This is a genomic window from Parasphingorhabdus pacifica (assembly GCF_054779195.1).
Map to the genome: position 1 here is coordinate 285,791 of NZ_BAAGYS010000007.1, position 57,671 is coordinate 343,461.

Annotated in this window: 48 protein-coding genes (2 of these 48 running past the window's edge); 22 read left to right on the forward strand and 26 right to left on the reverse strand. The window is 68.3% G+C overall.

Annotated features, from left to right (window positions below):
• The 7 genes from ACYVAN_RS10750 to ACYVAN_RS10780 form a co-directional block, all read right to left on the reverse strand.
• Nucleotide 1, reverse strand: a 1-nt sliver of a protein-coding gene (locus tag ACYVAN_RS10750; protein ID WP_460958325.1) for an AfsR/SARP family transcriptional regulator. 779 nt of this gene lie to the left of the window's left edge; a 1-nt sliver of its 780-nt coding sequence is all that appears in the window; the start codon is cut by the window's left edge — 1 of its three bases falls inside, at nucleotide 1; its stop codon lies beyond the left edge, outside the window.
• 164 nt (nucleotides 2-165) lie between these two features.
• On the reverse strand, nucleotides 166-1,536 hold the full coding sequence (locus tag ACYVAN_RS10755; RefSeq protein ID WP_460958327.1) for a hypothetical protein: 1,371 nt from the start codon (nucleotides 1,534-1,536) through the stop codon (nucleotides 166-168).
• Between the two features lie 68 nt (nucleotides 1,537-1,604).
• Nucleotides 1,605-1,781 carry a hypothetical protein gene (locus tag ACYVAN_RS10760; RefSeq protein ID WP_460958329.1) on the reverse strand — a complete coding sequence of 59 codons (177 nt, stop codon included), beginning with the start codon at nucleotides 1,779-1,781 and terminating at the stop codon, nucleotides 1,605-1,607.
• 87 nt (nucleotides 1,782-1,868) lie between these two features.
• Nucleotides 1,869-2,057: a hypothetical protein gene (locus ACYVAN_RS10765; protein WP_460958331.1), complete on the reverse strand. Its 189-nt coding sequence runs from the start codon at nucleotides 2,055-2,057 to the stop codon at nucleotides 1,869-1,871.
• A 374-nt stretch (nucleotides 2,058-2,431) separates the two neighbouring features.
• Nucleotides 2,432-3,112, reverse strand: coding sequence for a response regulator (locus tag ACYVAN_RS10770; protein WP_460958333.1), 681 nt, complete (start codon nucleotides 3,110-3,112; stop codon nucleotides 2,432-2,434).
• Nucleotides 3,109-4,311, reverse strand: coding sequence for a MacS family sensor histidine kinase (macS, locus tag ACYVAN_RS10775; RefSeq protein ID WP_460958335.1), 1,203 nt, complete (start codon nucleotides 4,309-4,311; stop codon nucleotides 3,109-3,111). Before macS ends, ACYVAN_RS10770 begins: the two co-directional genes overlap by 4 nt.
• Nucleotides 4,312-4,439: 128 nt before the next feature.
• Nucleotides 4,440-5,681 (reverse strand): AI-2E family transporter, encoded by a 1,242-nt coding sequence (locus ACYVAN_RS10780; RefSeq protein WP_460958337.1) that lies wholly within the window; start codon nucleotides 5,679-5,681, stop codon nucleotides 4,440-4,442.
• 239 nt (nucleotides 5,682-5,920) lie between these two features.
• On the opposite strand from ACYVAN_RS10780, the gene ACYVAN_RS10785 reads away from it, so the two are divergent.
• Together ACYVAN_RS10785 and ACYVAN_RS10790 are read left to right on the forward strand one after the other, a co-directional pair.
• Complete coding sequence (locus tag ACYVAN_RS10785) at nucleotides 5,921-6,856, forward strand: hypothetical protein (RefSeq protein WP_460958339.1); 936 nt, start codon at nucleotides 5,921-5,923, stop codon at nucleotides 6,854-6,856.
• Between the two features lie 170 nt (nucleotides 6,857-7,026).
• Nucleotides 7,027-8,565, forward strand: coding sequence for a hypothetical protein (locus ACYVAN_RS10790; protein WP_460958341.1), 1,539 nt, complete (start codon nucleotides 7,027-7,029; stop codon nucleotides 8,563-8,565).
• Between the two features lie 213 nt (nucleotides 8,566-8,778).
• Here the strand turns inward: ACYVAN_RS10790 and ACYVAN_RS10795 are convergent, their stop codons facing one another.
• Nucleotides 8,779-10,089, reverse strand: a complete 1,311-nt coding sequence (locus ACYVAN_RS10795; RefSeq protein ID WP_460958343.1) for a glycosyltransferase 87 family protein — start codon at nucleotides 10,087-10,089, stop codon at nucleotides 8,779-8,781.
• Nucleotides 10,090-10,388: 299 nt separating this feature from the next.
• On the opposite strand from ACYVAN_RS10795, the gene ACYVAN_RS10800 reads away from it, so the two are divergent.
• Nucleotides 10,389-11,246, forward strand: a complete 858-nt coding sequence (locus tag ACYVAN_RS10800; RefSeq protein ID WP_460958346.1) for a GGDEF domain-containing protein — start codon at nucleotides 10,389-10,391, stop codon at nucleotides 11,244-11,246.
• 57 nt (nucleotides 11,247-11,303) lie between these two features.
• On the opposite strand, the gene ACYVAN_RS10805 is transcribed toward ACYVAN_RS10800, so the two are convergent.
• Nucleotides 11,304-12,404 carry an inositol-3-phosphate synthase gene (locus ACYVAN_RS10805; protein WP_460958348.1) on the reverse strand — a complete coding sequence of 367 codons (1,101 nt, stop codon included), beginning with the start codon at nucleotides 12,402-12,404 and terminating at the stop codon, nucleotides 11,304-11,306.
• 19 nt (nucleotides 12,405-12,423) lie between these two features.
• Nucleotides 12,424-13,002 carry a PadR family transcriptional regulator gene (locus ACYVAN_RS10810; protein ID WP_460958350.1) on the reverse strand — a complete coding sequence of 193 codons (579 nt, stop codon included), beginning with the start codon at nucleotides 13,000-13,002 and terminating at the stop codon, nucleotides 12,424-12,426.
• Between the two features lie 190 nt (nucleotides 13,003-13,192).
• On the opposite strand from ACYVAN_RS10810, the gene ACYVAN_RS10815 reads away from it, so the two are divergent.
• Nucleotides 13,193-13,597, forward strand: a complete 405-nt coding sequence (locus ACYVAN_RS10815; protein ID WP_460958352.1) for a DUF5318 domain-containing protein — start codon at nucleotides 13,193-13,195, stop codon at nucleotides 13,595-13,597.
• Between the two features lie 591 nt (nucleotides 13,598-14,188).
• Here the strand turns inward: ACYVAN_RS10815 and ACYVAN_RS10820 are convergent.
• On the reverse strand, nucleotides 14,189-14,563 hold the full coding sequence (locus ACYVAN_RS10820) for a hypothetical protein (RefSeq protein WP_460958354.1): 375 nt from the start codon (nucleotides 14,561-14,563) through the stop codon (nucleotides 14,189-14,191).
• On the opposite strand from ACYVAN_RS10820, the gene ACYVAN_RS10825 reads away from it, so the two are divergent.
• The 3 genes from ACYVAN_RS10825 (at nucleotide 14,525) to ACYVAN_RS10835 (ending at nucleotide 19,569) form a co-directional block, all read left to right on the forward strand.
• Nucleotides 14,525-17,200: a transglycosylase domain-containing protein gene (locus tag ACYVAN_RS10825; RefSeq protein ID WP_460958356.1), complete on the forward strand. Its 2,676-nt coding sequence runs from the start codon at nucleotides 14,525-14,527 to the stop codon at nucleotides 17,198-17,200. The genes ACYVAN_RS10820 and ACYVAN_RS10825 overlap by 39 nt on opposite strands.
• A gap of 268 nt (nucleotides 17,201-17,468) precedes the next feature.
• Nucleotides 17,469-19,121, forward strand: a complete 1,653-nt coding sequence (locus tag ACYVAN_RS10830) for a glycosyltransferase family 87 protein (RefSeq protein WP_460958358.1) — start codon at nucleotides 17,469-17,471, stop codon at nucleotides 19,119-19,121.
• A 40-nt stretch (nucleotides 19,122-19,161) separates the two neighbouring features.
• Nucleotides 19,162-19,569 carry a hypothetical protein gene (locus ACYVAN_RS10835; protein ID WP_460958360.1) on the forward strand — a complete coding sequence of 136 codons (408 nt, stop codon included), beginning with the start codon at nucleotides 19,162-19,164 and terminating at the stop codon, nucleotides 19,567-19,569.
• A 28-nt stretch (nucleotides 19,570-19,597) separates the two neighbouring features.
• Here the strand turns inward: ACYVAN_RS10835 and ACYVAN_RS10840 are convergent, their stop codons facing one another.
• Both ACYVAN_RS10840 and ACYVAN_RS10845 read right to left on the reverse strand, forming a co-directional pair.
• Nucleotides 19,598-20,896, reverse strand: coding sequence for a glycosyltransferase family 87 protein (locus ACYVAN_RS10840; protein ID WP_460958362.1), 1,299 nt, complete (start codon nucleotides 20,894-20,896; stop codon nucleotides 19,598-19,600).
• 261 nt (nucleotides 20,897-21,157) lie between these two features.
• Nucleotides 21,158-21,934 (reverse strand): deoxyribonuclease IV, encoded by a 777-nt coding sequence (locus ACYVAN_RS10845; protein WP_460958364.1) that lies wholly within the window; start codon nucleotides 21,932-21,934, stop codon nucleotides 21,158-21,160.
• Between the two features lie 312 nt (nucleotides 21,935-22,246).
• Here ACYVAN_RS10845 and ACYVAN_RS10850 point away from each other — a divergent pair, with 312 nt between their 5' ends.
• The 9 genes from ACYVAN_RS10850 to ACYVAN_RS10890 all read left to right on the forward strand — a co-directional run bounded on the left by ACYVAN_RS10850 (nucleotide 22,247) and on the right by ACYVAN_RS10890 (nucleotide 34,136).
• Complete coding sequence (locus ACYVAN_RS10850) at nucleotides 22,247-23,248, forward strand: hypothetical protein (protein WP_460958366.1); 1,002 nt, start codon at nucleotides 22,247-22,249, stop codon at nucleotides 23,246-23,248.
• 201 nt (nucleotides 23,249-23,449) lie between these two features.
• Complete coding sequence (gene rpsF, locus ACYVAN_RS10855) at nucleotides 23,450-23,815, forward strand: 30S ribosomal protein S6 (RefSeq protein ID WP_460958368.1); 366 nt, start codon at nucleotides 23,450-23,452, stop codon at nucleotides 23,813-23,815.
• A 79-nt stretch (nucleotides 23,816-23,894) separates the two neighbouring features.
• Entirely contained in the window at nucleotides 23,895-24,377 is a 483-nt protein-coding gene (locus ACYVAN_RS10860) for a single-stranded DNA-binding protein (protein WP_460958370.1), read from the forward strand.
• 45 nt (nucleotides 24,378-24,422) lie between these two features.
• Nucleotides 24,423-24,662, forward strand: a complete 240-nt coding sequence (gene rpsR, locus ACYVAN_RS10865) for a 30S ribosomal protein S18 (RefSeq protein ID WP_009948341.1) — start codon at nucleotides 24,423-24,425, stop codon at nucleotides 24,660-24,662.
• A 19-nt stretch (nucleotides 24,663-24,681) separates the two neighbouring features.
• The gene (gene rplI, locus ACYVAN_RS10870; RefSeq protein WP_460958373.1) at nucleotides 24,682-25,134 is read left to right on the forward strand and encodes a 50S ribosomal protein L9; all 453 of its coding nucleotides are present in this window, start codon (nucleotides 24,682-24,684) and stop codon (nucleotides 25,132-25,134) included.
• Nucleotides 25,135-25,683: 549 nt separating this feature from the next.
• Nucleotides 25,684-28,974, forward strand: coding sequence for a replicative DNA helicase (gene dnaB, locus ACYVAN_RS10875; RefSeq protein ID WP_460958375.1), 3,291 nt, complete (start codon nucleotides 25,684-25,686; stop codon nucleotides 28,972-28,974).
• 109 nt (nucleotides 28,975-29,083) lie between these two features.
• On the forward strand, nucleotides 29,084-29,215 hold the full coding sequence (locus ACYVAN_RS10880; RefSeq protein WP_460958376.1) for a hypothetical protein: 132 nt from the start codon (nucleotides 29,084-29,086) through the stop codon (nucleotides 29,213-29,215).
• Between the two features lie 507 nt (nucleotides 29,216-29,722).
• Entirely contained in the window at nucleotides 29,723-31,651 is a 1,929-nt protein-coding gene (locus ACYVAN_RS10885; RefSeq protein WP_460958378.1) for a hypothetical protein, read from the forward strand.
• Between the two features lie 178 nt (nucleotides 31,652-31,829).
• Nucleotides 31,830-34,136 (forward strand): ATP-binding protein, encoded by a 2,307-nt coding sequence (locus ACYVAN_RS10890; protein ID WP_460958380.1) that lies wholly within the window; start codon nucleotides 31,830-31,832, stop codon nucleotides 34,134-34,136.
• A 29-nt stretch (nucleotides 34,137-34,165) separates the two neighbouring features.
• Here ACYVAN_RS10890 and ACYVAN_RS10895 read toward each other — a convergent pair whose 3' ends face one another.
• A complete protein-coding gene (locus ACYVAN_RS10895) occupies nucleotides 34,166-34,543 on the reverse strand; it encodes a hypothetical protein (RefSeq protein ID WP_460958382.1) in 378 nt (125 codons plus the stop codon).
• A 599-nt stretch (nucleotides 34,544-35,142) separates the two neighbouring features.
• Between ACYVAN_RS10895 and ACYVAN_RS10900 the strand changes: the two genes are divergently transcribed.
• On the forward strand, nucleotides 35,143-37,035 hold the full coding sequence (locus ACYVAN_RS10900; RefSeq protein WP_460958384.1) for a hypothetical protein: 1,893 nt from the start codon (nucleotides 35,143-35,145) through the stop codon (nucleotides 37,033-37,035).
• A gap of 52 nt (nucleotides 37,036-37,087) precedes the next feature.
• Here ACYVAN_RS10900 and ACYVAN_RS10905 read toward each other — a convergent pair whose 3' ends face one another.
• On the reverse strand, nucleotides 37,088-37,756 hold the full coding sequence (locus ACYVAN_RS10905) for an HAD family hydrolase (RefSeq protein WP_460958386.1): 669 nt from the start codon (nucleotides 37,754-37,756) through the stop codon (nucleotides 37,088-37,090).
• A gap of 258 nt (nucleotides 37,757-38,014) precedes the next feature.
• On the opposite strand from ACYVAN_RS10905, the gene ACYVAN_RS10910 reads away from it, so the two are divergent.
• A complete protein-coding gene (locus ACYVAN_RS10910; protein ID WP_460958388.1) occupies nucleotides 38,015-39,232 on the forward strand; it encodes an MFS transporter in 1,218 nt (405 codons plus the stop codon).
• A 116-nt stretch (nucleotides 39,233-39,348) separates the two neighbouring features.
• Here ACYVAN_RS10910 and ACYVAN_RS10915 read toward each other — a convergent pair whose 3' ends face one another.
• Nucleotides 39,349-39,786 carry a hypothetical protein gene (locus tag ACYVAN_RS10915; RefSeq protein ID WP_460958390.1) on the reverse strand — a complete coding sequence of 146 codons (438 nt, stop codon included), beginning with the start codon at nucleotides 39,784-39,786 and terminating at the stop codon, nucleotides 39,349-39,351.
• Between the two features lie 506 nt (nucleotides 39,787-40,292).
• The gene (locus ACYVAN_RS10920) at nucleotides 40,293-41,213 is read right to left on the reverse strand and encodes an OB-fold nucleic acid binding domain-containing protein (RefSeq protein ID WP_460958392.1); all 921 of its coding nucleotides are present in this window, start codon (nucleotides 41,211-41,213) and stop codon (nucleotides 40,293-40,295) included.
• Between the two features lie 292 nt (nucleotides 41,214-41,505).
• Between ACYVAN_RS10920 and ACYVAN_RS10925 the strand changes: the two genes are divergently transcribed.
• Entirely contained in the window at nucleotides 41,506-43,512 is a 2,007-nt protein-coding gene (locus ACYVAN_RS10925) for a PhoX family protein (protein WP_460958394.1), read from the forward strand.
• 184 nt (nucleotides 43,513-43,696) lie between these two features.
• Entirely contained in the window at nucleotides 43,697-45,751 is a 2,055-nt protein-coding gene (locus ACYVAN_RS10930) for a PhoX family protein (RefSeq protein WP_460958396.1), read from the forward strand.
• Between the two features lie 158 nt (nucleotides 45,752-45,909).
• Here ACYVAN_RS10930 and ACYVAN_RS10935 read toward each other — a convergent pair whose 3' ends face one another.
• Nucleotides 45,910-47,223 (reverse strand): MFS transporter, encoded by a 1,314-nt coding sequence (locus ACYVAN_RS10935; RefSeq protein WP_460958398.1) that lies wholly within the window; start codon nucleotides 47,221-47,223, stop codon nucleotides 45,910-45,912.
• Nucleotides 47,224-47,321: 98 nt separating this feature from the next.
• On the opposite strand from ACYVAN_RS10935, the gene ACYVAN_RS10940 reads away from it, so the two are divergent.
• Nucleotides 47,322-48,005, forward strand: coding sequence for an SDR family oxidoreductase (locus ACYVAN_RS10940; protein ID WP_460958400.1), 684 nt, complete (start codon nucleotides 47,322-47,324; stop codon nucleotides 48,003-48,005).
• Between the two features lie 69 nt (nucleotides 48,006-48,074).
• On the opposite strand, the gene ACYVAN_RS10945 is transcribed toward ACYVAN_RS10940, so the two are convergent.
• From ACYVAN_RS10945 to ACYVAN_RS10970, 6 genes are all read right to left on the reverse strand, one after another.
• On the reverse strand, nucleotides 48,075-49,406 hold the full coding sequence (locus ACYVAN_RS10945; protein ID WP_460958402.1) for an amidohydrolase family protein: 1,332 nt from the start codon (nucleotides 49,404-49,406) through the stop codon (nucleotides 48,075-48,077).
• Entirely contained in the window at nucleotides 49,343-50,506 is a 1,164-nt protein-coding gene (locus tag ACYVAN_RS10950) for an RNA-guided endonuclease InsQ/TnpB family protein (protein WP_460958404.1), read from the reverse strand. Before ACYVAN_RS10950 ends, ACYVAN_RS10945 begins: the two co-directional genes overlap by 64 nt.
• Nucleotides 50,507-50,762: 256 nt before the next feature.
• Nucleotides 50,763-51,407: a response regulator gene (locus ACYVAN_RS10955; protein WP_460958406.1), complete on the reverse strand. Its 645-nt coding sequence runs from the start codon at nucleotides 51,405-51,407 to the stop codon at nucleotides 50,763-50,765.
• A gap of 8 nt (nucleotides 51,408-51,415) precedes the next feature.
• Complete coding sequence (locus ACYVAN_RS10960) at nucleotides 51,416-53,218, reverse strand: sensor histidine kinase (RefSeq protein ID WP_460958408.1); 1,803 nt, start codon at nucleotides 53,216-53,218, stop codon at nucleotides 51,416-51,418.
• Between the two features lie 674 nt (nucleotides 53,219-53,892).
• The gene (gene trmB, locus ACYVAN_RS10965) at nucleotides 53,893-54,612 is read right to left on the reverse strand and encodes a tRNA (guanosine(46)-N7)-methyltransferase TrmB (protein WP_460958410.1); all 720 of its coding nucleotides are present in this window, start codon (nucleotides 54,610-54,612) and stop codon (nucleotides 53,893-53,895) included.
• 119 nt (nucleotides 54,613-54,731) lie between these two features.
• Nucleotides 54,732-55,232: a hypothetical protein gene (locus ACYVAN_RS10970; RefSeq protein ID WP_460958412.1), complete on the reverse strand. Its 501-nt coding sequence runs from the start codon at nucleotides 55,230-55,232 to the stop codon at nucleotides 54,732-54,734.
• 312 nt (nucleotides 55,233-55,544) lie between these two features.
• On the opposite strand from ACYVAN_RS10970, the gene ACYVAN_RS10975 reads away from it, so the two are divergent.
• Complete coding sequence (locus tag ACYVAN_RS10975) at nucleotides 55,545-55,997, forward strand: universal stress protein (protein ID WP_460958414.1); 453 nt, start codon at nucleotides 55,545-55,547, stop codon at nucleotides 55,995-55,997.
• Between the two features lie 510 nt (nucleotides 55,998-56,507).
• On the opposite strand, the gene ACYVAN_RS10980 is transcribed toward ACYVAN_RS10975, so the two are convergent.
• Together ACYVAN_RS10980 and ACYVAN_RS10985 are read right to left on the reverse strand one after the other, a co-directional pair.
• Nucleotides 56,508-57,251 (reverse strand): hypothetical protein, encoded by a 744-nt coding sequence (locus ACYVAN_RS10980; protein WP_460958416.1) that lies wholly within the window; start codon nucleotides 57,249-57,251, stop codon nucleotides 56,508-56,510.
• Nucleotides 57,251-57,671 carry the end of an ABC transporter ATP-binding protein gene (locus tag ACYVAN_RS10985; RefSeq protein WP_460958418.1) on the reverse strand. The gene runs 521 nt beyond the window's last position, so the window shows 421 of its 942 coding nt (coding positions 522-942); its start codon lies off the right edge, out of view; it ends in the stop codon at nucleotides 57,251-57,253. The genes ACYVAN_RS10980 and ACYVAN_RS10985 overlap by 1 nt, the downstream gene beginning before the upstream one ends.

A 57,671-nucleotide genomic window follows, 5' to 3' on the forward strand; every position in this document is an offset into this window, starting at 1 on the left:
TCTCTTTCCCCCTAGTTGCCTGCCACCTCGGAGCTCGTCCGGCGGCCGTTCCGCTGCCCCCATACACAGCGGACGCCGACGCACCCCCGCAACCGTGCCCATCGGGTTCGTAACGAGAGGTCGTTACATCGATACGCAGGGTTATTGATCCGGTCGAGTCCCACGTCAGGGTTGGGTCCGGTTGCCCGGCGGACGCGGTGACCACCTGCCGACCGCCTGCCGGTGCCGCGGTGGCGACGGCCGGTTCCGGCGGCGTCGCGACCGAACGGCCAGCGTGATCTTCTTGACCGTCCGGCCCACGAACACCACACCACCGGCCCACGGGATGAGCAGCACGAACAGCGCCACGATCGCCAGCGCCGCCGCGCCGGTGTGCCCCTGGTCGAAGCCCGCGACACCCGCCGCCCAGTACTGCTGCCACCGCTCGATGGCGGTGCCGAGGTACCTCGGCAGGCGCATCAGGAGATTGGTCACGACCAGCAACAGCACCGGCACCACGATCATCACCCAGGCCGTGACGATGATGCGCACGCGCGGGCGCAGCGCCGCCGTCACCGAACTCGACAACTTGTGCCGACCGGTCAGGCGACGCAGGAGCGGGGCCACGTGGGCGAAGAGGTTCGGCACCCCCACGAGGTCGCCGAGGATGTAGTAGCCGTCTAGTCGGATCAGCGGCAGCATCTGCTGCAGCATGTTCAGGTGGCTGAGCGCGAGGAAAACCAGGAGTGACGGGTTCCCGGTCCACGCGTACAGAGCGGAGAACGCCAGGATGAAGATTGCGTTGAAGTAGATCCCGCCCAGATCCGTGCGCAACCGGCCTCTCCGGTCCAGGCGGTAGGCGTCGGTGACGTTCGTGTAGAAGCACGGGTAGATCAGCAGGATGCCGACACCGATCGCACCCGGCCGTCCCCCACCGTAGTGGCAGCCTGCCGCGTGCCCGGTCTCGTGGAACAACGTCGAGACCACGAGCAGGCCCATCACGGTCAGCACGTGTGCCGGTGAACCCACCGACTGGTGGATCGCCGCGTCGAGCGCCCCCGAGGACACCAGCCACGTGTCGACGGCCACCAGCGTGCACAGCACCACGGCGATCACGATGGGGTGAAACAGTGGCGACAGGAACCTGGCCACGGGTTGCACGTACCGCGCCGGGGCGAGGACCCCGCGCATGACCAGCGCGAGCAACGGATCCGATTTGGGGGCCTTGTCGACGGTCTCCGCGGTGGAGGCGATGCCCAGGCCCTGCAGCTTCTCGTCCACCAGGTAGACGACTCCGGCAGGAGAGATCTGCTTGCCGAGCCGCTCACTGGCCACGACGGCGACCTGCCCGACGTCCCGCTCACCGTCGACGGCTTCGGCGACCGCGTAGAGGACCTGCGAGACGAGCACCATCTGCCCGTCCTCCCGCGCGATCACGTAGCGCGGTTCGGAATACCCACCACCCTCGTACTCGCCGCACAACGAGATGCCGTCGGCGAGTCGCGGAACCAGGTGCTCGTTCGACGAATCCACCTCGGCCTCGGTCACTTCGGACATGGATCCCTCCTAGGACTAGCCGGGAGCGAAGATTCGCCCCCGGCTAGTTGGCACGACTGGTCCCTACGTCACTTCTGGGAAGCGTCCAGGCTCTGGTCGAGCTCCGCGTCCGCGTCGCCTTCGCCGAGGTCGATCGCGATCGCCACGCCGACCTGAACCGGCGTTTGGACGTTGACCCCACCGAGGGCCTCACGTGCGGGCAGCAGCTCTGCCGACTGGCCTGCCAATTCGTCCAGTTCGAGCATGTTGGTCTCCTCGAAGTCCGTTGTTGGTATCCCGGCTGCCCAACGCAAGCAGCTACGCTGAGCAGCCGGGAGCTACTGAGCAGGAGGTCAGTTCTCCTGCGTGACCTCGAGGTCCTGCTCCGCGGTGGCCTCGGCGTCACCGTCGAAGGCGAGTGCGAGGGCAGTGTTCTCGGCGTACACGGCCTGCACGTTGCCGCCCCAGCCGCCCAGGGCCTCGCGGGCCGGCAGCAGCTCGGCGGACAGTTCCTGCTCGGAGATCTCGTACGTAAAGTCCACGATCTTTCTCCTTCGTTGCGTTGGAAATTTCACCGGCGGCTGTGTGCCGCTGATGAGTAGTGAGCCAGAGCGCCGTCACCGGCTCGTCACGCCGGCGTCACCAGGGCAACCGATTTCTCGGATCGTGCCGGACGGAGGACATGTTCGGAGATCGAAACACGTTGGGTTATAGGCGCTCTGAACTGGGAAGAAAGTGTTCTCTTCGGTCGTTTCCGGCGCCACGGAAACTTTTGCTCGCCGAGTCAGGTGAATTGGGGGAGATCTTTCGGAACGATCTTGTCCGGTGCTTTCGAATCGCGTGAAAACGGGCCCCGCGCCGAATGCGCGAGGCCCTATGGGCCAATTCTCGGAACTGTTTTCACTTCATGGCGGCCTCAGCCCGCTTCCGGATCGTCCTCCGCGTCGGCGTCCAGACCGTGCTCGATGGCGTACCGCGCCAGCTCTACGCGGTTGTGCAGCTGCAGCTTGCCCAACGTCGACTGCACGTGGTTCTCCACGGTGCGGTGCGAGATGACCAGCTTCTTGGCGATCTGGCGAGCCGTCATGCCCTTGGCCACCAACCGCAGCACCTCGGTCTCGCGGTCGGTCAGCTGTGGAGCCTGCGTCATCGACCCCGGCTCCACCGCCATCCGCCGGTACTCCCCGAGCACCAGCCCCGCCAACCCGGGAGTGAAGACCGCATCGCCCACCGCCGTGCGGCCGACCGCGTCCACCAGCTCCTCCACCGAAGCCGACTTCACCAGATAACCGGACGCACCCGCCTTGACGGCCTCCAGAACATCGCTGTGCTCACCGCTGGCGGACAGGACCAGCACCTTCGTGCCCGGCACCTCCTGGGTGATCTGCCGGGACGCCTCCACCCCGGAGGTGTCCCCGAGGTTCAGATCCATCAGCACCACGTCCGGTCGCACGGTCCTGGCGATCCGCAGCGCCGAATCGGCGTCCGCACTGGTCGCGCGGACCTCGAAACCGCGCTCGTTCAAGTCCCTGGCCACGCCGTCCCGCCACATGGGGTGGTCGTCCACCACCATCACGGAGACCTTCGGCTCGGTCATCGCTCACTCCCTCCGCGGCGCTCGGTCGATTTCGCAGTGTCGGCCCGGGGAACCCGGACCTCCCACTCGGTGCCCTCGCCCGGTTCCGTGTCCAGCGAGATCGAGCCACCGAGGCCGGCGATCCGCCCCTTGATCGACTTGGCGACGCCCATGCGCCCCTCGGACTCGGCCGCGCGCAACCGCCCGGCCGGAATTCCGGGGCCGTCGTCCCGGACGCTGAGCACGATCTCGTCGCCGAGGTCCTCCAACAGCACCCACGCGTTGGCATCCGGGCCCGCGTGCCGCTCGACGTTGGCCAACGCCTCCCGAACCACCGAGTACAGATCGGCACCCAGCGGCTCCGCCACCGACACCGGCGTCGGCGGGACGGAAACCTCCACCCGCGCGGTGCGCAGCACCTGCAACTTGGCCGACAGGTCCACCGCGGAGTCCGCGCCCTCTCCTGCGGGCTCCGAAGGCGCAGTCGAGACCAGCGCGCGCAGCGCGATCTCCTGCTCACCGGCCAGCCGAGCCAGTTCGGTGGCATCGCCGCCCAACTCGTTCCCGCGGCGCCGCACGCGCGCGAGAACCTGCAGGACGCTGTCGTGGATGGAACGGGCGAGTCGCTCCCGCTCCGCCGTGGCGGCCTCCGCGCGCAACGCGCGGGCCAGCCGTTCGGTCGACCTCCGTGCGGTGTCCGAAGCCAGTCCCACCAGGAGTCCGGCGCCGAGCAGCAGCACGGTGTCCATCCACATGGAATAAGTGGCGTACCAGCGGATCAGGAAGTTGCACGCGGCCGCCGCGACACCGGCGAGCCCACCGCCGAACATCCCCCACTGCGCGGCGCCGGAAAGGACCGCGGACGCGTGGTAGACGGTCACCACCGACGGGGCGTGGATCTCCGTCATCTGGTGCTCGGTCAGGATGAACTCGCTGCTGAGGAACAGCGAGCAGACCACCACCTGGTCCATCAGCACCAGCCGGTTCGTGCGGCCGTCCCTCCTGCGGAAGCGCAGGACCGTGAACACCGTCCAGCCGGCCATGACCAGGATCACGACCGTGGCCAGCACGGGATTCGCGTAGTCGGGCAACTGGTCGAAGTACCAGATCAGCGCGTACAGGAACGCGACGACGCGGAAAGCGCTGTGCGCACGCCAAATCGGTGAACGCCCGTCGGTCACCATGGGTACCTTCGAGGGCTCGGTCTGATCACTCGTCACGGTGCTGCTCCTCTCCGGCGCACATCCTGCCGTAGATCACCCACCGAAAAGACCGCCAGGCTGGGCACCCGCGATAGGCGCCCGGCAGCGAGCGGTGCCGGGCGCCTATCGCCGACCGTGCGCGTGCGCTAGGGGTTCGAGTTGCCGACATCGCCCCCGGACTCGGAGGTTTCGGACTCCGAGTCCGCGCGTGAGCCGGTTTTGTCCGAAGAGGACGGCTCGGAGTTCGCGTCGGGATTGTGCGGTTTGGGCGGTTCGGCCTCGCGAGGTCGATGGGCATCAACCTCGCCGGCGTCGGTCTCGCCGGAGAGCAGCGACCGGACGGCGGAATTGATCACCGCCACCAGCGGAACCGCCAGCAGCGCCCCGATGATCCCGGCGACGACCACACCGGCACTGATCGCCAGTACCACGGCCAGCGGATGCAGCTGTACCGCTCGGCCCAGCAGGAGGGGCTGCAGCACGTTGCCCTCCAGCTGCTGAACGGCCAGCACGATGCCGATCACGATGACCGCCGCGACCACCCCGTTGGTCACCAGCGCCACCAGAACGGCGACCAGACCAGATGCCACCGCACCCACGATCGGGACGAAACCACCGAGGAACACCAGGGCGGCCAGTGGGACGGCCAGCGGGACCCCCACCAACGCGAGACCCACTCCGATACCCAGTGCGTCGACGACGGCCACCAGTGCGGTCGCCCGCACGTAGCCGACCAGCGAAGCGAACCCGCGGGAACCGGCCGCGTCGATCTGGGCACGTGCACCGGTGGGCGCGATCCGGACCACGAACAGCCAGACGCGGCGTCCGTCGTGCAGGAAGAAGACCAGTGTGAACAGTGCCAGGATCAGACCGGTCAGCACATTGCCGAACGTGGAGGCGGTCGACAGCGCCCCGCTGGTCAGCATGCCCTGGTTCTCCTGGATCCACTGCCGGGCCTGGTCGAGGTAGCTGAGCAGCTGCTCCTGTCCGACGTGCAGCGGACCTCGTTCCAGCCAGAGCCGGATCTCGTTCAAGCTCAGCGCCACCTGCCGCTGCAGCTCGGGGAACCCGGTGATGAAGTTGTTGATCACAAAGGTCAGCACGCCGCCCACGAGGCCGAGCCCGCCGATCATCACCACGGCGGTGGCCAGCGCGCGTGGGACGCCCCAGCGCGTGACCTGGTGCACCGCGGGGGCGAGCAGCGCCGACAGCAGGAGGGCGATCGCCACCGGGATCGTCACCAAGCTCAGTCTGGCGAGCGCTGTGCCCAGCACGTACAAAGCGCCGAGGACGATCAGGATTCGCCAGCTGACAGCGGCGGACACGCGCAGCGGTCGCGGGATCGCGGTGGCCGCGTCGTCCCGGTTCGAGGTATCGAGATCGTTCACATCGCCACCGTAGCGCTCTCGGACGACCACGCGGGGCGACCGTGGCGTGAATCGGAGGAAGCTCACGCCACAGCTCGGAATCGGGTTCGTGTGTAACCCGATGTAGCGATGTTGATACGCAGAGGGTGTGCTCGCGGCTTCGGGTTTGACAAAGTCCCCGTCGGCGAAGCGCCGCACGACCGTCCGGTTCGAGCGCGGCAGAGCTTCGCAGGAGAACCCGAGGAGGAGTGGACCCCGCGATGTCCGAACTCGATCAGCAACCGGAGGGTCGGCGCCAGCGGCGCTTCCTCGGCCGCGTTCTGATCGTCGTGGGTGCCACGGTGGCCGGAACGACCGGACTGTGGCCCGTTTCGGACACTGCGATGGCGGGCACCTCCGCGGAAGCGCCGCGACCTCCGCTCGTCGAGAGCACCTCCGTTGTCGGCGGTGACCTGGTACCCGATCTTGCCGCCGAGCGGTTACCGGCGCCCGGTGAGCTCCGCGGAGTGCCGGACGCGGCCCACTCGGAAGAACCCGCGCCCCGGTTCGTCGACGCGGGACCGCTCGGCGGATACCCGGCATCGGAAACCGCCCGTCCGGGCCGGCTGCTGCCCACCCCGGGGTCCGCGCCGATGTTCGCCGATGTGGGAGTAGCGGTCCACGAACACGCGCCGGAATCCGGTGCGGCAGCCGCTATCGCTGGAAGCGAGCGCATCCGGCAACCACGACCCGCCGTGCGAAGTGGAGCGGGCGGACGTGGAACCGCACCACGACACGTGTTGACCACCGCGCCGGTGTCCCCCGGCGCGATCCCGGGTGTCGTCGACCCGCCCCACGTCGACGACACCCCCATCGTTCAGCCCGGCCCGGCGGCAAACACGGCCCCACACGGCCCCGCCCTCCCCTCCGCCGGTGACCGGGCTCTCTCCACCGCGGATGAGAACGCGGAGAACCCGGGCGCGCGAAGGGAACCGGCTCGGAACGCTCCGAGCCGTCCCGGACATCCGTTCGTTCTGGCCGATGCCGGACTCAACGGGTGCGCGTGCTCGATCGACTGGGCGGGACACGGTGCCGTGGCGCACCCGCGCAAGGCCGGACCGGGTAGCCGGGACGGCACCACCCCGGTCGGCCACACCAGCAGCCCAGCCGCGGTCGTCGCGGTCTCCGATGCCCAACCGGGGACCACGCCCGACTGATGCCGCCCGGTGAGAACGCCGAACCAGCACCGGTCCGCACCCGATTCGCGATTCGCCGGTCGAGACCGAGCACAGCACCTGCCGAACCGGTGGACACGCCGGTGCTCGCCGCGTTGAACGCGTTGCCTTTTCCTCCACCGCACAGGGAAACATCCGACAAGGAGAGATCCATGCAAACTTGGGCGAAGCGCGGTGTGCACGCCGCGCTGGTCACCGGGGGCATGCTGGCCGTCGGTTCAGGGGTGGCCTCAGCATCCGGGACCTGCCCGGACGATCCGGCCCCGCCACGGGGAGGATCAGTGCTGCCGCCCGCATTCGACAGTGCGAGCGACGGCACGCCGCGGCACAGCGGTCAGTGCTTCGCGGGGGAGCTCTTCCCGGAGGGCCGGTACGAAACGGGGCGGCACGCTCGGCACGCCGCCGACCAGACAACCGTGTTCGCGGGCACCATCGACCCTGTGCGGGACGTGCTGCCCGTCATCGAGAACGAGACGACGCGGGAAATGCCCGCCATCGTCGATGACGCGGCGTTCGACGCCGCGACGGTCGCCGGGCACACGACGGTTCCCCAGGACGCGACGGTGCCGCTGCCTGCGGTGAACCCCGCCGCCGAACGAACCGCTCCGGTGCTGGAACTGGCCGGTTGGGTGGCGGAGCCGTCCACCGCGATCGAACACCCGGCCCTCGCCCAACCGAGGGGCAGGCACGCGCAACGGCTGCCCGGCACGCCCTCCGACGGATTCCAGCGCTCGCTGAGCTGGGAGGGCGGCATCGGTGACGTGGTGTCCGGCAACCGGGAGAAGGACGAATTCCCCGAAGCCGCGGTTCAGCACGGGCACCAGGGTCACGGCCCGGCTCGATCACCGGGAGAAGTGTTCCTGCCGACGGTCGATTCCGAGCTGGCGCCCCCGTTGGTGACGCCCAGCGCGGATCCGGCCGAAACGGACGCTCTCGTCGCGGCCGACGGCATCATGGACCTCTGGAAGGGCGCACTCGGCCACGGTCCCGGGACCGGCGAGCACGATCTGGGCAGCGCGCTGCTGGACATGGACACCGACCTCACCGCCGGTGAGTTGGCCGGTCCGGAGCACTCGATGCACCGCGTTCCTTGGCCGCTGCTGGACGAGTCGCTGTCGGTGGTACCCCGTGCCCTCGTGCCGAAGCAGGACGCCGTCCCGCTTCGGGTCCCGGGCGAAGCGCTGGCGAAGGCGTCCGAGATTCCGCCGCTGAACGACCTGGTCCTGCATGGTGTGGCGGGGAAACAGCACGCCCGAGCGGACAACCCGGATGTGCACGCGGACCTCCCGCTCCTCGGTCATCTGGAGGCGGAGGACGGCGGTGAGGTGTCGGCACCGGCGATCAGCCGGATCATCGAGGCATTGAGCGGATCGCTCCCGGAGCAGCGCGCGGACGATGAGGCCACCCTGGTCATCCCGAAGGTCCCCACCTTCACCGAGGCCCCGTTGCGGAGTCTCGTCGAGGTGATCTTCCTCGACGACCTGACCGCCGCGCTCCCGGAGCGGCGCCAAGTGACCGAGAACCCGTTCCGGGCCGCGGACGGCCCACGCGCGAACATACCGGGAGAGATGGCGTTGCCGTTGCTCGACGGGCTGCCCGAGATCGACGCGTTCCACGGCGAGACGCTGTCCAGTCCGCTGGACGAGTTGCTGCAGGACCCGGAGGACACGGTGGTGTTCGAGCGGGTCTGATCCACGTGGCGGTCGTGCACGTGAGTCCACGAGGGAATGTGGAACACCGGGCGGGGCGGTGATGTGGACGGATCGGGGCGGGAAGTCCGCGGACTTCCCGCCCCGATCGCGGTTCCGGCGCTGCCCGCCCGGCGCCGGGACTCGACAGACGCGACGGAGCAGGCAGCTCCAGCGGTGCGATGTGCTCCAGCGGTGGGACTCGGCGGGCGTGATTCAGCCGGGAGAAGCGATCTTCGCCATCTCGACGGTCCGCTCCTCGTTCGCCGGTACTTTCGACCGGGGCGAGCGCCAGAAGAGCACGGCCCAGTAGACCAGCAATGCGAGTCCGAAGTAGACGTAGGCATTGCCGATGAAGTGCTCGAACACGTTCCACCGCAGCTCGCGGCCGTTGCCCTGCGGAACCGTCCAGTGCGGTCCCATGGTGAAGATGCCTGCCGCGAGCGTGCTGATCATCAGCACCGGCCAGTCCTGCCGCGAGACGGCGTACCCGATGAGCAGCACCAGTGCCGGAATGGCCCACACCCAGTGGTGCGACCACGAGATCGGCGACATGAGCAGGCCGAGAACGCCGTTGAGCGTCACCGCCATCGGCAGATCGCGCAGCCGGATGGCGTGCGACATCCCCATCACCGCAACGGCGAGCAGCACCAGCGTGAGCACCGCCGAAATCAACGTCACGCTCGGCACGCCCAGTTTGGTCAGCATGGAACGCAGGGACTGGTTGCCCGCGTACACGGAGGCGTCACCGGTGAAACCTGGGCCGAACGACACGCCGCTGGTGGACATGACCTTGCTCAGCCAGAACGTCCTGGCATCGTCGAACGCCAGGACGAGGCCGAGCAGGGCGGTGAGGACGAACGTTCCGAGCGCGGTGAGGATCGGCCGATAGTCCTTGCGCAGCAGGAAGAACAGCAGGAACACCGCAGGCGTGAGCTTGATCCCGGCTGCGAGGCCGATCAGCAGGCCTCGAGGGTAGGGCAGTTTCTTGCCGCCGCTGGTGCGCCACAGGCAGTCGACGGCGACCATCGCCATGAGCACCAGGTTGATCTGCGCGTACGTGATGGTCTCGATCACCGGTTCGGAGATGGTCGCCACGGGCATCGCCGCGGCGGTGATCAGCAGGACCCGGTCGCGGTGGGCGGCCAGGAAAGTCGACGCGCTCAGAACGACGTACAGCGTGGCGAGCAGCGCGAGGTGGCTCAGGACCATGATCATCGCGACCGCCCCGACCTTCGGCACCAGGGCGAGCGGAGCGAACAGGATCGCGGCGAACGGCGGGTAGATGAACGGCAGGCGCAGCCCGGATTCGGTGGCGGGCAGGTTCTCGTAGACGTCGTTGCCGTTGAGCAACGCCTGCGCACCCAGGCGGTACACCTCGCCGTCGATGTGGTCGTGCGGGCTGATGGTCGAGACCAGGACGACCGCGATCAGTTCGGCCACCACGATCACGCTCAGCAGCCCGCGCTGCTGCCGCATCCGTTCGCGCATGGGGCGTCGGGTGGGTATCGGGTCGGCTGCCGTCACCGCTCACCATCCAGTTCGACCTGTGGACACCGGTGTTCCCGGCGACTCGAACCAGCGTAGAACCCCGACTCCCGGGGGCCCGACCTGGTGCGGCGAGTCGCTGCGAATCACACGTGAAGACCACTGGTCGAGCGAGTGGAAAACCTCTTCGCGCGGTGTGTCGCGCAAGCTGCTGACGCTGAGTTATTCGCGGTGCGTAAATACCACCATTACGGGTGGTAGTGATCCCCTTGAATTCTGCCCCTGGAGAAAGGGAGGCTCGACTGGACTGCTCCGTTTGGTGGGGAGGAGGGGGCCGAATGAGTGTCCTCGATATGGCCACACCGTCCCAGTTGCCACCGATCTGGGACGAACTCATCACCGGACTGACCGTAGGAGTTCTGCTCACCGACCAGCACGGCCAGGTCCTCGCCACCAACGACGTAGCGGCGGACCTCATGCAGCTGGACAAAGCGGACCTGCTCACCGGCAACCGGCCCAGCGAATGGGGACTCCGGGACGATACCGGATCCCCGATGCCCGACTGGTCCGACCTCGCCGGTCAAGTGCTGCGCGCGGGAACCCCGCTGTCCACGCCGATGGTCGTCGCCAGCGGAAACCGGCAAAGCAGCCGAATCTGGGCCGACTACCACGCCGTTCAGGTCCAGGGGCGCAGCCGCGTGCTGGTGCTCCTGCAGTCCGTCGACACCGATGTTCCGCACAGCCGGGGATTGCTCGACCCGTTGACCGGGCTGCCCGGCCGAGCCCTGCTGCTGGACCGGCTCGAACAGGCGCTCGTGCGCTCCCGGGTCCGGGGCAACCTGACCACGCTCGTACTCGTCGACATCCAGCGCCTCGCCTCCTTCAACGAGGAGCACGGTTTCGACGGCGGTGACGAATTGCTGACCATGCTCGCGGGCAGGCTCCGCGAGGGAATCAGCGACGATCACACCGTCGCCCGCTACGGCGGGGACGAGTTCGCGATCGTCGCTGAACACCCCAACGGTTCCGGAGAACAGATCGCCGAGCAGGCTCGACTGGTCGCCAGCTGGCCGATGCGGATCGGGCGCAAGCGCATCCGGCCCGGCCTGCGGGTCTCCTGGGTGACCACCGACGGTCAAGCATCGGTGCACTCCGTGCTGACCAGAGCCGAGCACCAGCTCGAAAGCACCGGGTGATGGTTCCCGCGCGTCAACCGCGCCGGAACCACCACCTCCGGTCGATCAGCGATTCGTTCAGCGGTCGACCTTGCCGTCGATGAAGTCCTCGACCGCCTGGTAAGCATCCGAATCGGAGTGCTGCTCGGGCGGTGATTTCATGAAGTAGGAGGACGCGGACAGGATCGGGCCGCCGATGCCCCGGTCCTTGGCGATCTTGGCCGCCCGCAAGGCGTCGATGATGATCCCCGCCGAGTTCGGCGAGTCCCACACCTCCAGCTTGTACTCCAGGTTCAGCGGCACGTCACCGAACGCGCGGCCCTCCAGCCGGATGTACGCCCACTTCCGGTCGTCGAGCCACGGCACATAGTCGGAGGGGCCGATGTGCACGTTGCGCTTGTCCAGATCGCGCTCCACCTGCGAGGTCACCGACTGGGTCTTCGAAGTCTTCTTCGACTCCAGCCGGTCCAGTTCCTTCATGTTGAGGAAGTCCATGTTGCCGCCGACGTTGAGCTGCATCGTGCGGTCCAGGTGCACCCCGCGGTCCTCGAACAGCTTGGTCAGCACGCGATGCGTGATCGTGGCGCCGACCTGCGATTTGATGTCGTCACCGACGATCGGAACCCCGGCCTCGCTGAACTTCCGCGCCCACTCCGGGTCGGAGGCGATGAACACGGGCAAGGCGTTGACGAACGCGACGCCGGCGTCGATCGCCGCCTGCGCGTAGAACTTGTCGGCCTCCTCGGACCCCACCGGCAGGTAGGACACGAGCACGTCGACCTCTGCCGCCCGCAGTGCCTGTGCGACATCCACCGGCTGCTCGTCGGACTCCTCGATCGTTTCCCGGTAGAACAGACCGAGTCCGTCGTAGCTGTGGCCGCGCTGCACCGTGACGCCCAGCGGCGGGACATCGGCGATCTTGGTCGTGTTGTTCTCGCTCGCGACGATGGCCTCGGACAGGTCGCGACCGACCTTCTTGGCATCGACGTCGAACGCGGCGGCGAACTGCACGTCCCGGACGTGGTAATCGCCGAACTGGACGTGCATCAGGCCGGGAACGCGGGAGTCCGGAGCAGCATCGGCGTAGTAGTGAACGCCCTGCACCAGCGATGCCGCGCAGTTCCCGACGCCGACGATCGCTACCCGAACCGCGTCTCCACCGCGACGGTCTGCGCTCATGGCAGAGCCTCCTTCTTGGTCATCTGTCGTGTCCTTGCGATTGCTGCGAGCCGGTTCGGTGTCCGCCGGTGGCGGCCTGCTCGGCTCGTTCGTGCTCGATGATGGAGTTGAGCCAGCGAACCTCTTGCTCGCTGTGGTCCAGACCCAACTTGTGCAGTTCGAGGGTGTAGCGGTCTAGCTGCCGTTCGGAGAGCACCGCTCGGAGGCCGTCCCGGCGCTCTTCGACACGTCGCCTGCGCCCTTCGAGAATGCGCAGCCGGGTTTCGACCGGAGTTCGTGAGAAGAACGCCACATGTACGCCGAAGGCGTCGTCCGCGCACGCTCCGGGACCGCTGTCGTCCACCAGCGTGGCGAACCGCTGCTCACCTGCGGTGGTGATCCGGTAGACCCGACGGGACCGCCTTCCCCAGCTCCGTTCCCCGGAGTCCTCCTCGATCTCGTCGATCAACCCGGCCCGCCGCATCCGGCGCAATGTCGGATACAGCGTGCCGCAGGAGAACGTGCGAAAGGCGCCGAGCGTGCCGTGAAGCCGTTTTCGCAGCTCGTAGCCGTGCATAGGGGCGTCCTGCAGAAAGCCGAGCACGGCGAGTTCGAGCATGCGCACCTCCTCGGTCGGCCGGCGAACTCGCACTCATGTGGTCCGGCTAGGGATTATATCGCCCCGATATATCGAGCACCGAGTTCGAGGTGCCTGCTGTGTGTGTTCATGACATCGCTGGTCGCGGCTTTATTCCAGCCTGCCCTGAACGGCGCATGGAGCATCCGCAAACGGCACGTACCCTGTTGGCGTGCGGACCCAACGGCAAGTGGTGGATTACGCGTTGCAGCGCCGGTTGCTGCTCGCGAAGGTCCACTCGGGCCGAGTCGGGGTGACGGAGGTCTGCGATGCCGACCCGTACCTGCTGCGGGCGGCGAAATTCCATGGTGTGCCCAGCGACGCGACCTGTCCCGTGTGCCGGAAGGAACAGTTGACCGAAGTCGCCTGGATCTTCGGGGACGACCTCAAGCACGCATCCGGGTCCGCGCGCTCTCCCGAAGAGCTCGAGCGAATGGCCGCCATTTTCAGAGAGTTCACAGTCCACGTCGTTGAGGTGTGCCGCACATGTAGCTGGAACCACTTGGTGCAGTCGTACGTGTTGGGGACGGGCGATTTGAGGAGACGCCGCCCCGGACGCAAGACTGCGGCGGAGTGACTCCCGGGCCGAGATAACGGTCCGATCAGCCGCACGGGATGCTGTTACCCCCCGACGTGAACGCATCGCATGGCGTCCGATGACGCCCGTCCTGGAGGCCAACTCGTGAACGACGAGCGTGACGACCGAGCTCGCGGCCGCCATAACCGGCAGCCGTCGGACGAAGGTCGAGATCCCGGTCGACCCGACGACCGAGATGCGCCACCGCAGAACCAGCCTCCCCCGGGCCGGGGTGGACCTCCCCCGCGCCCTCCACAGGGAGGAGGGCCACCTCCGCCGCCCCCGGCAGGGCCGCAGGGCGGGCCGCCGCCACCTCCTCAAGGTCCGCAAGGTCCGCAGGGTGGCCCGCCACCTCCGCCCCAGCAAGGCGGTCAGGGCGGACCGCCGCGGCCCCAGCAGCCTCCGCAGCAGCCGCCCCAGCAGCCTCCGCAAGGACCTCCGCCCGGTCAGCCGCCGCCAGGTGGCGGTCCGGCGCGCCCGCCCGCGCAGCCGCCGGGGCCTCCGGCGAGTCCGCCCACGGGACAACCGCAGTGGCCTGCTGCCGGTCCGCCCGACGAAGGCGCCGCGGGCGGTCCCGAGCAGGGGTCGCGATCAGCCGGCTCGTCGCCGTGGCCGGAGTCGGAACCCGAGCAGACCGGCGCGTGGTCCCCATCGTTCGACGACGACGATTCGGCCGGGCAGCCCGGCGGCGGTGGAGGCCGCCCGCTGGATCTGCCCACCACGTACAACCGGCCGCCTTCGAACTCGTCGGGCCAGCCGGGGCCGTCGGGCCAGCCAGGGCCGCAGGGCCAGCAGGGCCCGCAGAGCCAGCAGGGCCCGCCCGGACCGCAGGGGCAGCCCGGCCAGCCCGATCAGCCGGGTCAGCAGTCGACTCGCCAGGTCCAGCAGCCCCCGCCGGCTCCGCCGGGTTCGCAGTCGACCCGTCAGGTGCAGCAGCCGCCGCCCCCGCCGGGACGGCCGCCGCAACGGCCACCGCAAGGCCCCTCGCCCGGTGAACAGCCCACCGAGCACCTTCCGCAGGCTCGGGATGACAACCGGGGTGCGTCGGACCAGCGCGGTGCCGGCGCGGCGGGTGCCGCGGGCGCGGCTGGTGCGGCTGGTGCCTTCGCCGCCGGCGCTGCCGGTGCGGGCGCTGCCGGTGCCGCTGGCGCTGCGGGCGCTGCGGGCGCGGGTGCAGGCGGGACCGGGTCCGCAGGAAGCGGTGACGACCCGGACCGCGAACCGGGTCTGCTCACGCACGAGGCGTCACACGCGGGATACGACTACTACGCCTCCAACGACTACGCCTCCGCCGACTACGACTCGTACGACGACTACGACTACGACGATTACGACTCGTACGACGATGACGACAACAACGGCTACAGCGACCCCCGCGGTTACCGCGAGGGGCCGTTGGACGACGACCCGGACGATGAGATGAGCGCTGCCCGAGCACGCAAGCGCAACCTGTGGCGACGTGTTCGCCGCAGCTGCTACGCCGCTACCGCGGCCGGCTTCCTCGCCGTGCTCGCGCTCTGCACCTACGGGTACTTCACCTGGCAGGTCCCCAACCCGGACGAGATCGCGGCCGAGACGAACCAGACGGTCACGATGAACTTCTCGGACGGCTCGGAGTTCTCCCGCATCACGCCCAAGGGCGGGGCGAAGACGATGATCCGCGACCTGCACGCCGAGGTCGCGCAGCCGATGATCGACGCCAGCATCGCCGCCGAGGACGAGAGCTTCTACAGTAACCCCGGCTTCTCAATCCGAGGCATCCTCAACGCGGTGTACAACCAGCTCACCGGTGGTGTCGGCGGTGGTTCGACGATCACCCAGCAGTACGTGAAGCTGGCTCTGGAGAAGGACGCGCCCACTTACACCCGGAAGATCCAGGAAGTGGTAATCGCCTTCAAGGTGACCAACCAGCAGCCCAAGGACGAGATCCTGCGGGCCTACATGAACACCGCCTACTACGGACGCGGTGCCCACGGCATCCACGCGGCGGCCGAGGCCTACTTCGGGAAGCTCCCCAAGGATCTCACCCCGAGCGAGTCGGCCCTGCTGGCCGGTGTCGTCCAGCTGCCCTCGGGCAACGACCCCCGGGAGAATCCGGAACGGGCGCAGGACCGGTGGGACTACGTCTCCCGCCGCATGTACGAGACGCAGGCCGTGTCGAAGGCCGACTACGACGCCATGGAGATGCCGCACACCCGCGACCGGTTCGCCTGGCGGGGTGACGGCCTCACACCCGCGGTCTACGACATCCGCAGGCAGGCCCTGCACGAGCTCGAAAACGCGGGCTACGACCAGAGCAGGCTCGCCCGGGGCGGGTACACCATCACGCTGAACATCGACTCCAAGGCGCAGGCTGCGGCCGAGAAGGCCGTCAACGACGTCACCCAATCACAGCCGGAGAACCTGCGTTCCTCGCTGACCGCGGTCGAACCCGAAACCGGCAAGGTGCGGGCCTACTACGGCGGCAGCACCGAGGTCGGCGGGCTCGACTACGCCGCCCAGCCCCAGCCACCGGGCTCGTCGTTCAAACCGTTCGTCGTGATGGCCGGTCTGCGCGAAGGCGTCGGCATCGGAGAGGTCTACGACGGTTCCACCCCCCAGACCATCATGGGGACCGAGTTCGCCAACGCACGTGGCGTGGAGTGCAAGATCCCTACCCACTGCGGTGTTCGCGAGGCGATGACCGAGTCGGTCAACACGGTCTTCGTGAACATGCTGGCGAAGATCGGTGCGAGCAAGGTCGCCGAGACCGCGCACGCAGCCGGTATCCCGAAGGAGTACGGACAGCCGACGCTGCAGAGCGATGACGGCGCCGTGCACGCCGGTATCGCGCTGGGGATGTATCCGGTGAAGCCGATCGACATCTCCACTTCGTACGCCTCGTTCGTCAACGGCGGCATGGCCCTCGACTCCAAGTTCGTCGAGAAGATCCACAACAACGAGGGCACGGTCGATCTCAGTGCCACGGTGGACAAGCCCGCCTTCTCGGAGGACGAGAGCGAGAGCAACAACCTCGCGGCGAACCTGATCGAAACGCTCACCGATGTCGCGGATGCCGCGAAGCTGAGCCTGGACGGTGACCGCCCGGTCGCGTCGAAGACCGGTACGCATCAGCTCGGCGACACCGGGCACAACGCGAACGCGTGGATGGTGGGGGCGACTCCGCAGATCTCCGCCGCCGTGGCCATCCAAGCCCTCGCTCCGGACGGAGGTCCCGCCCCGCTGCAGACCAGCGCAGGCGCGGACGTCTACGGCAGCGGGCTGCCCGGGGACGTTTGGCAGCAGTTCATGAATGCCTACCATGAGGGCAAGGACGTCAAGCAGCTGCCGAAACCGTCGAAGAAGATCGGGCAGTGGGAAGACGTTCCGCCCCCGCCGCCGCCGTCGGAAACCCGGCCGTCGGAGCCGTCGCAGACCGCCCCGCCATCCGATTCGGAGAGCCAGGAACCGACTCGTCCCACGGAGAGCGAGTCGAGTGAGGACCCGACCGAGGAGACCTGCGGTGGATGGCTCAACCCGTGCAGTTCCGAAGACGACGAGTCGCAGGAGAACGGTGCGGACGGTCCGAACGCGGTGCCGACCCGGACTCGTGAGTTCGGGTAGCCCATGAGCGCTCACGGGCGCCGGAACAACTGAAAACGTGAACCGCCGAGGGGCATCGGTGCACTGTCCGCAGTGCGCCGATGCCCCTCGACTTTCCTCGCGGAGTGGCGCGTTCGTCCCCGGCACCCGCCGATCGGCGCCCGTTCCGCAACACGTGGGATGCCGTGTGGGAGGGCACCGGTGCGACTAATTTCGCCCGGACCTCTCGGAGCCGATCGACGGGACGGCCGTTCGCCGGAGCCGGTCCCCGAGGCCGTAGCATCCGGGCGTGTCCTCCTCGTCCGAGCAAGCCGACACCGGGGCCGATTCGTCCCGGTCGAGCAGCGGAGAACGCTCCGGCGCGGATGTGGATCGGGATTCGCTCACGCCCGCCGACCGGGCCGTGCCGACCTGGACCGAGCCGCTCGCCCAGCGGCTGAGCCGCCCCGTCGGCGGGCCGCTGGGGCGCCACGCCCAGGTCGGCAGGCAATGGTTCTGGACGCCGCTTCGGGTGGTTCTGCTGCTCGCCGCGCTGACGCTCGCGGGCGGATGGCTGTTCAAAGCGCCGTGCCTGCAGACCTACGAAACCGAGCAGGGGACGCAGCTCGACTGGCGAGACGGCCACCAGTACGTCGCGATGTGCTATTCGGACACGATTCCGCGCTACGGCATGGGAGATCTCGCGCCCGACGGCGTGTTCCCGTACATGACGCCCTGGCAGGGAGATCCGAACAATCCGGACGAAGAGGTCCGGTACATGGAGTATCCGGTGCTCACCGGGGTTTTTCAGTGGTTCAACGCCAAGATCGCCGACGGCTGGCTGACGTTGGCGGGCGGGGGCTGGCTACCCGGCGGTGTGGCCGCGGTCGTCTACTTCAACATCACCGCGTTCTGGCTGTCCGGGGCGTGGCTGGCCACGGTGTGGGCGGTGATGGCCCTGCTGCGCAGGCGGGTGTGGGACGCGGCGCTCGTCGCGGTCGCTCCGTTGGCCTTCGTGCACGTGTTCACGAACTTCGACGCGCTGGCCACAGCACTGTCCACAATAGGCCTGCTGGCCTGGGCGCGCCGTAGACCGCTGCTCGCGGGTGTCCTCATCGGACTCGGCGGGGCGGCGAAGCTGTACCCGCTGTTCTTCCTGGGGCCCATCCTGTTGTTGTCGTTGCGCAGCGGCCGAACGGCGGCGGGGCTGCGTGCGCTGCTGGGTGGTGTCGGTGCGTGGTCGGCGGTGAACCTGCCGATTCTGGCGTTGTCCCCGGCGGGTTGGTCGGAGTTCTTCCGGTTCAACAGTCTGCGACCCGCGGACCCGGACTCGATCTACCACGTGCTGTCCTATTTCACCGGTTGGCCGGGTTTCGACGGTTCGCTGAATCCGGGTGAGGCGCCTGTCGTGCTCAACGTGGTCAGCGCGGCGTTGTTCGGACTGGCGTGTGTCGCCGTGGGCTGGCTCGCCCTGGCCGCTCCCACTCGTCCACGGGTCCCCCAGCTGTGCTTTCTGGTCGTGGCGGCGTTCCTCCTGACCAACAAGGTGTGGAGTCCGCAGTATTCGCTCTGGCTGGTGCCGTTGGCCGTGTTGGCGATCCCCCGCTGGCGGTTGCTCCTCGCCTGGATGACCCTCGATGCCCTCGTATGGGTGCCTCGGATGTACTACTACCTCGGCACCGCGAACAAGGGGCTCCCCGAAGGTTGGTTCCTCGGGGCCGTGGTGATCCGCGACGCCGCGGTCGTGGCCCTGTGCGTGCTGGTGGTGCGCGAGGTGCTGCGGCCCGAGCGGGATGTCGTGCGGGTCTCCTGCCTCGCGCGCGGGATGCACTGCGGGTCCATAGTGGATGATCCGGTCGGTGGCTTTCTGGATGGCGCCGAGGATCATCGCCGCCTGTCGGGTCTCGCCCGTTGGGGGCAGACATACCGGAACCAGCGGGCGGAACCGCACGCATCGCCCTAACTTTCTTGAGGAGACGATCGTTTCCTCGAGGAGGTTGCACATGGGTGCTCGCCGGAACACCGCCTTGCTGATCAGCGCAATGGCGGCGGCCACTGTCGCGGCCGTGCCCGTCGCGCAGGCGGAACCACCCGCACCGCTGCAGGTCAAGCTGGGCGAGGTGAGTTGCAAGGATCTGTCCGGACTGGCCGAGGCGCTGCCTCCGATGAGCGCCTTCGTCGAAGACCCGAGCAACACGGCCACCGTGCACGTGGCGATGCGCGCGGACAACGCCGAACGGTCGGTGCCCTATGAGGTGACCGTCGACGGTGAGATCAGGAGCAAGGGTTACGTCGGCGTGGGTGGCCGAGTGATCTCCGACGTCATCGTGCCCAACTCGTCGAACACCCACGTGCAGGTTCGATCCAGGGGCGAGGTCCTTGCCGAGCGCATGTACCGGACCCGCTGCTGAGCAGCGCGCAGGAACCGGCCCGCGCCACTCACCCGGCGCGGGCCGGTTCGCCGAGCGGTCGTGCCGAAATCCGACCACCCGGCGGGTTCGTCCCGTCGACGTTCGCCCTGGCCGAGAGAAACGCCACGAACAGCCCGACGAGCAGCGCCGCCCGGCCCCAGACACCGATCATCAGCGCCTGGGCGGTGAAACCGTCGTGAATGCCGTTGGGTAGACCGCTCATGTTCAGGTACATCCAGTGGAAGATGCTGATGCCCATCGCCAGGTCCGCGAGGAAATAGGCCACGATCCAGCCCCAACGCACCGAGACGAGCACGAAGAACGGCAGCAACCACAACGTGTACTGCGGTGAGTGCACCTTGTGCAGCAGCATGAACGCGCACAGCATGGCCGCGCTGACCTGGATCCACGGGAACGTGCCCGACCTCTCACGGATCCGCCAGCCGATCCAGCACGCCAGCGCGCACGCACCGAGCACCAGAGTGGGCGAGACCATGCTCATGGCCTCTTGGAACGACTGCTCGTCGGTGTGTCCTCGGAAAGCCCAGTACCAGATGGAGTTCGTGCTCAGATCCACCTGCCGGTTCGACTGGAACTCGAACGAAGCCGCCCAGCCTTCGAAACCGGCCACCGCGAACGGAAGGTTGGCGACCACCACCGTGGCGATGGACGCGCCGACGACGCGCAACGCGCCGGGAACGTCGAATCGCCTCCCGGCGGGAAGCTCGGCCCCGCCAGGGCCTCCAGCGAGGACGTACAGCGCCAGCGGCAGCACGAACATCCCCGGATAGATCTTGAACGCGAATCCGATGCCCAACAAGACCGCGGCCAGGGCCGATCGTCGGCGCAGCGGAACACGCCACCGGTGCATCACGAACACCGCCGCGGTCGCGCAGGCGATCACCGGCAGGTCCCAGTTGTGGAAGGCGTACAGCACCAGCGGCGGACCGAGCGCCCACAGCAACGCTCGTCGGCCGCTGAGCCGTCCCAACCACCACGCCACGGCCAGGCCGAACGGGGCCATGAGCAACGCCGACGCCGCCAGGTAACCGGCATCGGTGTCCACGAAGATCGCGCCGGCCCAGATCAGCAGGCCGGAGAGCACCGGGTACTCCACGACCCCGCCGTAGAGCGACCCGTCCTCCTCGATCCCCCCGTGCACGTACGGGAAGACGTGCCGGTCGATGTCGCGGCCCAGCCACAGGTTCTGAATATCGGAGTAGCACGCGTCGCGGTAGGCGCGTTCCTGGTAGGCGGGTTCCGACCTGCCCCATTCGTCGAATTCCGGCCCGGTGCAACGGGCCTTGTTCGCGTAACCGAACGCCATCGTCAGAGCTGTGAGCGCGCACAGCAGGACCAGGCCGGCAATGGTCTTCCGCCGTCCCGATCGCCCCGGTCGGAGAGAGAGGAACGGGGACGCTGCTTCCCTGATGGTGCCCTCCGGAGTGCTGCGGCCGGGCCGTGCCGTACCGGCCGGTGCTGAACGAGCCGTTTTCGGGGACGGTGTACCGGCGCCACCCGCAACGGAGGGAGCCGATCGTCTCGTGCGGGCGGTCCGGTTCACCGAGACTGGATCACCGAGACTGGATCACCGAGACGGGTTCACTCTTTCACGCAGGTAGTGGATGTCGGCCGCCTGTCCTTCCGCAGGCGTCTCGACCACCACCGGGGCTCCCGCTTGCGCGCACACCGACACCAGCAGATCGGGGTCGATGAGTCCGGCGCCGATGTTGGCGTGCCGGTCGCGGGAGGAGTCGAACTCGTCGCGGGAGTCGTTGAGGTGCACGAGGTCGATCCGCCCGGTGATCGCGAGAACTCGTTCGACGATGCCGGAGAGTTCTTCACCCGCCGCGTAAGCGTGGCAGGTGTCCAGGCAGAACCCGACGCCGAAGTCACCGACGGCGTCCCACAGGCGGGCGAGCGATTCGAAGCTGCGTGCCATGGCGTTCGTCCCGCCCGCGGTGTTCTCGATCAGCAGCGGAACCCCGAAACCACCCGCGTCGGCCTGCCGCTCGAACAGTTTGCGCCAGTTCTCGATGCCGGTCGCGGGGTCGTCGTCCTTGGTGACGTGGCCACCGTGCACCACGAGTCCGCGGGCGCCGACCCCGGCGGCGGCCTCGGCGTGCTGGGCGACGATCTTTCGGGACGGGATCCGAATCCGGTTGTTCGTCGACGCCACGTTGACCACGTACGGGGAGTGGATGAACACGGTTCGATCGCCGGTCCTGAGCTGTTCGGCCTGTGGATGGGGTGCGGGCTTCTTCCAGCCCTGCGGGTCGGCGAGGAAGAACTGCACGACTTCCGCGTCCCGTTCGGCGGCGGCCGACAGCGGGTCTTCGTCGCGGACGTGGGCCCCGATGCGCATGTGCCGGAGCCTAGATGACGATTCCCGGATGTGTGGGTCCGACGCCGTTGCTGGTGCGTACGGCGTTGGCGGGGATGGCGGTTCCCCGTGGGGCGCCGACGTTCGCCGCACGCGGGCGATTCGCCGAACGCCAGGTCCCGGCCAGTCCTGTGCCGGTTCGGTGCACCGTGGATCTCCGCGTCTCGGGCGCGGAGCGTGGTGCACCGTCGGGTAACTTGCCGATAGCGCGTCACCTACAAGGGTGTTGATGCGTTGTTCACTTTGACACTGTGAACGGGTTTCACGCTGATAAGTGGTACCGGGGAGGGGCCAATGGAGGCCGAAACGGTCGAGACGGGTTCGACGCGAGAGCATTCCGCCACCCGACGCAACCCGCTGATCAGGGGGAACAACATGCGGCGCGCGGTCGCCACCGGAATCGTCGGGGCGGCGGTCACGGCCAGCACGCTGCTCGGGGCGGGCAGCGCGGCGGCGGAAGGCTCCGTCGTGCTCCGGGAATGCACCGGTGAAACCGAGAGCACCGCGTTCGACCAGTCCGTCATCGCGGGCCCGCAGGCTCTCGACGCGAAGGTCGAGCAGGCCATGCTGCTGGTGTACCCGTTGCAGTTCGACCGGGCCGCGCAGGCCCGGCAGGAGTTCCTGAACTCCGGTCCGGTGCCGATCGGCACCGTCACCGAGGAGCAGCAGACGTTCGCGGGCCAGGATCTCGCGGATGCGTTCACCGATCAGCTGAGCACGTTGCCCGCAGCGGGTGACCGCGGCGATTCGGTTCACACCCACGTGCGAAACCTCGCGGCCATCGGCTGCGTGGGTGGTGCGCGCGTGCCGGGACAGGAGCCGCCGCCACCGCCGCCACCGCCGCCACCCGAGCCGGAGCAGGAGCAGGAACCGGCTCCGGAGCCAGCGCCGGAGCCGACCGAGCAGCCGGAACCCTCCACCGAGACCTCGGAGACGGCGGTGCCCGGCACGACGTCCGGCGCGCCGTCCACGTACGGTGCGGCCGCGCCGGTGCGCGTGCTGCCGCCCGATTACCAGCACGTTCCCGGATCGTTGCCGCCGTGGGCCGACACCCGCTTCGGCGAAGCTCCCGGCATGTCCCCGGAGATCGGCGACCTGCTGCGGCAGTCGGAGGAGCAGCAGCGAGCCGAGGACCAGAAGCGGGACGCCGAGGTGCGCGCCGCGGGCAACGCCGAGGCGATGCCCACGCCCGCCTACCAGGGCAACCGGGTCGAGCTGCCGGTACTGCTCGCGGCCATCTCGTTGGCCGGTGTCACGGCGGCGCTGGTCCGCACCTGGGTGCTGCGGCGCAGCTGACGGCAGGACTCGGCCTCGACGCCTCGGCGGGCGGTATCCGGCACCGCGGACCGAGCCCCGGGTGGAGACCGCCGGAGTCCGAACCGGCCCTTTCGCAGGTCGCCTCCGGCGGCTTGTTAGCCTTGACCGGTTCGTCGACGTGACGACCCTCCTGCCACGGAGAGTCCGTGGCCGTGAGTCCACAGGAGGTGAGTGGTCTTCATGCGTCATTATGAGCTCATGGTCATCCTCGACCCGAGCCAGGACGAGCGCACTGTCGCTTCGTCATTGGAAAACTTCCTCAAGGTCATCCGAGAGGACGGTGGCAGCGTCGAGAAGGTCGACGTCTGGGGCCGTCGTCGGCTCTCCTTCGAGATCAACAAGCACGCCGAGGGCATCTACGTCGTGATCGACCTCAACAGCGAGGCCGCTTCCGTCAAGGAGCTCGACCGCCAGCTGAACCTCAACGAGTCGGTTCTGCGCACCAAGGTGCTCCGCCGGATCGTCGAGCCGCGCAAGGCGGCACGTACCGCCCGCGCGGCCGCCAAGGCGACCAAGCACGCCAACCGCACCGAGGTGTCCGCCTGAGCTGGTGATCGGCGGCCCGTGAACGGGCCACGATCGCTGGAAAGGTGAACCCGCATCAAGGAGACGGAGTCCCCAGGCGATGGCTGGTGAAACGGTAATCACGGTGGTCGGCAACCTGACGGCCGATCCGGAACTGCGCTTCACCCCGTCCGGTGCGGCGGTCGCGAACTTCACTATCGCTTCCACGCCCCGGACCTTCGACCGCCAGAGCGGCGAGTGGAAGGACCAGGAAGCGCTGTTCATGCGCTGCAACATCTGGCGGCAGGCCGCGGAGAACGTGGCGGAATCGCTCACCCGCGGCATGCGGGTGGTCGCGCAAGGTCGGCTGCGCCAGCGCTCCTTCGAGACGAAGGAGGGCGAGAAGCGCACCGTGGTGGAGCTGGAGGTCGACGAGATCGGCCCCTCGCTGAAGTACGCGACCGCGAAGGTCAACAAGGTCAGCCGTAGTGGTGGTGGCTTCGGCGGAGGCAACTCCGCTCCGTCCGCTCCGGCCGACGACCCGTGGGGTTCCGCTCCGCCTGCCGGCTCCGGTGGCGGGTTCAGCGACGAGCCGCCGTTCTGATCGGCGCACCCACAGACTCGACAGAAGTTTTCAGGAGGAAGACCGATGGCCAAGGCGCCAGTGCGCAAGCCGAAGAAGAAGGTCTGCGTGTTCTGCAAGGACAAGGCCGCGCAGAGCATCGACTACAAGGACACGACGCTGCTGCGGAAGTACATCTCCGACCGCGGCAAGATCCGTGCCCGCCGCGTGACCGGTAACTGCAGCCAGCACCAGCGGGACGTCGCGATCGCGGTCAAGAACGCCCGCGAGATGGCGCTGCTGCCCTACACCTCGACCGCTCGCTGATCCAGAGAGGAGACACGTCATGAAGATCATTTTGACGGCTGACGTGACCGGCCTCGGCGAATCCGGCGACATCGTCGAGGTCAGGGATGGTCACGCGCGCAACCTGTTGCTGCCCCGCGGCCTCGCCATCGTGGCGACCAAGGGTGCCCAGAAGCAGGTCGAGACGATCCGCCGCACCCAGGAGGCCCGACGGGTCCGCAACCTGGAGCACGCTCGCGAGCTGAAGCAGCAGCTGAACGACCTCGGCGCGGTCAAGCTGACCGCCAAGGTCTCGAAGCAGGGCAAGCTGTTCGGTTCGATCGGCTCCGGCGATGTGGCCACCGCCGTGCGCAAGGCTGGTGGGCCGAACCTGGACAAGCGGACGGTGGAACTCCGGGGACACATCAAGTCGCTGGGCAAGCACACCGTTGATGTGCGTCTGCACCCGGACGTGACCGCTTCGGTCAGCGTCGAGGTCACCCCGGTGGGTTGATCTTTCCCGCGGGTTCCACGTGAAACCGCGTTGATTCACGGACGGCCCGCCCGTTGGACTTTTCGAGTGTCCACGGGCGGGCCTACCGGTCGAATGCCGTAATGACGATCGGACCGGCGCCGGCTTCGGGAGCGGATTCCGACACGCCGAGCTGCCGTATTCCCGGCGACACGCCGGGAGTTTTCCACGATTTCTTTCCACAACTTATCCATAGGGCCTGACCTGTGGTTATTTGATGATCTTGAACAGTTGTCCCCAAGTTATCCCCAGTGGGGTGGGTAGATCAGGGGCAGTTGTCCCCAGTTATCCCCAAGCTGTCCACAGGTTGTCCCCAGGCTTGTCCACAACTCGACTTGCTTGCTCCATGCAGGCGATCTAGCTTCGCCGCGCGAGCTCCTGCGTCACAACGCGTGATCTTGCGCGGTCGCCCGCGCGGTAGGCGGTCCGCGGGGGCAGTCGGGGCACCCAGGTGCCGACGACCCCACCACCCGGTCGCCGGTGAGCACGACGTGGCTCGCGAACCGCGGTCTGCAGGAGGTGACGGAACCGATGGCGTTGGCTGATGAGCGGGGTGTCGAACCCGCGCGCAACGGGAACTCGGCGAACCAGAACGGCGGCTTCGAACGGAATCCCCCGCAGGACCTGGCCGCCGAGCAGTCGGTGCTCGGCGGCATGATGCTCAGCAAGGACGCCATCGCCGACGTCGTCGAAGTCGTACAGCCCAACGACTTCTACCGTCCCGCGCACCAGGTGATCTACGACTGCGTTCTCGACCTCTACGGCCGTGGTGAGCCCGCGGACGCGATCACCGTCTCGGCCGAACTCGAACGAAGGCAGGAACTGCTGCGGGTCGGCGGTGCGCCGTACATGCACACGCTGATCGCCACGGTGCCCACGGCCGCCAACGCCAGCTACTACGCGGAGATCGTCTCGGAGAAGGCGGTGCTGCGACGACTCGTCGAAGCAGGCACCCGGATCGTCCAGCTCGGCTACCACGGTTCCGAGGGCTCGGCGGTCGAGGAGGTGGTCGACCGCGCGCAGGCCGCTATCTACGACGTCACCGAGCGCCGGGCCAGCGAGGACTACGCCGCCCTCGAAGAACTGCTGCAGCCGACGATGGACGAGATCGACGCCATCGCCTCGCGCGGCGGTGAATCACAGGGCATCCCCACCGGCTTCGCCGACCTGGACCACGTGACCAACGGCCTGCACCCCGGGCAGATGGTGATCGTCGCCGCGCGTCCAGGTGTGGGCAAGGCCCTCGCCCTCGACACCCCGCTGCCGACGCCCACGGGTTGGACGACGATGGGCGAGGTATCGGTGGGCGACCGGTTGTTCGCCGCCGACGGCACACCCACCGAGGTGGTCTCGGCGACCGAGGTCATGGCCGGACGTCCCTGCTACGAGGTGGAGTTCTCCGACGGGACGGTCATCGTCGCCGACGCCGAGCACCAGTGGTCCCTGGCGGACGGCTCGATCGAGACGACCGAACGGCTCGCCGCCATCGGCGGGCGGCAGTCGGTGGTCCGGCACCGCCCGCTCGCGCTGCCGGAGCGGGAGTTCGCGGTGGCCCCCTACGCGCTGGGTGTGTGGCTGGCCGCCGGGAACCCGACCGACGGCAGCGTGCGCACCGACGCCGACCTGACCGACCAGCTGGAAATCGACGGGGTCGGCCCCGTGTTCGCCGGGGAGATCGCCGAGTGGATCGAGGAGCTGGGCGTGTGGGACGACCACGACGTCCCAGCGGACTACCTGCGTGGCAGCGAAGCGCAGCGGCGCGCGCTGCTTGCGGGCATGGTCGACGCGTCCGGCACGGTCGCGGAGGACGGTGCGGTCCGGCTGGTCATCAGTGAACCCACGTCGGTGCGCGCCCGCGAACTCGTGCTCGGGCTCGGCTACGAGTGCACCGCGGCCCCGTCGTGGCAGGACGATGCCGATGGTGGGTTCGACAACGCCGTCCTAGTGTTCGACAGCGGCGCCGACGAGGTGTTCCGTCGCGGGGACAAGAACGAGCAGCACAAGCGGAACCGGTCCACGGTCGACCGTCCGCCGCGGGCGATCACGGCGGTCCGCCGGGTCGAGAGCGTTCCGGTGCGCTGCGTCGAGGTGGATTCGCCCGCGCACCTGTACCTGGCGGGGCGATCGATGATCCCCACGCACAACTCCACGCTGGGGTTGGACTTCTGCCGTTCCGCGTCCATCAAGAACAACCTGGCCAGCGTGATCTTCTCGCTGGAGATGGGCCGCACCGAGATCGTCATGCGCATGCTCTCGGCGGAGGCCAGGATCCGGCTCGGCGACATGCGCGGTGGCCGCATGACCGACGACGACTGGACGCGGCTCGCGCGACGGATGAGCGAGATCAGCGAGGCACCGCTGTTCGTCGACGACTCGCCGAACCTCACCATGATGGAGATCCGCGCGAAGGCGCGACGGCTCAAGCAGCGCAACGACATCAACCTGATCGTCGTCGACTACATGCAGCTGATGACCTCGGGCAAGAAGGTCGAGTCCAGGCAGCAGGAGGTTTCGGAGTTCTCCCGAAGCCTCAAGCTGCTGGCCAAGGAACTCGAAGTGCCGGTGGTGGCGATCTCGCAGCTCAACCGTGGTCCCGAGCAGCGCAACGACAAGAAGCCCCAGCTCTCCGACCTGCGTGAATCGGGCTGTCTGACGAGCGGGACGAGACTGCTGCGGGCGGACAACGGCGCCGAGGTCACCTTCGGGGAACTCATGGAAACCGGTGACCGGCCTTGGGTGTGGTCGCTGGACGAGAACCTGAAGATGGTCGCGCGCCCGATCACGAACGTGTTCTCCAGCGGCGTGAAGGAGGCTTTCAGGGTTCGGCTGGCTTCCGGTCGCGAGGTGGAAGCCACCGCGAACCACCCGATGCGGACGGTCGACGGGTGGCACCCGCTCGGGGAGCTGGCGGTGGGGAGCCGGGTCGCCGCACCGTGCACGACGCCCGAACCGATGTGGGTCAAGCCGATGGCTGATCCGGAAGTCGTGCTGCTCGCGCACCTCATCGGGGACGGCTCGGTCGTGGTCGAAGGGCGAGCCGACGAGCCGGCTTCGCCGAGCGTTGCGGAAGCCTCGGAGCACTTCGTCGCCTGGCTCGGCGAGCTCGGACTGTGCACCGTGCCCGCGGACGAGAAGTTCGTTCCGGACGCGGTGTTCGCGCTGCCGAACGAGCAGATCGCCCTTTTCCTCCGGCACCTGTCCATCGTTTCTCCGGGACACGACGAACGGCCGGCGGACCGCATCGCGGGCGAGGACGAGCAGCCCGCGCGCTCTTGCTGGTCGACGGCGAGCAAGCGGCTGGCCGACGATCTCGCCCGGCTCCTCTTGCGCCTCGACGTGCCCGCACAGCTCCGGGTCGAGTCGAATCCGCACGGCCGCGATCGATACGAGGTGCACCTCCACACAGCCGCGAACCAGTTCCCGTTCCTGGCCGGAACGGGTCTTCCTGGACAGCGTTCGACGGACGTCGTCGGTTGTGGACAGGAGCACGGCGTGGTCACGGGGCCGGAGGCGCTGTCGACCGGCGATGTCCGGTGGGACGAGATCGTGGAGATCACCAGCATCGGCGAGCAGCCGGTGTTCGATGCGACGGTCGACGAGACGCACAACTTCATCGCCGACGGGATCGTCCTGCACAACAGTCTGGAGCAGGACGCGGACGTGGTGATCCTGATCCACCGGCCGGACGCGTTCGAACGGGATGATCCCCGGATGGGCGAGGCGGACCTGATGCTGGCCAAGCACCGTGCCGGTCCGACCTCCACGGTCACCGTCGCCCACCAGCTGCACTACAGCCGCTTCGTCGACATGGCCCAGGAGTAGCCCGGGCGCTGGGCGGTTCGCTATTCCCGCTGCACTTCGTTTTCGGTCGCATCTCGACCGCACCCGTGCGGCGTGGGGTGGGATTGGGCCATCCGGGTGGAGTATCGACTTGGCCCTCATGGAACGCGGCGGTGCGGCCGATGGTTGGTTTGAAGTTCCCGGCAAGGTGTTCGGCGAAGTCCGGTTGCGGGTTTACGCGTGCCCGTTGCGACGCGAGCCGGTGCGACACGTGCTCTTGTGACGCGCGCCGTTTAAGAGCCGCGCCGTTTGTGAGAGCTGACCCGCCGAGATGCGCGTGTTGTTGAAGCCGCGTGTTGTTGAAGCCCGGAAACCCCCGCGACGCACCGGGTTTTGCGGAGTTGTTGGCATTCTGCCCTGATGGCCCTGCCAACTCTGCCAAGATCGGATTTTCCGGTCCGGTAGCGCACGGGGGCGTATGTCAGCGCAGCAGCATCAGCCGAACTCGCAGCGTGGGCAACAGCCGTACCCGACGCAGGCGCAGCCGCCCCATTCGCCGCAGCCGGGGCAATCACAGGCTCAGCCGTATCCGCCGCAACCGTATCCGTCGCAACCGTATCCGCCGCAGCCACAACAGCCGCCCTGGCAATATCCGTCGCATCCGAGTGGGTATCCAGCCGCCCCATATCCAGCCGCCCCATATCCAGCAGCGCCGTATCCGCCGCAGCCGTACTACTTCGAGCGAAAGCCCGGGACGGGCCAAGCCAAGCGGGCTTTCCTGGCCGCGGTCGTGCCGTGGACGGCCGCGCGGTTCCTGCTCAAGCCGAAGACCGGTGAACGGCTTCGGGATCGGGAGCTGACGCTGCTCGCGTCCTCGCGTGCGGTGCTCGCCGCACTGGTGGTGACGCTGGCGACCGCCAACTTCGCGCAGCCGTGGCAAACCATCCTCTCCGGCTCGTGGGACACCTTGACGCACATCTGGTTGCCCGCCTCACTGCTCGCTCCGGTGCTGTTCGTCGTGCTGCTCGCCGTGACCCGCTCTGGCCATCGGACCGAGCTGCTGCCAGGTGCGTTGCGGCTGCTGTGGCGGCTGATACTTGGTGCGGTCTGCATCGCGTTGCCGTTGCTGGTGCTGTGGCAAACAGGTGTCGGAATGGAGCCGACCGAGGATGACCACGCGCTCAGCTTCAGCACCGGGGTGCTCCTCGTGTACGTGTGGCTTCCGCTGTTCGGTGCCTGCGCCGTGTACTGGGGTGCGCGGTCCGGACTGTGGCTGGGCGAGCTGCACCCGCTGTTCGGGCCGATCGGTTCGGCGTCGTTGATGCTGCTGATCACCGGGCGGGAGGTGGTCGAGCTCGACTCGAAGGGCTTGCCGACGCCTTGGTGGTTCGCGCTGATCGGGTGCGGAGTTGTCGGGACGCTGGTGCTCGCGGTATTCGAGTTCCGGCGGGCGCGGCTGATCGGCTGCCGATTCCGAAGCGGGCCGGAACCGGTGGCGGAAGCGCTGCCGGAGCCGGCGGTGGAGGACGACGGTGTTGCGTTGTTCGAGGTTCCGGTGTTGCCTCGCGGGCTGCGGGATTCCGATCGGCGGCGGCCGTTCTGGGTGCGGGCCGAAGCGTTCCCGAAAACCGTTGCTGTCGTGGAAGGTTCGCCGCGGCGCTGGGGCCGGGTGCGCGGTATCGCGGCAACCATCAGCAACGCCGTGGCGTCGCTTTTCCGGCCAGTCGCGGCGTTTTTCGCCGCCTTGGGGCGCGGGATCGCGACACCGTTCGCCCCGATCGTCCGTTTCGTGCTCCGGAAGCGGAGGGCACGCCAGGTTGCCGCGACCGCGGGGCCGACCGCCGTGGGGGAGCCGAACCGGGTGGTTTCCGGGTTAGCCGTCGTGGTTTTCCCGTGGTTGACCGCCCGATACCTGTTCAAGCCCGAGGTCGGCCCGCAGCCGAGGGACCAGCTGCTGGACCGGCTCGGTTTCTGGCGGGCCGTGGTCGGGCTGGCCGTGGTCGTGCTCACCACCATCCAGTACCAGTGGGAAGATCTGGTCTGGGACCTGACGGGCAAGGGGTTTTCGACCATCGAGCTCGCGGTGTTCGTGGGGGCGCCCGCGGCGATCCTGATGGCGATCGATGCGCGGCAGTACGGGTACGGCCCGAAGCTGCGGCAGGGGTTGCTGAGCATGGTCAAGCGTGCCGGGCTCGGATTGCTCGTGGCCATTCCGCTGCCGCTCGGGATCGTTGTCGGCATCGTGACGGCGCTGATCCTCTTGTTCGGCACGCCGGTCGGACTGTTGGTGCTGCCGATGATTCCGTTGGGCGTCGTCGCATTGCTGTGGTGCGTGCCGTTCGTGATGTGCACGTTCTACTGGGCCGTCCGCAGCTGCCTGTGGATAAGCGAGGTCAATCCGCTGCTCGCGCCGGTCGCGACCACCGTGTTCGCGGCGGCGATCAGCATCGAGGAGATCGCCACCAACGACACCAACGGTGTCCCGGTTCACCTGTGGCTCCCGCTGAACATCTTCGGGCTGATCACGACGGTGCTGCTGGGAACAGCCGAATTCCGGCATGCCCGTTCGCTCGGTCACCAGTTCCTGCGCGGCCGGGAAACCGGCCCGGTGCCGGCCACCCCGCGGCAACCGAGCTCGGGGATCGTCCGCCCGGTGGTGCGTGAGCTGCGCCGCCTGGCTCGCGACCACTACCACCACGTCCGGAAGACGGACCGATAGCCCGGTGTTGAACGGTGTCCTGCGATCCGCCGGTCCCTTCCCGGTCGCGACCGAGTCGGGTGCGCTGGACCGTGGGCGCGCCGCCGGCCACGCCCGATCGGAGGGCCGCGTCCTGCGTGGCGCTGCAAGTCGCCGGAGCGGCCTAGACTGGGGGCAGGGTTGGCGTAGGCCGAATGCGGTGGCCGAAGTGACTGTTCGGGTGGCGGGCAGCTTTCCGGACGACCTCACGAGCTTCGTGGGGCGCCGTTCCGCTCTGCCCCAGATCAAGCGACTGGTGTCGACCTCGCACCTGGCGACGCTGACCGGGGTGGCGGGAGTCGGCAAGTCCCGGCTGGCGTTGCGCGTGGCGCGCGAGCTCCGCCGCACCTTCCCGGACGGGGTGTGGATCGTCGAACTGGGACGCGTGCGGGATTCCGCGTTGTTCGACCGGACGGTCCTCGATGCGATCGGGGGTTCCGACGGCACCACGGGAGATGCGGGTGAGGTGCTCGCCGACCGGCTCGTGAACAAGCGGCTGCTGCTCGTCCTGGACGGATGCGAACACCTGCTCGACGAATGCGCCAGGTTGGTCGGGCTGCTGTTGGCGGCAGCGCCCGACGTCCGCATCCTGGCCACCAGCCGGGCGCCGCTGAACGTGGGCGGTGAACGCACCTGGCCGGTTCCGCCGATGTCGGTCGATACGGTGGACGCACCGGGAGGACGGGTTCGGGGGCTCCCCGGCGGGGAGGCGATGTGGCTGTTCGCCGAACGGGCAGCGGCGGTGCTTCCCGGCTTCGAGCTGGGGCCGAGAAACGAGCTGGCCGTCGCCCGGTTGTGCAAGCAGCTGGACGGGTTGCCGCTGGCCATCGAACTCGCCGCGGTGTGGATGCGGTCGCTGTCGGTGGACGAGATCCTCTCCAAGCTCGTCGATCGGTATCAGCTGTTGACCAGCGGGGATCGGGACGCGGTGCCGCAACACCAGACGCTGCGGGCCGCGGTCGATTGGAGCTTCGAACTGTGCTCCCCCAACGAGCGAGCCGTGTGGACGCGACTGTCGGTGTTCGTCACCGGGTTCGATCTGGAGGCGGCCGAAGCAGTGTGCTCCGGCAACGGCATGTCTTCGACCGACGTGTTCAACGGTGTTGCCGGGCTGGTCGAAAAGTCGGTGCTCACGAGGGAAGGCGCTCCGGGCGAGCCGGCACGCTACCGGCTGTTCGAAACCATCCGCGAGTACGGCCGGAGTCGGCTCGGCGACGACGTCGACGAGTTGACGCGGCGCAGGCGGCACCGCGATCACTACCTGGAGTTGGCCGAGCGCGCCGACGCGGAGTGGCTGGGCTCGCGGCAGCTCGAATGGTTGACCCGGCTGCGCGAGGAGCAGGCCAACCTCTACTCGGCGCTGGAATTCAGCCTCGGCGAGCCGGGAGAAGGTCACGAGGCGCTGCGGCTGGTAGCAGCGCTACGGTTCTACTGGGTCGGCGCGGGCGCGTTGCGGGACGGGCGCCATTGGCTGGACCGGGCGCTGCGGGAGGCTCCGGAGACGAGCGAGGAACGGGCGGCGTGCCTGGTGGCCGCGGCCCTGGTCAGCGGATTGCAAGGGGATCTGCTGCGGGGACGGGCGCTGCTGCACGAGTCCCGCGATCTGGCCGGGCGGCTGGGGGACGCCACGGCCTTGCTCCAGACCGAGCACGTCGAGGGCATGATCGATGTGCTCGACGGTGAGGTGGAGGCCGCGGCTTCGAAGCTCTTCTCGGCGGTGAGCCGCGAGGGCATGGTCAAACCGAATGCTCTGGTGCTGATCAGCTTGGTGAACCTGGCGCTGATGTCGGTTTCCCGCGGGGAGACGGAACGGGCCGAGGCGTTGTGCGGGCGGTGCCTGGCGATCTGCGAAGAGCACGGGGAGCTGTGGGGCCGGTCGTGGGCGCAGGCTGCGCTCGCCCTGGTCGCGTGGGTGGACGGCGATGTGGACGCGGTGGAGGCGCTGGCCGTGGAGGCGTTGCGGAGCAAGGTTCGGTTCGACGACCGGATGGGAATTGTGCTGTGCACCGAGATGCTGGCCTGGGTGGCTGCCGCGCAGGGGCGGATCGAGCGTGCCGGGGTGCTGCAGGCGGGTAGTGCGCGATTCCGGACCGGAATGGATCTGTTCGGCATCGCGCCTTATCGGAGTTGGCACACCGAGTGCGCCAAGCGGGTGCGAGTGTCCGGGGATGCTCGACGGATCGCGCAACAGGGCCGGGCGCTGTCGTTCGACGAGTTCATGGCGTACGCGTTGGGCGAGCGTGAGCGCACCGCCGACGGTGCGCCGGCGTCCGAACTGACGCCGCGGGAACGTGAGGTGGCGCAGCTGGTGGCCGGGGGTTTGTCGAATCGGCAGATCGCCGAACGGCTGGTGATCGCCAAGCGCACCGCAGACAGTCACATCGAGCACATCATGGTCAAGCTCGGGTTCACATCCCGCGCGCAAGTGGCCGTGTGGGTCACCGAGAACCACGCCGAGGACGACTGACGGGGCCGGTCGGCGTGGCCCGGTAGCGGCTATCCGGTGTGGGCGAGGGACATCGCCCGACGAGTCGCGGACACGACCGTCTGCCACGGCGGCTGCGGCCGTGTGGGGTCCGGGTGTTGGATCCATCGGGCTTCTGCGCCCGGCATCGTCTCGAACGGCAGCGTCAGCCGGTCTCCGGGCAGGAACCCGGCGACGTTCCATCCCGCGAGGTCGGTGGGTACCGCATTGTTTCCGGCGGCCCCGGTAAGCAACGCCCATTGCTCTCGGTAGCCGATGACCGCACCGGCGAGCAGGTGAATCGAGAGCACGTGGTGGACCTGCGCTGCCAGCTCGTCCGGCATGAGCAGAGCGTCCACATCGCCGATCACCAGTCGTGGGGTTCCGGCGGGGTCCAGCTCATCGACCACCCAGCCGAAACTTCGGTACGGCGAACCGGGGCCGCGAGTATGTTCGGCCGTCTTCAATTGATCTTCCGAGGTTGTCTGCATCACTCTGTTCATTCGCTGGTCGGCGACGAGGTGGGGCAGGTGGTCATGTGACCGTCCTACGCCCCACCTCGTCGAATACCGGAGTGCAGGTCGCTCGACAGGGGACCTGTGGTCCGGATATCTGCAAACTGACCTCCTCCCACGAACGGGTGGTTCCGGGCTTGTGCCGGGCTCGCATCGAGGCCGGTTGGCTGGCCTCGATCACCTCACCTCCCGGCGATGTCCGGCCGTCGCACGTCCCGGTTCGACCGGTGCCGTTCGCCGCACTTCGCCAGGGCACGGGAGGGGTGTGGGGCGGATGAGCACCGGATTTCCTTCCTTTCGTCCCTTGCGGACGTAGCAACAACTATCCGCCGGGTCCGCCGGATGCGAAGCGGGAGATGTACCGAGAGACATACCTACGTTCGGTCGACCGCGTCCGACACGCGGAGGCAGCGGAGTCGGCTGTCGGCGGTCCGATGTTCGGATACTGACCTCTTGCCCAAACCTCCGCGAACCCGTGGCGAAAGGCCGACGACATGCGAACCGCTTTCCTGCACGGAGAGGTCGATCAGTACACCGAGGTCAAGCAGAGCTTGATCGAGCTGTTCGTGAACGCGTGCGCGGAGCCCGGGGACGATACGGCCGAGTTGGTGGAGCTGCTGCTCGACGACAAGCTCACCCGCGACGGGTTGCTCGCGCGGTGGCGTGAGCCGGACGTGCGGCGCTTCCTCGTCGAGGTCGTGCCGCGCGTGCTGGTGCTCGACGACTGGTCGGGACCGCCACGGGTACTGCACCGCTGGATCGATTTCCTCGCCGGGATCGGCCTGCTGATGGAGAGCACCGGGTCCGAAGCGGTGCACGCGGCGATCGACCGGGCCACCCCCGATTACCTGGCCGCGATGGTGGAGCCGGCCGCGTGGGGCGTGACCAAGTTCTTCACGGTTGCCATGCGGGAACACGGCGTGGACCCCGAGGACGAGGAGGCCGTGGCGGAGTTCTTCCTGGCCGTCGAGTCCGGCGAGGCGGGGCTCGACCGCGATCTCGTCGCCGATGTCGAGCAACGGGAGTCGACGGATACACCGAAATCCCCGGCCTACTGGCTACCGCCGATGCTGCTCCCGGAGGAGAACACCCCGGACGTGGAGGCACCGCGAAGTGCGCTGCTGCCGCTGGTCCTAGCCCTGCAGGAATGGGTGGGCAGCGGTCGGGACCTCGACGCGGGCCGCCTATCCGAGTCGGACCTGAACGAGTTGACCGCAAAGCTGGCGGAACTGGTCGACGGCGGCGTCGGCCGGTTCACCACCCGGATGCTCGTGGAGTGGTCGGAGCGGGCCAACCTGCTCCGGGTGGCGGGAAAGCGGTTGGTGAGAACCCAGGTCAGTGAACCGCTGCTGGCGGAGCCGGGACTGCTGTGGACGCGGTTGTGGTACAGCTTCGCGCGGTGCGAAGACGTTTTCGGCGCGGACGTGGGTGCGCTCGCACTGCTCGGCGGCGATGGCGAGGCGTTCGCCGACCTGGTGCGGGAGGTGCTGTGCGCGCTCTACTCGCAGACCGACGCGCTGCCGCTGGAGATCCTGGTGAACACGACCGTGAGTTCGATGCGGACGGACGTGGCGGACGGGTCCAGGACCGCCCCGGTTCGGGAGACGGTTCGGCGGATGCTGGGTCGGATGCTCGACCAGTGGGAGCTGATGGGTGTCGTCCGCAGCTTCACCACCAGCGATGCCGAGGACATCGCGAACATCGACGCCGCCACCCCCGACGAAGTGCGGGCCGATCGGACGATGGTCGAGTTGTTGCCGCTGGGACTGTGGGCGGCTCGTGAATCGCTGCGTTCCGCCGGCCTGCTGGCACCGAGCGTGCAGGACGTGGTCGACTGCCCGATCGAGGTGCTGGTGCTGGCCATGCCGACCAGTCCACCGGATGCGGTCGAGGCGGCCATCGCCGCGTGGATCGCCGATCGTGGCGGCGCCGAGGCCGCGAGCGCCGAAGTCGCCGACCTGTTGTGCAGGGTAGACGATCCCGCGGTGCGGTTGTCCGCGCTGTGGCTGCTGGAACACACCGGGACGGCCGGGCAGGACGCGGTGCTCGGCCTGTGCGAGGACCCGGTGGCCGGCCCGGCCGCGCGGATGTGGCTGTGGCCCCGCCCGGTCGCCGAGGCCGTGCAGCCACGGCCGGGGGACGAGCTGTTGTTCGCGCTGGACGGGATGGGGTTGACCGCGCTGGATGATCCCGAGCTGTTCCTCGCGGAGTTCCGGCAGCGCACGTCACCGAACCAGCTCGCGATGATCGAGGAGATCCCCAGGAGCACGCACAGCAGGGCCGGTGTCGTGCTGGAGGTGCTCGCGCGGCTGCATCCCGACGAACGGATGGTGCGGGCCGCGATCCGGTCTCTGGAGCGGATTCGCGGCAACCGCGACCCGGCATGATCCGCCGGGGCGCGGTCGGCTCGCGGTCCGTGGCCCGCGGCGGTCCGGCCGGTCAGGTGGGCGGGTGCGTGCCGAGTTCCCGCAGGGCTGTGGGCAGCTCACTGATGTCGCGCAGCACGCGGTGCGCTCCCTCGAGCGCGTCGTCGGCCGGTGGGAAGTGCGGGTTGGGGATGGCGAACACGGTCGTGCCCGCCGCCGCTGCCGCGCGGAGACCGCTACTGGAGTCTTCGACGGCCGCGCAACGGGTGGCGGGCTGATCGAGCTCGCGCGCGGCTCGGAGGTAGACGTCCGGCGCCGGTTTTCCAGCACCCACCTCCTCACTGGAGACGGTGTGCCGGATGGTGCCGTTGAGGCCGGTCGCGTCCAGGTAGGCCCGGATGATGCGTGGGGGAGCCGAGCTGGCGATGGCCGTGGGGTAGTCGTCCGCCACGGCCCGGAGGGTTTCGGTGGCGTACGGGAGTACCGGCGGCCCGTCGGCGTACTGCTGGGCCATCCGATCAATGACGGTGGTGGCGACTTCTTCCTCGCTGAGCCGGGTGCCGAGTTCCACCACCAGGTAGCGCGCCCATTCGGGAGTGCTCATGCCCATCATCGCTTCGGTGGCGCCGTTCGCCCATTCGCCGTGGTTCTCGGCGACGACTTCCCGCCGGATCCGGTCCCAGAGCTGTTCGGAGTCCACGAGGACTCCGTCGAGGTCGAAGATCACTGCTGCTGGTCGCACGCGGCAATCCTAGGAGGGCGCCGGGCCGGTGGCTCGCTCGCCACGCGGTGACCGGTGTGCGTCTGCTCTCGGGAGCTGGCTCCTCCCGAACAATTTAGTTAGCCTTGCAAATGGAATCGAAACCGCGAGTTCTCCACCGGGATCGCCGCACGGTCGCGGGCAGCCATTCAGTGCCGAAGCGCCGTCGTGCCGAAGCGCAGTCGTGCCGCCCTGGGAACCGACCGCGCCGGGGCGAACTCGCCGAGGAGGGGCCGAACGATGAGCAGCGCACCCGACACCCGGCTGCTGGACGTGTTCAAAGGACAACCGAAGGCCGTCTGGATCACCGCGTTCGCGGCCGTGATCGCCTTCATGGGCATCGGGCTGGTGGATCCGATCCTGCTGTCGATCGCGGAAGCGCTCGACGCCGGGCCCGAACAGGTGACCCTGCTGTTCTCGTCCTACCTCGGAGTGCAGGTCGTGGCGATGTTGGTGACGGGGGCGTTCAGCGCCCGGTTCGGCGCGAAGCGGACCGTGGTCACCGGGCTCGTCCTGATCGTGCTCGCGACCATCGCCTGCGCGCTCGCGGGTTCGATCACGCAGCTCGTCGCGTTGCGCGCGGTGTGGGGATTGGGCAACGCGTTCTTCATCGCGACCGCGCTGTCGGTGATCGTCGGCGCAGCCAGTGGTGGTCAGCAAGCCGCGATCCTGCTCTACGAGGCCGCGCTGGGCATCGGTCTTTCCGCCGGTCCTCTGCTGGGCGCATTGCTCGGAAACATCTCGTGGCGCGGGCCGTTCGCCGGTACCGCGCTGCTGATGGCCGTCGCGCTGGTCCTCGCGGCCGGATTCCTGCCTGCCGACGATCCGAGCGGGCGGCCCCGGGTCCGGCTACTCGATCCGCTGCGGGCGCTCCGGCACGGCGGCCTGCTGCGCACCTCGGTGGGCTCGGCGTTGTACACGGCATCGTTCTTCGTGGTGCTCGCCTGGTCGCCCTTCGTCCTCGGATTCGGGCCGATCGCGGTCGGTCTGGTCTTCTTCGGCTGGGGCGTCTGCGTGGCGATCGCCGGTGTCGCCCTCGCTCCGAAGCTCGCGGCCCGCTTCGGCGAAGTGCACGCCACCGTGTTCGCGGTGCTGGCGTACGCGGTCGTTCTCGTGGTGATGACCGTCGGATCCACACCGGTCGTCGTGATCGGGGTCGTCGCCAGCGGTGTCGCCTCCGGTCTGCTCAACACCCTGTTCACCGGCACCGCGATGAGCGTCAGCTCGGCGCCCCGCCCGGTGGCCAGCGCGGGTTACAACTTCTGCCGTTGGCTGGGAGGTGCTGTCGCGGCCACCCTGGTCAGCCACGTCGCCGGGTGGCTCGGATTCGTGCAGGCGCCGTTCGCCGTCGGTGCGGTGCTGTGTGTGCTCGCGGCCGGACTACTGCTGATCGGTTCAGGCGGACGCGACCCGCACCGGGTGCCCTCGGAGGCCGCCGTCGTCGGTGAGCAGGTGTGAGGACCTGAATCGGCCGGTGCGTGGACGGCGAGAATCGCCGTCTTTCCCACGGCTGTTGACTGCTCGGTAATGGTCAAACGGTCGCCGGATCGGCGGCGGTGATGTGGATCCTTGTTCTATTCGGATCGGCTGAAAGCGCCGATCGAGTCGCGGATGTGATTGACCAGTTCCTCGACGAGGCGCGGCTCGACACATTGCCATGCCGTCGGTGAATTGGCGCACGGCGCATCGTCCCGACCGTCACGTGGCGCTGGCTTGTTCGTCGTGGGGTCCGAGGAAGTCGGCGGTGGGGTGTGGGTTCCCGTTGTGGGGTTCGTCGCCTCGACAAGGGTGTCCGCGGCTGCATCGGGCGGTGACGGCACGGTCGGTGTGGCGGTCTGGTGGTCGGTCGACGCGGTCGGCACGACCGACGACCTCGGAACGGGCGGTGATGGCACGGAAAACAGATTGGGGGGCAGCTCGAACGCGCCCGGTGTCGAGTCGGTCGCAAACGGGAGAGGCGTGGCCGGCGACGCTCGATCGCCCTGGTTGTCCGGGTTGACGAACACGGCCACGGCGATCGATGCGGCGGTGGCAGCGGCCAGTGCGAACGCGGTGCGCTGTCGGATGACCACCGCCGCCACTCCGGCGCACACCGCCGCCACTCCGGCGCACACCGCCGTGAGGGGCTTTCCGGCGTCGCGGACCGACTGTAGGTACCACGGGCGGCGCGAAGCCGGAATCGACTGCTCTGGTGTGTCCGCGAGCCGCCGCGCCGCCTCGTGTGCGACGACCTTGCGTTCCGTTTGGTGTGTATCCCGCTCCGCGCGGGATGCACGGCGCAGTGCCGCGACCGCGACAGCGAGCGCAGTGACCGCGACAGCGAGCGCCGCGACCCCCAGCATGATTAGTGCGAACTCGAACATACGGCCGACAGTGGATGCCCGGATGGCGGATTGTCATCGGCCGCACCCGTATTGTTACGGATTCGCGCCAATGTCCGTTTCGTGTCTCCTCGGGTGAGGGGTCTCGATGTGTCCACACGTCGACGATCCTCGGATTCGACGGCATCACTCGTTCGTCATGCCGAGCCCGCACGTTCGATCGCGATGCCTCGCACCGACTTGAGTTCGGAGACGAGTTCGGTGCAGACCTTGACCGGCCACGCTGGTAGTTCGAGCCGTGTGGCACCCAAGTGGATGTGCACCGGGGACGCGCCGTGATAAGCGCCCAGCGTGTCGCGCAGCTCGGCAACCGTGTTTTTGTCGATCTTCTTGGCGTCGGCGCGCAGTACCAACGGTGGTTCGGAGCTGGGCGCGTGCTCGGCCGCGGCGATGTCCACCGGCACCGCGTCCGAGGCGAACACACTGACCTCGCCCTCACGCTCGTTGACCCGGCCTTTGACCGCCAGCGCGTTGTCCTCGGCCAAGCAGTCGGAGAACAGCTCGTAGGACTTCGGGAAGAACAGCACCTCGACGCTGGCGTCGAAGTCCTCCAGTGTGACGATTGCCCAGGGCTGTCCATTCTTGTTGAGGCGCCGCTGGATCCCCGAGATCATCCCGGCGATCTTGGCTTCTTCCTTGCCGTTGCCGCCGGACTCACGTTCCCCACCGACGAGTTCGGCGATGCTGGTGTCCTGATACGGCGCCAGCAACCGCTCGGCCCCGTCCAAGGGGTGCGCCGAGACGTAGAGACCGAGCATTTCCCGCTCGTACGCGAGCAGTTGCTTACGTGGCCATTCCTCGTCAGTGAACTGAAGATGCGCCAGCGGTGAGGTGTCGTCGGTGTCTGTGGTGTCGTCGGCACCGCCGAACAAGTCGAACTGACCCATCGCCTCGTGGCGTTTGATGCCGATCACGGCGTCGCCCGCCGCCTCGTGGTGCTGGGTCAGCGCCATGCGAGTGAGCCCGAGCGAGTCGAAGGCATCGGCCTTGATCAGCGACTCGATGACCCGCTTGTTGCACGCGTGATCTCGATCTTGCGCGACCCGGGTCAGGTCCACGCGGCCCGATAGTGCGGGTGGCGCTCCCATGTCGCGGCAATGGCTCGCACCGCCTCGACGTACCCGTGGGATCCCGACGACGTCGAGCATGCTCCTGGCCGGACTGTTGTTGATCGGTTCGCGCGGACGTGATCCGCATTAGGTCCCAGCGGAGGCCGCCGTTGTCGGCGAACAGGCGTGAATCGGGTGATTCACGGGCAGCAAGAATCGCCGTCTTTCCCAGAACTGTTCACTGTTCGGTAGTGGTGGCATAACCTCCTGTGATCATTCTCGAAGCATTGGGAGGTTCCGGGTGTCACCACGACCGGATGACGAGCGGCTCGCGCTGCCGCTGCTGACCCCGCGCCGGGCGAGCGCCACGTGCCGCTACCGCTGCGGTGACCAGTGCGCGAAGCACCCGCCGAACCCCTCGGAGAACACCTACTTCGGTGATCTCGTCCAGCGGGCGATCAACCGGCGCGGACTGCTCCGGGCAGGTGCCGTGGTCGCGGTCGGGGGTGCGGTCACCGGCACGCTCGCGAACGGTGCGGCCGCGGCTCCGTCCGCCTCGGGAAACTCGCCCCGCGGGTGGGATTTCGTCCCCGTGCAGCCGAACACCGAGGACGCCGTGGTCGTCCCGGAGGGCTACGAGCAGAGGGTCGTGGTTCGCTGGGGCGACCCGATCCTGCCGGGTGCGCCGGAATTCGACTTCGACGATCAGACGCCCGAGGCGCAGGCGGGGCAGTTCGGCTTCAACAACGATTTCTGCGCCCTGTTGCCGTTGCCGGGGCACCGGCGACTGATGGTGAACAACCACGAGTACACCTCGGAGGAGTTCCTGTTCCGGGGCTACGACCCGGACAACCCCACGGAGAACCAGGTCCGGGTCGCGTGGGCGGCGCACGGGCTTTCGGTGGTCGTTCTCGAAACCGGGTCGGGTGCGCCCCGAGTGCTCCAGGACGGGCTCAACCGGCGGATCACCCTGAACTCCCGGTTCGAACTGCGCGGACCGGCCGCGGGCAGCGACCTGCTGAAGACTCCGGCGGAGCCGACCGGCACCACCGCCTTCGGCACGATGAACAACTGCGCGGGCGGGGTGACGCCGTGGGGCACGATCCTGTCGGGTGAGGAGAACATCCACTTCTACTTCGCCAACGCCGAGCAGGTCACCGATCCGGACACGCGGGCCCGGCTCGAACGCTACGGGTTCGAAGCCGGCCCGACGGAGCGCAAGTGGGAACGGTTCGACTCCCGCTGGGACCTGGCCAAGCAGGTCAACGAGTCGAACCGGTTCGGTTGGATCGTCGAGATCGACCCGTACGACCCGGAGTCCACGCCGGTCAAGCACACCGCGATGGGCCGGTTCAAGCACGAGGGCGCGAACGTCCACGTGGCCGACGACGGCCGGGTCGTGGCCTACATGGGTGATGACGAGCGGTTCGAGTACCTCTACAAGTTCGTCTCGGACGGTCGCGTGAAACCCGGTGCGAGCGGGCACGCGCGCCGGCACAACATGGGCCTGCTCGATGCGGGCACGCTGTACGTCGCCCGGTTCACCGGCGACAGCCCCGAATCGGAGATCGACGGCAGCGGCCGGTTGCCCTCCGACGGCGAGTTCGACGGCCGGGGAGAGTGGATCCCGTTGGCGCACAACGACGTCAGCTTCGTGCCGGAGATGACGGCGAACGAGGTGTACGTGTTCACCCGGCTCGCGGCGGATTCGGTCGGCGCGACGAAGATGGATCGGCCGGAGGACGTGCAGCCCCATCCGAACACCGGCCGGGTCTACTGCGCGCTGACCAACAACTCCCTGCGCGGCACCGAGGGCGAGGCCGGTGCGGACGAGGTGAACCCCCGAGACGAGAACAAGCACGGCCAAGTCCTGGAGATCGACGACGACGCGGCCGGGACCGCGTTCGCGTGGCGGCTGCTGCTGGTGTGCGGTGATCCGGACGATCCGAGCACCTACTTCGGCGGGTTCGACAAGAGCGAGGTCTCGCCGATCGCCTGTCCGGACAACCTCGCCTTCGACGCGGCCGGAAACCTGTGGATCACCACGGATTCAAAGGCGGCACTCGGCTACAACGACGGTTTGTACGCGGTGCCGCTGGACGGCCCGGAGCGAGGTCACGTGTCGCAGTTCCTCAGCGTGCCGCGTGGTGCGGAAGCGTGCGGGCCGGTGATCGGGAGTGATCTGGTGCTGGTTTCGGCGCAGCACCCGGGTGAGGTGGACGGTGCTGACGCCGACCACCCGGCCTCGCACTGGCCGGATGGCGGTCAGTCGCAACCGCGCCCCTCCGTGGTGGCCGTCTGGCGGTGAGTCAGGCATGGGCTGTGTCGGTTCCTCGACGAACCGGCGCAGCTCATTGCCCGGCATTTCACTCGGACGAGTGAGTACAAGTGGGCTTCTCGAGTTCGAAGTCCGTTCACCTTTTCGTCCGAGTTTCCTCGCTTGGGCCGCATAGCGTTCCGGTGTTCCCACCGAAGCGCTCATGGAGGTCCGCTTGCCTTCCCAGCCGGATAACGGGCGAGTCATCCCGCTCCCCCTGCTGTCGAACCACTCGGCTCGCCGCTCTTCCCTGACGTGCAAGTACCGGTGCGGCAACGCTTGCGCCCACGACGCGCCCAACACCTCGGACAACGCCTACTTCGGCGACATCGTCGAGAACGTGCTGAGCCGTCGCGGAGCCCTCAAGGCAAGTGGTGTGCTGGCACTGTCGGTCGGTGGGGCGGCGGCCCTCGGCGGAGCGGCTGTCGCCCAGCCGGGGCAGGCTCCCGGCGCCGCGGCCTCCGGGCAACCCACTCCCGGCACCGACTTCAAGCCGGTCGCGCCCAACTCGCGGGACGCGCTCGTGGTTCCGGAAGGCTATGAGCAGGGCATCGTGATCCGCTGGGGCGACCCGATCGTGCCCGGCGGCCCCGAGTTCGACTTCCACAACCAGACCCCCGAGGCGCAGGAACAGCAGTTCGGCTACAACAACGACTTCGCCGGACTGATCCCGCTGGGCGGCCACGGCAACACCGCCCTGCTGGTGGTCAACCACGAGTACACCACCGAAGTCCGCATGTTCCCGGACTACGACGAGGCGAACCCCACCGAAGAGCAGGTTCGCACCGCGTGGGCCGCGCACGGCCTGTCAGTCGTCCTCGTCGGCCGGGATCCCAAGGGCGGACTCACCCCGCAGCCGAGTGGCTTCAACCGCCGCATCACGCTCAACACCGAGTTCGAGGTGCGCGGCCCCGCGGCGGGCAGCGAACTGCTCCGGACCTCCGCCGACCCGACCGGCACGCGCATCTTCGGGACGCAGAACAACTGCGCGGGCGGTGTCACCCCGTGGGGAACGGTGCTCTCCGGTGAGGAGAACATCCACCAGTACTTCGCCAACGCCGACGCCGTGACCGACCCGAAGGCGAAGGAACGCCTCGACCGCTACGGCTTCAGCGCAGGCGCCAGCGACCGCAAGTGGGAGCTGTTCGACAAGCGTTGGGACATCGGGCAGGAGCCGAACGAGCCGAACCGGTTCGGCTGGGTGGTCGAGATCGACCCGAACGATCCGAACTCGACCCCGATCAAGCACACCGCGCTCGGCAGGTTCAAGCACGAAGGTGCCACCGTCAAGGTCGCCGACGACGGTCGCGTCGTCGCGTACATGGGCGATGACGAGCGGTTCGACTACATCTACAAGTTCATCTCCCGCGGCAAGGTCAAGAAGGGCACGAGCGCGCACGCCCGGCGACACAACTCCGCCCTGCTCGACGACGGCACGCTCTACGTCGCCCGATTCACCGGCAACAGCCCCGAATCGGAGATCGACGGCAGCGGCGAACTGCCCTCGGACGGAGCGTTCGACGGCAAGGGCGAGTGGATCCCGCTGGCCGCGGGCGACAAGTCGTTCGTCGCCGGCTTCACCGCCGAGGAAGTCCACGTGTTCACCCGGCTGGCGGCCGACGCGGTCGGGGCCACCAAGATGGACCGCCCGGAGGACATCGAGCCGAACCCGGTCAACGGCCGCGTGTACTGCGCCCTGACCAACAACTCCAACCGCGGTTCCGAGGGCAACGCCGCGCCCGACGAAGCCAACCCGCGCGTGGGCAACAAGCACGGACACGTGCTGGAGTTCGACGACGACGCGACCGGCACCGCGTTCGGTTGGAACCTGCTGCTGGTCTGCGGCGACCCGGCCGACGCCGGCACCTACTTCGGCGGCTTCGACAAGAGCGCGGTCAGCCCGATCTCGTGCCCGGACAACGTCGCCTTCGACCGGCACGGCAACCTGTGGATCTCCACTGACGGCAACGGGCTGGATGCCAACGACGGGTTGTTCGCGGTGCCGGTGGACGGGCCGGAGCGGGGCCACGTCAAGCAGTTCCTGACCGTGCCGATCGGCGCCGAAACCTGCGGGCCGGTGATCCAGGACGACCTGATCACCGTCTCGGTGCAGCACCCGGGCGAGAGCGACGAGGGACCGACCTCGCACTGGCCCGACGGTGGTGACTCCCAGCCCCGCCCGTCCGTGGCGGCGGTGTGGCGTGCCGGAGGCGGCGAGATCGGCCGCTGACCGGCGCCTCGTCACGTCGCTTCGCCACGACGCGACGAGGCCGACCCGCCCCGCCCGGGGTGGGACTCCGACCGGATGGCGAGCGCGGGGGCTCCTGGCATCCAGGGGCCCTCGTGGCGTGTTCGCGCTCGCCGTTCCGGTCCTGCGAACGCCGGTGGTCAGGTGCGGGGAGCCGCTCGCAGCGCGAGCACGACGGCGGCGGCCCCGACCATCACGACCCCGACGACCCACAGCCCGGCCCGCTGGGTGCCGGTCACGTCCGTGAGAACACCGGTCACGTAGGGCGCCGCGAACCCGCTGATGTTCCCGAGCGAGTTGATCATCGCGATACCGCCCGCGGCCGCCGCGCCGGAGAGGAAGCTGCTCGGCAACGCCCAGAATGTCGGCAACGCGGAGCACACGCCCACCGCGCACAGCGTCACCGCGACCATCGCCGCGTAAGGATTGCCCAGGTAGAGCGCGACGGGAATGCTGATCCCGCCCAGCAGCATCGGCAGGGCCACGTGCCACACCCGCTCGCGGGTGCGGTCGCCGTGCGCCGCCCAGAAGACCATCGCTACCGCACCGACGACGTACGGGACGGCGGTGACCAGGCCGGACTGGATGACCGACAGGTTCGTGCCGTACTGCTGCTCGAAACCGGCGATGATCAACGGGAGGAAGAACCCGAGCGCGTAGAGCCCGTAGGCGATGCCGAAGTAGACGAAGGCCAGCGCCAGCACCCGCGGATGCGTCAACGCCTTGCGCAGTGGCCAATGATGGTTCGCATCGGTCCGCTCCCGCTCGGCGGCCAACTCGGCGGTCAACCAGTCCCGCTCCTCTTCGGTGAGCCACTTCGCCTCGGAGGGCCGATCGGTCAGGTAGAACCAGGTCGCCGCGGCCAGCAGGAGCGCGGGCACTCCTTCGACGAGGAACATGAACCGCCAGCCGGAGAGGCCGAACACGCCGTCACCGGCACTGATCAACACGCTCGACACGGTCGCGCCGACGGCGCTGGAAACCGGCACGGCCACCATGAACAGCGACACCGCCTTGGCGCGCTGCGCGGCCGGGAACCAGTAGGTCAGGTAGAGGATGATGCCCGGGAAGAAGCCCGCTTCGGCGACGCCGAGCAGGAAGCGCAGCACGATCAGCGCCGCCGGGCTCGACACGAACGCCATCGCGGTGGCGACCAGGCCCCACGTGACCATGATCCGGGCCAGCCACTTCCGCGCGCCGAACCGGTGCAGGGCGAGATTGCTCGGCACTTCCAGCAGCAGGTATCCGAGGAAGAAGACCCCGGCGGCGAACCCGAACAGCGTGGGGGACAGACCGAGTTCCTCGTTCATGCCGTTGGGGCCGGCGAATCCGATGTTCACCCGGTCCAGGTAGTTGATGAAGTACAGCAGGCAGAGGAAGGGCATCAGCCGAAGTGACACCTTGCGGACGATCCGGTTTCCCGGGTCCGCCGTGGTCGATATAGCGCTGTTCACTCGAAGATTCCTATGGCCAACCGCGAGCGCGGTCAACCCCGCGATGCCGGGCCTGCCCGCATTCGGGCGTTCACCACGCGCACGGATACGGTTGCGGCATGTCTTCTCGTCCGATTGCACTGGTCACCGGCGCCTCACGTGGCATCGGTGCAGCGGTCGCCCGCTCCCTCTCCGAGACGCACGACCTGCTTCTCGGAGGCCGCGACGGTGATGCGTTGAACTCCCTGGCCGCCGAACTCCCCGGAGCCACTCCCTGGCCCGTCGAACTCACCGACGACGAGGCCGTCGCAGCAGCCGCCGCCGACATCGAACGGCTCGACGTGCTCGTGCACAGCGCGGGCATCGTCGAACTGGGTTCGTTGGCCGACACCACCGCCGACTCCTGGCGCCGAACCTTCGAATTGAACCTCTTCGCCGTTACCGAGCTGACGCGGATGTTGCTGCCCGCGTTGCGCGCGGCGCGGGGACACGTGGTCCTGATCAACTCCGGCGCCGGGCTCGCGGCCAAACCGAACTGGGGCGCCTACGCGGCGAGCAAGTTCGCCCTGCGCGCGTTCGCCGACGTGCTGCGCTCCGAGGAATCGGGCAGTGGCGTGCGTGTGACCTCGGTCTTCCCCGGCCGCGTCGCCACCGACATGCAGCGCGAGGTCCGCGCGGCGGAAGGTGGCGAGTTCGAGCCGGAGCGCTACCTGCACGTGGACTCCGTCGCGGCCCCGGTCGTTTCGGCCGTGAACGCCTCGGCCGACGCCCACCAAACCGAGATCATCGTGCGCCCGTCCTGAGCGAACGCCGAGGCGGTTCGCCCACGGATCGCCTCGGCAACCGGATCCCGTCCGGTACGGGAACTCCGCTCAGCCGCGGATGTGCGTAGCGGCCGTCCGGGCTGCCGCCTGCACCGAACGGCGGTCCACCCGGGTGGGTTCGCGATCGTGCAGCACTTCTTCACCTGCCACCCAGACATCCCGCACGCAGCGGGAACCGGCCGCCCACACCACGTTCGCCAACACCTGTGAGTCCGGCACGTCCAGCCCCGTGGCGAACGACGGGTCGTCCACGTCCATGTGCACGATGTCGGCCCAGTTCCCCGCTTCGAGGCTGCCGATATCGGGGCGCCGCATCGCCTGCGCACCTCCGCGAGTCGCCGCCAGCAGCGCGGCGCTCGCGGTCAGCGCGGTGGTGTCTCCGGAGGAAAGCCGGGCGAGCATGCCCGCCAGCTGCACTTCCTCCCACAGGTCCAGATCGTCGTTGCTGGAAGGGCCGTCGGTTCCCAGCCCGACCGGGACGCCCGCCGCGAGCAGGTCGACCAGCCGGGCGGTGCCGGAGGCGAGCTTCGCGTTCGACCCGGGGCAGTGCGCGATCCCGGCTCCATGGCGGGCGAGGACGTCGATGTCGGCGTCGTCGAGGTGCACGGCGTGCGCGGCGAGCGTCCGCCCGTCCAGCACGCCGAGCTCCGCGAGCAGCTTCGGCACCGAACCGAACGTTTCGCGCTGCTTCTGGTCCTCGTCCGCTGTTTCGGCCACGTGCGTGTGGACGAGCGCTCCGCGCTGCTGCGCGGCCGCACCGATCGCCTGGAGCGCCTCGGGCGGCAGCGTGTACGCCGAGTGCGGGCCGTAGCCCAGCTCGATCCGCTCACCGGGCCCGAAGCGCAGCCCGTCGGCGTCGATCCAGCGGCTGATCCCGTCGACCATGTCCTGCCAGCTGCCGAGTTCGCTCATCTCGGGGGTCGAGATCACCGCCGGAGTCAGCACCAGCCGGGAGCCGACCGCGAGCCCCGCCTCGGCGACGGCCTCCCCTGTGAAGTACATCTCCGCACTGGTGGTCACGCCGGAGCGGAGCATCTCCACGCTGCCGAGCTCCATCCCGGCGCGCACGTCGGAGTAGCGCAGCCGTGCTTCGGCCGGCCAGATGACTTCGCGCAGCCAGCGCAGCAGCGGCAGGTCGCCGCCCATTCCGCGCAGCAGGGTCATCGGGCTGTGCGCATGCGCGTTGACCAGCCCGGCAAGCAGGATCCCGCTGCACTCCCGCACCTGCGCTTCCAGAGGGCGCGCGGGGGCCTGGGACCGGGGGCCGCAGTAGAAGACGCGCCCGGTGTCGTCGACGTCCACGACAGCGTCGCGGATCACCGAGCACGGTGCGTCGCAGGGCAGGGCCATCGGTGCGTGCAGGCGGAGAGCGATCGGCATGGCCAGCATTGTGCCGGAGTCATCCGTGCAGGGAACGTGTCAGTGTGTTCCTGAGCCGTCGTATTGCTACGCGGCGTTGACCCGGCGGGTCTTCTCGTGGCGGTACCCGGTGCCAGCGAGCTGGTCTTACGTGGGTTTCCAGCGGGCTCGTTTGTTGTCGCCCCGCAACTCGGGGAGGACGTGCTGCCCGCGGTCTCGGCCAGGTGGGCGAGGTTGCGGGCCGCGTTGAGGTCGCGATCGGCGGTGTGGCCGCAGTGCTCGCAGGTGAAGGTCCGTTCGGACAGGCGCAGTTTGGCTTTCACCACGCCACAATCCGAGCAGGTTTTCGAGCTGGGGTAGAACCGGTCGGCCACGACGAGCCCGCGCCCGTGCCAGCGGGTTTTGTAGTCGAGCTGGCGACGCAACTCACCCATCCCGACGTCGGAGACAGCGCGGGTGAGCGTGCGGTTGCGGACCATCCCGGCCACGTTGAGGTCTTCCACGACGATCGTGTCGAACTCCTCCACCAGGCGGGTGGAGAGCTTGTGCAGCCCATCGGTCCGGGCGTGGGCCACAGCGGTGTGCAACTTGCTGATGCGGGCCTGCGTCGCGCGCCACCGGTTCGACGGCTTCCGGCCGGTGCGCTTATCCGGGCCTGCCCGGCGAGCGGCCGTCCGCTGCAACCGTCGGAGTTCGTTCTGTGCGGCTTCGAGGTGTTTCGGGTTGGCGATGGCCTCGCCCGTGGAGAGCACCGCGAGGGACTTCACCCCGAGATCGACACCAACTGTGCCGCCATGACTCGCGGGAGACGGCTCAGCCTGGGCGACCTCCACCGAAAACGACACGAACCACCGACCAGGAGCCGACCTCGGTGACGGTGCGATCCCAGACAATGCCGCGCTCGCCGCATTCAGTAGCGACGCGTCCAGCCTGGCGCTCCAGGTCGTCGCGCTGGACACGCGGCAGTAAACACCGTGCGACCAGACGGTTCGGCGGACGATTCGACAAGGATCGTGCCGGTATCGAGCTGACGAGCGGGCGCGGGCAGCGCACCCGCATGGAACCAGTTCAGCGCAGTCCGATACGAAACACCCTGCCCACGCGCCCACTCCTTCAACCATGACAGCTCAACACAAACCGACACGCTTTTACTCATAACCCCGAACAGCTAAGGACCCCCGCCGAAGGTGGTCGTCGAGTTCCACATCACCACGCCGGCCAGCAGCACCACGATGTGCAGGACGACCAGCCACGCGATGTCCTTCGGGGAAATCCGGATCATGCGGCCAGTTTGTTCGTCGTACCGGTTCGACGCCTCGGCCCCTGAGTCCGTCTTTCCTCGGTCAACCGGCCGGGCGATTCACGGTCGAGCGGTCCTCAATCGTCCATCAGACCGGTCCGCCACGCCCAGGAAGCGGTTTCCACCCGGTTCCGGGCGTTGATCTTCGACTGGGCGGCGGCCAGATGCGTCTTCACCGTCGACAGCGACATGAACAGCTCCTGGCCGATCTCGGTGTTGGTCAGCCCGCGGGCGGTGGCCCGCACGACGTCGAGTTCGCGCTGCGTGAGTCCCTCGGCCGGGGGCAGTGCCCGTCGCTCCGGTCGATCCGGCTGGGCGAAGTGTTTGAGCAGCCGAACGGTGATCTGCGGCGACACGAGGGCATCGCCGCGCACCGCCGCGTGGAGCGCCTCGATGAGCAGTGCGGGACCCGCGTCCTTGAGCAGGAAACCGCTGGCACCGTTCGAAAGCGCGGCCGAGACGTACTCGTCCAGGTCGAACGTGGTCACCACCACGACCTTGATCGGGTCCGTCGCGTTCGAGCCTGCCAGCTGCTTGGTGGCCTCCAACCCGTCCATGCCGGGCATGCGGATGTCCATCAGGCACACGTCGGGACGCTTCTCCTTGGCCAGCCGCACCGCGTCGGTCCCGTTCGACACGTCGGCGACCACCTCGATGTCGTCCTGGGATTCCAGGATCATCCGGAAACCGGCCCGGACCATCTCCTGATCGTCGGCGATCATCACCCGGATCATGTTTCCCTCTCGACTTCTCGACTCTGGTGGATGGCCGGGGCCGGGGAGGGCCGGGCGTCGTCCGGCCGGCTGTCGCCGTTCTCCAACGGCAACCACGCTTCGACCCGCCACCCCGAACCGCTGGGCCCGACCCGGAACCGGCCCCCGACCAGTTCGACCCGCTCCCGCATGCCGACCAAACCGTATCCGCCGGAACCTCCAGCGGGTTGCGCGCGCTTGCCCTCGCCGTTGTCGCTGACCAGAACGTGCAGGTAGCTTTCCGACGTGCTGACGGTGATCCGGACGAGGGTCGCGTCGAGTGCGTGCTTCTCGACGTTGGTGAGGGACTCCTGCGCCAGCCGGAGCGCGGATCGGGCGACGTCCTGCGGAATGTCCCTGGTCAGTTCGATGTCGAGTTCGAGGCGCGCCGCATCGGGATTCTCGGCGGCCAGCCGGTTGGTACGCAGGGCGAGCGCCTCCAGGTCTCCCCGCAGGTCCGTGCTCGCCTGCTCCATCGATCCGGAGGAATCGGTCGAATCGGCATCGCGCATGCTGCTGACGAGTCGCCGCATCGCGGCCAGCGCCTCGGTTCCGCTGTGCGAGATGCGGGTCAGCGCATCGGCGGCGGCTTCGGGATTCTTGCCCGCCACCAGCTGAGCGGCTTGGGCTTGCACGACGATGCCGGTCACGTGGTGCGCGACCACGTCGTGCAGTTCACGGGCCAGCGCCAGTCGTTCCTCCTGCTGGGCCTGGGAAACCGCCGCGCGGACCGAACGGGCGCGTTCGGTGTCGCGCGCCCGGAAGTACAGTCCCGTACCCACCGACAGAGCGGAGAACAGTCCGCCGACCAGCCCGGTCTGCACGAGCTGGGAGAACGGCTGCCACAACGAGTCGCTCGACGCGAACGTGGTGTACAGGCAGGTCGCGAGCAGTACGGATACCGCGTAGGCCGCTTGCCGGGGTGCTGCCGAGCGGGTGACGAACGCCAGTAGGAGCATGCTGGCGGCGTGGGCGCCGTACGGGATGCCGGACAGCAGGAAGCCGTCTCCGGTGGTGCCCGTTACCTGCAGGAGCATCGTGGTGAGCAGCAGGGTCAGCGCGCCGAGCACGGTGGTTTCGGTCGGGCGCATCGGAGCGATCACCGCGAGCCCGGACATCACGGCCGAGCACAGGAACAGCAGGTTGTCGGAGAACCCGAAGTCGCTGTTGATCAGTTCGAGGAACAGGACGGTCGACAGAGCGGCCATCACGGGCCATTGGCTGCTCAGCAGTTGCCCGAGTGGTGTGTTGATCGCTGCCGAACGCTGGTGCCGCAGGTAGAGCGCGGTCCCGGCGGTCAGCATGAGCAGCAGTGCGTTGAACGCGACCCCGTTCGGGTTGAAGTACTGCTCCCGCACGAATCCCGCGAGAAGGATGACGGCGGCCGATGCCCCCACCGCGGGCGCGGCCAGCCGTAGTGGCCGGGACCGGACGAGGTGCAGCACCACGAGCAGGACGGCGACGGTCTCGGTGGGGGTGGCCAGCCCGATCGTGGTGGGAGCACTCCCAAACACACCGTGTGCCAGTGCCGAGAACGGGAACAGCCCGGCCAGCGCGAACAGGCTCAGGAACGGCCGGGTGCGCGCCCAGGAGGCGGCGACGACGGCGAGCGCGTTGAGGACCAGGGTCAGCGGCTCGGCTCTGGCCAGGGACCCGGACAGCATCAGTGCTTCGAGCGCCCATGCTGCCACGAGCAGCACGATCAGGGCTCGTCTACTCAGCAGGATCATCGCGAGCCGCGCGGCCCACACCGCGGTGTTCGGGTCTTGCGAAGTGCGCACCACCGCACCGTAGATGGTTCCTCGCGCGGGTTCGGTTGGCCGAGTGGTCGGAATACCCGGCTGTTCGGCCGAGACGCGCGGTTGGCGGTGGGCGGCGCACACCGCTCTCCGAGGTGCGGTGGCACGGTTCCCGACACCGGAACGGCTGGGTAGGGCCGCAGTAGGCCGATCGATGCGGGGGCGCCACGTTCGGTCAGGAGCACACAAGCCACATGGCCGATTTGCCGTGAACGGATCAGCAGCGACTCTGTGGGAGGTGCAAGTACAACGACCCGAGAGGGAGCAGACGGATGATTACGAGCGTGCTGGCGGTGACCGGAACCGTGGTGGCCATGGGGGTACTGCTGTTGATGGCGGTGAGTTCGGTGCTCACCGACGCGTAGGGACACCGGGCGATCCACCGCGAATGGTTGCCACCACGGGAAAAAGTGGATGTCGGCTCCGATCGGGTTCGATTTCGATCCCGCCCCGCGGTCGGGCCGGCCGCCGGAGTCCGCCGCGGCGGACTCCCGGCTTCGGGCAGGTCGCCGGGGTGAACGCCAACGCTCGCCGGCACGTGGTCCGGCCGAAGCCGGTCAACGTGGGGCCGTTCGACCGGGGGACGTGGAATCTCACTTGATCGGTGATATCCGATCACACGACCGGGTGGTTTCGCCGCAGAATGGACGAACAACTCAATCCGATATCCGCTCGAAGATCAGATCGCGGATGATCCGGCCTTCTTCGTGGGCGCGGTTCTCGAACTTCGTCACCGGGCGCCACTCCGGCCGCGGAGCCCAGCCGCCGGGCTCACCGGCGTGCCGATTCCGCAGGGCGGGTTCGGCGTCGCAGACCTCGAGCATCTGCTCCGCGTAGCTCTCCCAATCGGTGGCCAGGTGCAGGACCCCGCCCGGTACGAGCCGGGAAGTGACCAGCGCGATGGTGTCGGGCTGCACCAGCCGACGCTTGTGGTGCCGCTTCTTCGGCCACGGGTCCGGGAAGTAGATCCGCACTTCGGACAGCGATGCGGGCTCGATGTGGTCGCGCAGCAGCACGGTCGCGTCGCCGCGCAGTACGCGCAGGTTCTCGAGCGCCAGCTTTTCGCCACGCAGCAGCAGCTGCGCCAGACCCGGCTTGTAGACCTCGATGGCCAGGTGATCGCGCTCGGGTTCGGCGGCGGCCAGTTGCGAGGTCGTTTCGCCCATGCCGGATCCGATCTCCAGCACCACCGGAGCGGAGCGACCGAACCAGGAATCGACGTCGAGCGGCCCCTCGGGCAGCGTCGCGACATCGTGGCCCAGCCGTGGCCAGTACTCGTCCCAGGCTCGCTGCTGTCCCGATGTCATCCGCTCGCCCCGCTGGACGTAGCTGACGACTGTGCGGCGGAAGGGGACTTGCTGGTCAGAGGCGCTCACGAGAACCCAGTATCGCAAACCTTCCGGCGGTGCCGACTACCGGAGCCGGTCGGTGCGCCCGGACGACGGGATTCGGCCGATCTCCGCCGTCCCGCCGAGCGGACCGTCGCGGAGGGTGCTCACCACGACTCGATGTGCGGCAGCGCGGACCGGAGCTCGTCGATACCGCCGACCCGGTGCGGCTGCGGAGCGCGTTCCGAGTGGGCCGGGATCACGTTTACCCAACCAGGGTGGCGATCGGTCAGGACCACCGTGGTGGGCGTCTTCACCGGCCCGCGGTCGGAGGGCCCGTACTCCCAGGACCCGGTCTCGCCGATGATCGGCCACGGCACGAAGAACCAGCCAGGGCGGCCGGTCAACAGTTCGTGGAGGTCGTCTTCGAACTCGAACGCCGCGTTCCTCGACGGGAGCTCGCCCCGGTCGAGTGCGCGCAGCCACCACGGTGCGGGCAGCTTGTGATGTGCGCCGTTGAGCTTGCGGAACAGCGTGAGGACCTGCTCTTCGGAGGCGCGGTGGATCCAGCTGCAGCGCAGCGAGGAAGGGGCCGCCCCCTCCAGCACGGGTGGATGGGCCTCGGTGGCCAACGACCACTCCAGCCTGGGAACGGGCTCCAGCTGCACGTCGGTGAATTGTGAGGTTGCCGGGACGGTTCGTTGCGAGGGAACGACCGAACGATCTGTGGAACGCACTCTGGCCCACCATCCATCTGCTGTTGACAAAGCGCGCGCCCGCGGGGCGCTGCGTGTCCCCAAGCGGCGCTGGTTCGGGACAGAAGGTTGTGCTTAATGCATTACCAGAAACCGCGGTGAATATACCAAAATGACACGAATTGTGCTCAAGGTCACAACTCGGTATCCACTCGTGTTTCGCGGGCCTCTCGGCTCGACAACAACCCTCCGGCGCGGTGCAGTGGAGGAGTGCCAGACCAGACGATGCAACGCGTGGACCTCGACGGCGGCGTAGCCGTGGGAGTGGACGGCTCCGCATCCTCCCTGCACGCGCTGAGCGCGGCGGTGGAGGAAGCCGAGCGGCGGCGGACGACGCTGCACGTGGTGCGAGCGTGGAGCCTGCGCACCGCGCCCCGCCCGGCCGATACCCCGACCGGCGCCGTGCCGAGCATGGAGGAGTACCGGCAGGCGGTGCTGGAGGACACCGAACGGATCATCGAGCGCAAGCTCGGCGCCGGTTCGGTCGTTTCCCGGCAGATACACCTGGTGCACTCCCCGTCGCCGCAAGCCCTGCTCTCGGCGTCCCGGGGAGCCGACCTGCTGGTGGTCGGACACCGCGGGCGAGGCGGATTCGCCGGGTTGATGCTGGGCTCGGTCGCCGAGCAGTGCGTGCGGCACGCCGCCTGTCCCGTACTCGTCGTTCGCCCCAGTATTTGAGCTCTCGGGGTTTCGGTGGTCCAGTTTGTGCGGCGGTCCGGTTGCGGGTGGTCCCGTTGGGTGCGGGGTGAAAGCGGCTGGCGCCGCTTGGAACCGCCGGCGCCGACAGCCGGGCCTGGAAAACCGGTCTGGAAAGCCGGGCATGGAAAGCCGGGCATGGAAAGCCGGGCATGGAAAGCCGGGCATGGAAAGCACAGGGCCCGGGCCATCCCCCGAATGACAGCCCGGGCCCTCCCCCGTCCCGACCGCGGCGCCCCCGAGCGCGTGTGCAGTCGGTCGTTCGGTTGTGCCTGCGTCCTCCTCGGCGATGTCGAACCCGCATCGACTCGGAGGGCGGCGAGACCGAACTGCGGCGGTGCACAACGACGAGTCGAAGCAAACTGCTGTAGCTCGATCTTGCCCGATCCTATCGGTCGGCGTGACCAGACTCTCGGCCGGGATGGCTAACGCGCGACCGGTCGCGACGTGGACGAGTGGATCATGACCTGCGCGTTTGCGCTACCCGTCCGCTCAGGCGTCCCGCCGCTGCACAACGACCAGCGAGATCGCCAGCATCGCCGCCGCGATCGCGGCGAAGTACGCCAAGGAGCCCCACGGCCCCAGCGGAGCACTCGACGCGATCTGCTGCGCGGCCATGTTCCCGCTACCGGCCGACAGGAAGTTGTCGGCGACCGTGAACGGCATCCACTGCTGGACGTCCGGTCCGAAACTGGGAATGAGGGTGACCAGTGATTCGACCAGCATCGACCAGATCATCAGCAGCGTCACCGCCCCGGCGGTCTGCCGCAGCAGCGCCCCCACCGAGATCGCCAGTACCGACCCCACGGCGAAAACCAGGCCGACGCCGCCCACCTGTCGGAGCTGTTCGATGTTGCTGATCGCCAGGTCCGACTCCGGAGAGATGGCGGATACGACGCCCCACGAGCCGAATGCGGCCAGCTCGCCGACTACGAAGGCGAAGACCGCCACAACGGCGACCTTGGCGAGCATCGCGCTCACCCGGTTCGGCACCGCTTGGAACGTGGCCCGGATGGTGCCGAAGCGGTACTCGGTGGTGACGCTCAGGGCGGCCATCACCAGGACCACCATCAACCCGAACTGGTAGCCGAACTGCGTCATGCGCAGCGTGGTCTGGTCGACCTGGGTGGCCAGCAGGGCGGCGAACCCGATGGTGAGGCCGAGCGCGACCACCGTGCACCACCACGGCGAGCGGGTGGAGAAGAGTTTGATCCGTTCGACGGCGAGCAGGGTCATCAGGCCTGTCCTCCTGCCGTCGCGAGCTCGTTGCCGGTGCTGTACTCGACGGCGTCGCCCGTGAGTCGCATGAATGCTTCCTCCAGAGACCCCTGCTGGGGTGACAGTTCGTGCAGCACGATCCCGTTGCCCGCCGCGATCTCGCCGATCCGTTCGCCTTCGGCCACTTCGACCATCAGCGTGTCGGGCACGTTCGGGTCGGCGGGGGCCACGGCCATGCCCGCCGTCGTGCAAAGTTCCCGCAGTTGCCCCGCCTGTGGTGAGCGGACCTTCACCGACGTGGAGCCGGCTCCGGCCACGAACTCCTCGGTGCTGCACTGGGCGATGAGCTCGCCGCGCCCGATGACGATCAGGTCCTCGGCGGTCAGCGCCATTTCCGAGAGCAGGTGGCTGGAAACCAGCACCGTGCGGCCCTCGGCG

Bases quoted from the DNA above. Each gene is read 5' to 3' on its own strand.
- ACYVAN_RS10755 (WP_460958327.1), bottom strand. From the start codon at position 1,536: ATGTCCGAAGTGACCGAGGCCGAGGTGGATTCGTCGAACGAGCACCTG.
- ACYVAN_RS10760 (WP_460958329.1), bottom strand. From the start codon at position 1,781: ATGCTCGAACTGGACGAATTGGCAGGCCAGTCGGCAGAGCTGCTGCCC.
- ACYVAN_RS10770 (WP_460958333.1), bottom strand. From the start codon at position 3,112: ATGACCGAGCCGAAGGTCTCCGTGATGGTGGTGGACGACCACCCCATG.
- ACYVAN_RS10785 (WP_460958339.1), top strand. From the start codon at position 5,921: ATGTCCGAACTCGATCAGCAACCGGAGGGTCGGCGCCAGCGGCGCTTC.
- ACYVAN_RS10790 (WP_460958341.1), top strand. From the start codon at position 7,027: ATGCAAACTTGGGCGAAGCGCGGTGTGCACGCCGCGCTGGTCACCGGG.
- ACYVAN_RS10800 (WP_460958346.1), top strand. From the start codon at position 10,389: ATGAGTGTCCTCGATATGGCCACACCGTCCCAGTTGCCACCGATCTGG.
- ACYVAN_RS10805 (WP_460958348.1), bottom strand. From the start codon at position 12,404: ATGAGCGCAGACCGTCGCGGTGGAGACGCGGTTCGGGTAGCGATCGTC.
- ACYVAN_RS10810 (WP_460958350.1), bottom strand. From the start codon at position 13,002: ATGCTCGAACTCGCCGTGCTCGGCTTTCTGCAGGACGCCCCTATGCAC.
- ACYVAN_RS10835 (WP_460958360.1), top strand. From the start codon at position 19,162: ATGGGTGCTCGCCGGAACACCGCCTTGCTGATCAGCGCAATGGCGGCG.
- ACYVAN_RS10840 (WP_460958362.1), bottom strand. From the start codon at position 20,896: ATGGCGTTCGGTTACGCGAACAAGGCCCGTTGCACCGGGCCGGAATTC.
- ACYVAN_RS10845 (WP_460958364.1), bottom strand. From the start codon at position 21,934: ATGCGCATCGGGGCCCACGTCCGCGACGAAGACCCGCTGTCGGCCGCC.
- ACYVAN_RS10850 (WP_460958366.1), top strand. From the start codon at position 22,247: ATGGAGGCCGAAACGGTCGAGACGGGTTCGACGCGAGAGCATTCCGCC.
- rpsF (WP_460958368.1), top strand. From the start codon at position 23,450: ATGCGTCATTATGAGCTCATGGTCATCCTCGACCCGAGCCAGGACGAG.
- ACYVAN_RS10860 (WP_460958370.1), top strand. From the start codon at position 23,895: ATGGCTGGTGAAACGGTAATCACGGTGGTCGGCAACCTGACGGCCGAT.
- rpsR (WP_009948341.1), top strand. From the start codon at position 24,423: ATGGCCAAGGCGCCAGTGCGCAAGCCGAAGAAGAAGGTCTGCGTGTTC.
- rplI (WP_460958373.1), top strand. From the start codon at position 24,682: ATGAAGATCATTTTGACGGCTGACGTGACCGGCCTCGGCGAATCCGGC.
- dnaB (WP_460958375.1), top strand. From the start codon at position 25,684: ATGGCGTTGGCTGATGAGCGGGGTGTCGAACCCGCGCGCAACGGGAAC.
- ACYVAN_RS10900 (WP_460958384.1), top strand. From the start codon at position 35,143: ATGCGAACCGCTTTCCTGCACGGAGAGGTCGATCAGTACACCGAGGTC.
- ACYVAN_RS10910 (WP_460958388.1), top strand. From the start codon at position 38,015: ATGAGCAGCGCACCCGACACCCGGCTGCTGGACGTGTTCAAAGGACAA.
- ACYVAN_RS10940 (WP_460958400.1), top strand. From the start codon at position 47,322: ATGTCTTCTCGTCCGATTGCACTGGTCACCGGCGCCTCACGTGGCATC.
- ACYVAN_RS10945 (WP_460958402.1), bottom strand. From the start codon at position 49,406: ATGCCGATCGCTCTCCGCCTGCACGCACCGATGGCCCTGCCCTGCGAC.
- ACYVAN_RS10950 (WP_460958404.1), bottom strand. From the start codon at position 50,506: ATGGTTGAAGGAGTGGGCGCGTGGGCAGGGTGTTTCGTATCGGACTGC.
- ACYVAN_RS10955 (WP_460958406.1), bottom strand. From the start codon at position 51,407: ATGATCGCCGACGATCAGGAGATGGTCCGGGCCGGTTTCCGGATGATC.
- ACYVAN_RS10975 (WP_460958414.1), top strand. From the start codon at position 55,545: ATGCAACGCGTGGACCTCGACGGCGGCGTAGCCGTGGGAGTGGACGGC.
- ACYVAN_RS10980 (WP_460958416.1), bottom strand. From the start codon at position 57,251: ATGACCCTGCTCGCCGTCGAACGGATCAAACTCTTCTCCACCCGCTCG.